This window comes from Chitiniphilus eburneus (assembly GCF_005048205.1).
Lineage (GTDB): Bacteria > Pseudomonadota > Gammaproteobacteria > Burkholderiales > Chitinibacteraceae > Chitiniphilus > Chitiniphilus eburneus.
This window is the reverse complement of the sequence record NZ_SUMF01000018.1, coordinates 1-56,780: the sequence shown is the minus strand read 5'-3', so window position 1 is coordinate 56,780 and position 56,780 is coordinate 1. Positions and strand designations below refer to the sequence as shown.

General features: G+C 65.0%; 52 protein-coding genes and 1 tRNA gene (1 of these 53 running past the window's edge). 27 read left to right on the top strand and 26 right to left on the bottom strand.

Annotated elements, in window-relative coordinates; translation table 11 throughout:
- The 5 genes from FAZ21_RS14205 to FAZ21_RS14185 form a co-directional block, all read left to right on the top strand.
- Positions 1–777 carry the 3' portion of an ABC transporter permease gene (locus FAZ21_RS14205; protein WP_136774104.1) on the top strand. It extends 627 nt beyond the left edge of the window, so only the last 777 of its 1,404 coding nucleotides appear in the window; its start codon lies off the left edge, out of view; its stop codon occupies positions 775–777.
- A gap of 25 nt (positions 778–802) precedes the next feature.
- Entirely contained in the window at positions 803–1,540 is a 738-nt protein-coding gene (locus FAZ21_RS14200; protein ID WP_246038660.1) for an outer membrane lipoprotein-sorting protein, read from the top strand.
- 141 nt (positions 1,541–1,681) lie between these two features.
- Positions 1,682–2,962 carry an aminotransferase class I/II-fold pyridoxal phosphate-dependent enzyme gene (locus tag FAZ21_RS14195; protein ID WP_136774102.1) on the top strand — a complete coding sequence of 427 codons (1,281 nt, stop codon included), beginning with the start codon at positions 1,682–1,684 and terminating at the stop codon, positions 2,960–2,962.
- Positions 2,963–2,969: 7 nt separating this feature from the next.
- The gene (locus FAZ21_RS14190; RefSeq protein ID WP_136774101.1) at positions 2,970–3,938 is read left to right on the top strand and encodes an acyl-CoA dehydrogenase family protein; all 969 of its coding nucleotides are present in this window, start codon (positions 2,970–2,972) and stop codon (positions 3,936–3,938) included.
- Positions 3,939–4,083: 145 nt separating this feature from the next.
- Positions 4,084–4,797 carry a 4'-phosphopantetheinyl transferase family protein gene (locus FAZ21_RS14185; protein ID WP_136774100.1) on the top strand — a complete coding sequence of 238 codons (714 nt, stop codon included), beginning with the start codon at positions 4,084–4,086 and terminating at the stop codon, positions 4,795–4,797.
- 11 nt (positions 4,798–4,808) lie between these two features.
- On the opposite strand, the gene FAZ21_RS14180 is transcribed toward FAZ21_RS14185, so the two are convergent.
- The gene (locus FAZ21_RS14180) at positions 4,809–5,480 is read right to left on the bottom strand and encodes an acyl-homoserine-lactone synthase (RefSeq protein WP_281279781.1); all 672 of its coding nucleotides are present in this window, start codon (positions 5,478–5,480) and stop codon (positions 4,809–4,811) included.
- A gap of 138 nt (positions 5,481–5,618) precedes the next feature.
- Positions 5,619–6,002, bottom strand: coding sequence for a DUF4902 domain-containing protein (locus FAZ21_RS14175; protein ID WP_169307406.1), 384 nt, complete (start codon positions 6,000–6,002; stop codon positions 5,619–5,621).
- Positions 6,003–6,347: 345 nt separating this feature from the next.
- Here FAZ21_RS14175 and FAZ21_RS14170 point away from each other — a divergent pair, with 345 nt between their 5' ends.
- From FAZ21_RS14170 to FAZ21_RS14120, 11 genes are all read left to right on the top strand, one after another.
- Entirely contained in the window at positions 6,348–7,514 is a 1,167-nt protein-coding gene (locus FAZ21_RS14170) for a GGDEF domain-containing protein (protein WP_136774098.1), read from the top strand.
- A gap of 99 nt (positions 7,515–7,613) precedes the next feature.
- A complete protein-coding gene (locus tag FAZ21_RS14165; RefSeq protein ID WP_136774097.1) occupies positions 7,614–9,230 on the top strand; it encodes a methyl-accepting chemotaxis protein in 1,617 nt (538 codons plus the stop codon).
- A gap of 217 nt (positions 9,231–9,447) precedes the next feature.
- Positions 9,448–9,834 carry a twitching motility response regulator PilG gene (pilG, locus tag FAZ21_RS14160; protein WP_136774096.1) on the top strand — a complete coding sequence of 129 codons (387 nt, stop codon included), beginning with the start codon at positions 9,448–9,450 and terminating at the stop codon, positions 9,832–9,834.
- 40 nt (positions 9,835–9,874) lie between these two features.
- Positions 9,875–10,237: a response regulator gene (locus FAZ21_RS14155; RefSeq protein WP_136774095.1), complete on the top strand. Its 363-nt coding sequence runs from the start codon at positions 9,875–9,877 to the stop codon at positions 10,235–10,237.
- Between the two features lie 34 nt (positions 10,238–10,271).
- The gene (locus FAZ21_RS14150; RefSeq protein ID WP_136774094.1) at positions 10,272–10,784 is read left to right on the top strand and encodes a chemotaxis protein CheW; all 513 of its coding nucleotides are present in this window, start codon (positions 10,272–10,274) and stop codon (positions 10,782–10,784) included.
- Between the two features lie 56 nt (positions 10,785–10,840).
- Complete coding sequence (locus FAZ21_RS14145; protein WP_136774093.1) at positions 10,841–12,997, top strand: methyl-accepting chemotaxis protein; 2,157 nt, start codon at positions 10,841–10,843, stop codon at positions 12,995–12,997.
- 76 nt (positions 12,998–13,073) lie between these two features.
- Positions 13,074–19,220 (top strand): hybrid sensor histidine kinase/response regulator, encoded by a 6,147-nt coding sequence (locus tag FAZ21_RS14140; protein WP_136774092.1) that lies wholly within the window; start codon positions 13,074–13,076, stop codon positions 19,218–19,220.
- A gap of 207 nt (positions 19,221–19,427) precedes the next feature.
- Positions 19,428–20,432 carry a sulfate ABC transporter substrate-binding protein gene (locus FAZ21_RS14135; protein WP_136774091.1) on the top strand — a complete coding sequence of 335 codons (1,005 nt, stop codon included), beginning with the start codon at positions 19,428–19,430 and terminating at the stop codon, positions 20,430–20,432.
- A gap of 223 nt (positions 20,433–20,655) precedes the next feature.
- Positions 20,656–21,489 (top strand): sulfate ABC transporter permease subunit CysT, encoded by an 834-nt coding sequence (gene cysT, locus FAZ21_RS14130; RefSeq protein ID WP_136774090.1) that lies wholly within the window; start codon positions 20,656–20,658, stop codon positions 21,487–21,489.
- A 1-nt stretch (position 21,490) separates the two neighbouring features.
- Positions 21,491–22,363: a sulfate ABC transporter permease subunit CysW gene (gene cysW, locus FAZ21_RS14125; protein WP_136774089.1), complete on the top strand. Its 873-nt coding sequence runs from the start codon at positions 21,491–21,493 to the stop codon at positions 22,361–22,363.
- A gap of 61 nt (positions 22,364–22,424) precedes the next feature.
- Positions 22,425–23,465 carry a sulfate/molybdate ABC transporter ATP-binding protein gene (locus FAZ21_RS14120; protein WP_136774088.1) on the top strand — a complete coding sequence of 347 codons (1,041 nt, stop codon included), beginning with the start codon at positions 22,425–22,427 and terminating at the stop codon, positions 23,463–23,465.
- 243 nt (positions 23,466–23,708) lie between these two features.
- Here FAZ21_RS14120 and cyoE read toward each other — a convergent pair whose 3' ends face one another.
- From cyoE to FAZ21_RS14100, 4 genes are read right to left on the bottom strand one after another with little or no spacing between them, the layout of a single operon-like run.
- Complete coding sequence (gene cyoE / locus FAZ21_RS14115) at positions 23,709–24,605, bottom strand: heme o synthase (RefSeq protein WP_136774087.1); 897 nt, start codon at positions 24,603–24,605, stop codon at positions 23,709–23,711.
- Positions 24,562–25,581 (bottom strand): COX15/CtaA family protein, encoded by a 1,020-nt coding sequence (locus FAZ21_RS14110; protein WP_136774086.1) that lies wholly within the window; start codon positions 25,579–25,581, stop codon positions 24,562–24,564. Before FAZ21_RS14110 ends, cyoE begins: the two co-directional genes overlap by 44 nt.
- Positions 25,578–26,081 carry a redox-active disulfide-containing membrane protein gene (locus FAZ21_RS14105; protein ID WP_136774085.1) on the bottom strand — a complete coding sequence of 168 codons (504 nt, stop codon included), beginning with the start codon at positions 26,079–26,081 and terminating at the stop codon, positions 25,578–25,580. Before FAZ21_RS14105 ends, FAZ21_RS14110 begins: the two co-directional genes overlap by 4 nt.
- Complete coding sequence (locus FAZ21_RS14100) at positions 26,068–26,778, bottom strand: SURF1 family protein (RefSeq protein ID WP_169307405.1); 711 nt, start codon at positions 26,776–26,778, stop codon at positions 26,068–26,070. The genes FAZ21_RS14105 and FAZ21_RS14100 overlap by 14 nt, the downstream gene beginning before the upstream one ends.
- Here FAZ21_RS14100 and FAZ21_RS14095 point away from each other — a divergent pair.
- Positions 26,777–26,974 carry a twin transmembrane helix small protein gene (locus FAZ21_RS14095; RefSeq protein ID WP_136774083.1) on the top strand — a complete coding sequence of 66 codons (198 nt, stop codon included), beginning with the start codon at positions 26,777–26,779 and terminating at the stop codon, positions 26,972–26,974. The genes FAZ21_RS14100 and FAZ21_RS14095 overlap by 2 nt on opposite strands.
- Positions 26,975–27,137: 163 nt before the next feature.
- On the opposite strand, the gene FAZ21_RS14090 is transcribed toward FAZ21_RS14095, so the two are convergent.
- The 6 genes from FAZ21_RS14090 to coxB all read right to left on the bottom strand — a co-directional run bounded on the left by FAZ21_RS14090 (position 27,138) and on the right by coxB (position 31,811).
- The gene (locus FAZ21_RS14090) at positions 27,138–28,016 is read right to left on the bottom strand and encodes a cytochrome c oxidase subunit 3 (protein ID WP_136774082.1); all 879 of its coding nucleotides are present in this window, start codon (positions 28,014–28,016) and stop codon (positions 27,138–27,140) included.
- Between the two features lie 152 nt (positions 28,017–28,168).
- A complete protein-coding gene (locus FAZ21_RS14085; RefSeq protein ID WP_136774081.1) occupies positions 28,169–28,351 on the bottom strand; it encodes a DUF2970 domain-containing protein in 183 nt (60 codons plus the stop codon).
- Positions 28,348–28,899: a cytochrome c oxidase assembly protein gene (locus FAZ21_RS14080; protein WP_136774080.1), complete on the bottom strand. Its 552-nt coding sequence runs from the start codon at positions 28,897–28,899 to the stop codon at positions 28,348–28,350. Before FAZ21_RS14080 ends, FAZ21_RS14085 begins: the two co-directional genes overlap by 4 nt.
- Positions 28,896–29,009 (bottom strand): cytochrome oxidase small assembly protein, encoded by a 114-nt coding sequence (locus tag FAZ21_RS20605; protein WP_211243468.1) that lies wholly within the window; start codon positions 29,007–29,009, stop codon positions 28,896–28,898. The genes FAZ21_RS14080 and FAZ21_RS20605 overlap by 4 nt, the downstream gene beginning before the upstream one ends.
- Positions 29,010–29,016: 7 nt before the next feature.
- A complete protein-coding gene (gene ctaD / locus FAZ21_RS14075) occupies positions 29,017–30,687 on the bottom strand; it encodes a cytochrome c oxidase subunit I (RefSeq protein ID WP_136774079.1) in 1,671 nt (556 codons plus the stop codon).
- Positions 30,688–30,698: 11 nt separating this feature from the next.
- Entirely contained in the window at positions 30,699–31,811 is a 1,113-nt protein-coding gene (gene coxB / locus FAZ21_RS14070) for a cytochrome c oxidase subunit II (protein WP_246038658.1), read from the bottom strand.
- A gap of 235 nt (positions 31,812–32,046) precedes the next feature.
- On the opposite strand from coxB, the gene FAZ21_RS14065 reads away from it, so the two are divergent.
- The 10 genes from FAZ21_RS14065 (at position 32,047) to cas2e (ending at position 42,025) form a co-directional block, all read left to right on the top strand.
- Positions 32,047–32,802: a DUF2189 domain-containing protein gene (locus FAZ21_RS14065; RefSeq protein WP_246038657.1), complete on the top strand. Its 756-nt coding sequence runs from the start codon at positions 32,047–32,049 to the stop codon at positions 32,800–32,802.
- 132 nt (positions 32,803–32,934) lie between these two features.
- Positions 32,935–33,010, top strand: a tRNA-Met gene (locus FAZ21_RS14060).
- 255 nt (positions 33,011–33,265) lie between these two features.
- Entirely contained in the window at positions 33,266–36,040 is a 2,775-nt protein-coding gene (cas3, locus tag FAZ21_RS14055) for a CRISPR-associated helicase Cas3' (protein ID WP_136774077.1), read from the top strand.
- Between the two features lie 116 nt (positions 36,041–36,156).
- On the top strand, positions 36,157–37,695 hold the full coding sequence (gene casA, locus FAZ21_RS14050) for a type I-E CRISPR-associated protein Cse1/CasA (protein WP_136774076.1): 1,539 nt from the start codon (positions 36,157–36,159) through the stop codon (positions 37,693–37,695).
- A 10-nt stretch (positions 37,696–37,705) separates the two neighbouring features.
- Positions 37,706–38,287, top strand: a complete 582-nt coding sequence (gene casB / locus FAZ21_RS14045) for a type I-E CRISPR-associated protein Cse2/CasB (RefSeq protein WP_136774075.1) — start codon at positions 37,706–37,708, stop codon at positions 38,285–38,287.
- Positions 38,288–38,320: 33 nt separating this feature from the next.
- Positions 38,321–39,361, top strand: coding sequence for a type I-E CRISPR-associated protein Cas7/Cse4/CasC (gene cas7e / locus FAZ21_RS14040; protein WP_136774074.1), 1,041 nt, complete (start codon positions 38,321–38,323; stop codon positions 39,359–39,361).
- A 3-nt stretch (positions 39,362–39,364) separates the two neighbouring features.
- A complete protein-coding gene (gene cas5e, locus FAZ21_RS14035; RefSeq protein ID WP_136774073.1) occupies positions 39,365–40,135 on the top strand; it encodes a type I-E CRISPR-associated protein Cas5/CasD in 771 nt (256 codons plus the stop codon).
- On the top strand, positions 40,132–40,800 hold the full coding sequence (gene cas6e / locus FAZ21_RS14030; RefSeq protein ID WP_136774072.1) for a type I-E CRISPR-associated protein Cas6/Cse3/CasE: 669 nt from the start codon (positions 40,132–40,134) through the stop codon (positions 40,798–40,800). The genes cas5e and cas6e overlap by 4 nt, the downstream gene beginning before the upstream one ends.
- 41 nt (positions 40,801–40,841) lie before the next feature.
- Positions 40,842–41,732, top strand: a complete 891-nt coding sequence (gene cas1e / locus FAZ21_RS14025; RefSeq protein ID WP_136774071.1) for a type I-E CRISPR-associated endonuclease Cas1e — start codon at positions 40,842–40,844, stop codon at positions 41,730–41,732.
- On the top strand, positions 41,729–42,025 hold the full coding sequence (gene cas2e / locus FAZ21_RS14020) for a type I-E CRISPR-associated endoribonuclease Cas2e (RefSeq protein ID WP_136774070.1): 297 nt from the start codon (positions 41,729–41,731) through the stop codon (positions 42,023–42,025). Before cas1e ends, cas2e begins: the two co-directional genes overlap by 4 nt.
- A 264-nt stretch (positions 42,026–42,289) precedes the next feature.
- On the opposite strand, the gene FAZ21_RS14015 is transcribed toward cas2e, so the two are convergent.
- The 14 genes from FAZ21_RS14015 to FAZ21_RS20325 form a co-directional block, all read right to left on the bottom strand.
- Positions 42,290–43,519, bottom strand: a complete 1,230-nt coding sequence (locus tag FAZ21_RS14015) for a beta-ketoacyl-ACP synthase (RefSeq protein ID WP_136774069.1) — start codon at positions 43,517–43,519, stop codon at positions 42,290–42,292.
- Complete coding sequence (fabG, locus tag FAZ21_RS14010) at positions 43,516–44,241, bottom strand: 3-oxoacyl-ACP reductase FabG (protein ID WP_136774068.1); 726 nt, start codon at positions 44,239–44,241, stop codon at positions 43,516–43,518. The genes FAZ21_RS14015 and fabG overlap by 4 nt, the downstream gene beginning before the upstream one ends.
- 287 nt (positions 44,242–44,528) lie before the next feature.
- The gene (locus FAZ21_RS14005; protein ID WP_136774067.1) at positions 44,529–44,996 is read right to left on the bottom strand and encodes a hotdog family protein; all 468 of its coding nucleotides are present in this window, start codon (positions 44,994–44,996) and stop codon (positions 44,529–44,531) included.
- A 721-nt stretch (positions 44,997–45,717) separates the two neighbouring features.
- A complete protein-coding gene (locus tag FAZ21_RS14000; RefSeq protein ID WP_136774066.1) occupies positions 45,718–46,134 on the bottom strand; it encodes a hypothetical protein in 417 nt (138 codons plus the stop codon).
- 281 nt (positions 46,135–46,415) lie between these two features.
- The gene (locus tag FAZ21_RS13995) at positions 46,416–47,579 is read right to left on the bottom strand and encodes a beta-ketoacyl-ACP synthase (protein WP_136774065.1); all 1,164 of its coding nucleotides are present in this window, start codon (positions 47,577–47,579) and stop codon (positions 46,416–46,418) included.
- Entirely contained in the window at positions 47,579–48,163 is a 585-nt protein-coding gene (locus tag FAZ21_RS13990; protein ID WP_169307404.1) for a DUF3261 domain-containing protein, read from the bottom strand. The genes FAZ21_RS13995 and FAZ21_RS13990 overlap by 1 nt, the downstream gene beginning before the upstream one ends.
- On the bottom strand, positions 48,163–49,416 hold the full coding sequence (locus FAZ21_RS13985; protein WP_246038655.1) for an NAD(P)/FAD-dependent oxidoreductase: 1,254 nt from the start codon (positions 49,414–49,416) through the stop codon (positions 48,163–48,165). The genes FAZ21_RS13990 and FAZ21_RS13985 overlap by 1 nt, the downstream gene beginning before the upstream one ends.
- Positions 49,417–49,564: 148 nt before the next feature.
- Positions 49,565–51,934: an MMPL family transporter gene (locus FAZ21_RS13980; protein WP_136774062.1), complete on the bottom strand. Its 2,370-nt coding sequence runs from the start codon at positions 51,932–51,934 to the stop codon at positions 49,565–49,567.
- Complete coding sequence (locus FAZ21_RS13975) at positions 51,927–52,526, bottom strand: outer membrane lipoprotein carrier protein LolA (RefSeq protein ID WP_136774061.1); 600 nt, start codon at positions 52,524–52,526, stop codon at positions 51,927–51,929. The genes FAZ21_RS13980 and FAZ21_RS13975 overlap by 8 nt, the downstream gene beginning before the upstream one ends.
- Positions 52,514–52,939 carry an acyl-CoA thioesterase gene (locus FAZ21_RS13970; RefSeq protein WP_136774060.1) on the bottom strand — a complete coding sequence of 142 codons (426 nt, stop codon included), beginning with the start codon at positions 52,937–52,939 and terminating at the stop codon, positions 52,514–52,516. The genes FAZ21_RS13975 and FAZ21_RS13970 overlap by 13 nt, the downstream gene beginning before the upstream one ends.
- A gap of 109 nt (positions 52,940–53,048) precedes the next feature.
- Positions 53,049–54,569 carry an HAL/PAL/TAL family ammonia-lyase gene (locus tag FAZ21_RS13965; protein WP_136774059.1) on the bottom strand — a complete coding sequence of 507 codons (1,521 nt, stop codon included), beginning with the start codon at positions 54,567–54,569 and terminating at the stop codon, positions 53,049–53,051.
- Positions 54,566–55,483: a lysophospholipid acyltransferase family protein gene (locus FAZ21_RS13960; RefSeq protein WP_136774058.1), complete on the bottom strand. Its 918-nt coding sequence runs from the start codon at positions 55,481–55,483 to the stop codon at positions 54,566–54,568. Before FAZ21_RS13960 ends, FAZ21_RS13965 begins: the two co-directional genes overlap by 4 nt.
- Positions 55,483–56,253, bottom strand: a complete 771-nt coding sequence (locus FAZ21_RS13955; RefSeq protein WP_136774057.1) for a glycosyltransferase family 2 protein — start codon at positions 56,251–56,253, stop codon at positions 55,483–55,485. The genes FAZ21_RS13960 and FAZ21_RS13955 overlap by 1 nt, the downstream gene beginning before the upstream one ends.
- On the bottom strand, positions 56,250–56,780 hold a 531-nt coding region (locus FAZ21_RS20325; protein ID WP_373279540.1), incomplete at its 5' end, for an ApeI family dehydratase. The genes FAZ21_RS20325 and FAZ21_RS13955, both read right to left, overlap by 4 nt.

Here is a 56,780-nt window from a genome sequence, read left to right as displayed (position 1 = left end):
GCCGCGTCGCCCAATCTGCCAGCCAGCGACGGCCAGCCCCGGCTGGATGTGCTGGCGGCCACCGCCAACGGTGCGCCCAATGTGATCAACGCGCGTGTCGCGGCGGCGGAAAGCCTGGGCGTAAAGGAAATCGACGACAGCTATATGGCAATGCCACTGGAGATGGCGCAGCAACTGGTCTACGGCCGCGATACGCCGCAGGTGACCTCCATCGTGCTGCAACTGCGCAGCACTGCCGATATCGACACTGTGCGGGCGCGGCTGACGCGGATCATCCAGGACCATGGCTGGGACCTGGAGGTACTGGACTACCGCACGCTGTTCCCGGCCTATGACCAGACGCGCGGGCTGTTCGCGTCCATCTTCGGCTTCATCCTGCTGTTGATCGGCACCATCGTGCTGTTCAGTGTGGCCAACACCATGAGTACGGTGGTGATGGAGCGCACGGTGGAGATCGGCACGTTGCGCTCGATGGGCATGCGCCGCGCCGGCATTGCCCGGCAGTTCCTCAGCGAGGGGCTGATCATCGGCACGCTGGGCACGGTGCTGGGCTGCGGCCTGGCGGTGCTGTGCGCGCTGGCGATCAACTCGGCCGGCTTCACCTGGACCCCGCCCAACTCAATCGAGAAGATCCCGCTGGTGGTGCACATGTTCAATACCCCGGACCTGATCGTCGGCTCGGTGGCGGCGCTGCTGCTGCTGGCCGCAATCTCCAGCCTGCTGCCGGCCTACCGCGCCGCGCGCATTCCTGTTGTGGAGGCTTTACGTCATGTGTAGGAACCGAATTGCTTTGGCTTTATTGATGGCCACCTGCGCACTGCCCGCCCTCGCCAACGTCAAGGTCGAGCAGATCCTGGCGGCGTCGGATGCGATCCGTAATCCGGCGGTGCCGTTCACCATCAACATCCAGCTCACCGAGTACCGCAACAAGAAAGTGGAGCAGGAGGGCTATCTGTCCACCTACGCCAAGATGAACCCGGAGCGCGGGCAGTACGACACGCTGGTGCGCATCGTCCAGCCGCCGCGCGATACCGGGAAGATGATGCTGAAGAACGGCAACGAGATCTGGTTCTACGATCCGGCCACCAAGGCAGGCATGCGCATTTCGCCGCAGCAGCGCTTGCTGGGGCAGGCGTCCAACGGCGACGTGGCGACGGTCAACCTGGCGCGCGATTACCGCGCCGAACTGGCCGGCGAGGAGACGGTGGCCGATGGCGAGCGCAAGCCGCGCAACAGCTACCGGCTGAAGCTCACCGCCAACAACGCCTCCGTGTCGTATCACGCCATCGACTACTGGGTGGAGCAGGGCACAAACCGGCCGATCAAGGCGGCATTCTTTTCCGAGTCGGGCCGCCTGCTGAAGACCGCCTATTACCGGCGCTACGAAAGCCAGCTCGGCCAGGAGCGTCCGACCGAGACGGTGATCATCGACGGTGTGGACCCGCAGCGCGTGACGGTGATGCGCTACCTGAATTACCAGGCCAAGGACATCCCGGATGCCTGGCTGGAGCGTAGCGGCCTGGCGCAAGTCAAGGACTAGGGCGTGTCGTCACCTGTTTCACGGCAGCGCTAGGCCGCCACCGGCCCGGTGGCTTTTACAGATTGCCTTTCCCATTGAATTGGCCCGCGAGCCCCCTTCCAGGCGGCCCGCGTGGCCCCACCCTTGCCCAAAGGAACCCCCATGGATGCCAATTCCTTCATCGAATTCCTCAACAAGCCGTTCCGTGAACGCCTCGCCACGCACTACGCCTTCTATCAGGCCGAGCTGGAAAAGGGCTTCATGACCGGCCGCATGGGCGATGCGCCCGTCGACCGCCGCATGGCCTACAAGGATCTGTTCAGCGACACCTTCCGCGAAGTGCTGGTGTTCGGCTCCAACAGCTATCTCAACCTGGGCAACCATCCCTACGTGCTGGACCGCGTGTGCGACGCGGTGCGCCAGTACGGCACCGGTACTGGCGGCTCGCCCGCGTTCTCTGGCTATACCCGCCAGCACCGCGACCTGGAGCAGCGCCTGGCGGCGCTGGCCGGACACGAGGACGCGCTGCTGCTGCCGTCCGGCTACATGGCCAACCTGTGCTGGGTGAACGGGCTGATGACGCGGCAGGACATCCTGCTCTACGACAAGCACAGCCACGCCAGCGTGATCAACGCGATCAAGATGACCGGGGTGCAGTTCTTCCCGTATGACCCGGACAACCTGCCGGCGCTGGAAAAGCTGATTGCCGAGCTGCGCGCACGGCCGGGTAGCCCGCAACTATTTGCCACCGTGGAAGGCGTGCGTTCCACCGACGGCAGCGTGATCCAGCTCCGCACGCTGCTCGACCTGTGCAAATGCAACGACATCTTCGTGATCCTGGACGACGCCCACGGTCTGGGGGTGCTGGGCGAGCGCGGCTGGGGCACGCTGGAACACCTGGACCTGCTGGGCCAGGTGGACATGCGCATGTCCACCTGCAGCAAGGCGCTGGGCGCACAGGGCGCCTGGGTATCGGGCAGCCGCGAGGCGATCTTCTACCTGCGCTCCTACGCCAAGCCATATGTCTTCACCACGGCGCTGGCGCAAACCACCGTCGCCACCATCTCCGCCGCGCTGGACGTGATGGAGCGCGAACCGGAACGCCGCCGCGCCGTGCATGCCAACCGTCGCTACCTGACGCAACAACTGCGCACCGCCGGCTTTACCGTGGGCGATTCCGACACAGGCATCGTGCCGGTCTATCTGCCCGATGGCGTGGCGGGTCGCTTCAACCGCGCGCTCTACGAACAGGGACTGTTCGTCAACGTGATGGAATACCCGATGGTGGCGCCGGGTGCCGAACGGTTGCGCTTCTCGCTGATGGCGCAGCACACGCGCGACGACATCGACCGTGCGGTGGCCATCGTGACGGAAACCGCCAGGGCGTTCGGGCTGGTGCTGGCGCAGCCAACGGCGGCGCGTGGCGAGCCGGTTGCGGCGTGAGGCCCCGATGAGCGCGATACAGGAAGCGCCCGAGCAGGTTTCGGCATTGCTGGACGATTTTCTCCAGCAGGTGCCGCCCGATCTCGACGGCAGGGTGGACAGCCTGGAGACGCTGCGGCGGCTGGGGCTGGCCGATGACGGCGCGGCACCATGCTGGGAGACGCTGCTGCCGGGCGAGTGGTTCGCGCTGTTGCGTGGCCTGGGCTGCCGCGCCCCGGCACTGGCTTCGGCATTGCTGGCGTTGCGCTGGGCGACGTCGTGCGCGGCCGAGGCGGTGAGCCCGGATGCGCCCGACGCGCCCGAGGCCGAGTGCCATCTGCTGCTGCCGGCTCCCCCAGCGCAGGCGCCGGCCTGGCGTTTCGTGGCGCATGGCTGGATCGGCCAGGCGTCGACCGGTGCGCTGACCGGCCTGGCGCAGATGGGCGGCTTGTACGGCGTACGCGTCGCGGCGCACCGCGTGACGTGGTTGCGTCCGCAAACCCAGGCAGAAGCGCGCGCACGATTTTGCGATCTGCTGGCCCTCAACGGCGGCATCCTGTGGCGGCTGCTGGATCGCACGGTGGAACACGTGACGGAGCGCCCGCTGTTCGGGCGTTGTCTGATCGACTTCCCCGCCATCCAGTTACGCCTGTCGGCGTTGCAGTTGCGGGTACTGGCGGCGGAGGAAGTGGCCGAACTGCTGGCGCGGCAACCATCGGGCGCGTTGCGCGCGCAGTGGTGGCGCGAACTGAACGCGATCCGTATCGAGGCCCAGCAGCTTTGTGGCGGTACCGGCTATATGCGCGAGTCGGCATTTGCCCAGACGTTGCGCTGGCATGAGTGGGGCGAACTGCTGTTACGCCAGTGTGCGCATGCAGAGCAGGGCGGGCCCGCCGGCGAGGTGATGCACGCGGCGTTGCGCGAGCGGGTGCGGCGCCGGCTGGCGCAGTCCTGCGGCCCGGACGCTGGGCTGGCCACGCGCTGGATGCCGGCGTGAGCGGGAAGGGGCTGGCACCCCAGGGAAGGGAGAAGAGGGAAGGGGCAATGGCAGGTCAAAAGCCACCCGGCTGGCGCTGCGGCCCGGCTTTTACCCTTCCCCCTTCCCCGCCAAACCCTTCCCACCAGAACAGGAGCAGTACCCCATGCATGTCACCCCGGATAACAACGTGGCGCCCGGTATCTGGCTGGGCCATGTGGCGACGCTGGATGCGCTGGTGCGACGCGCGGCGGAACGGGCGGTGCTGCCGACGCACGAGCTGGCGACGGCGGCGCGTTATCGCACTCCGCAGAGTGCACTACAGTTTCTGGCGGGGCGCTTGCTGGCGCGACAGGCGTTGAGCGCGGTCAGTGGTTGCCGTGCGGGCGCGTTGCACTTCGAGCCCGATGCCCATGGCAAGCCCACGGCCTGGCTGGATGGCGCACCGCTGCCCTGGCACTTCAATCTGTCGCACAGTCACGGGCTGGTAGCCTGCGGCGTTGCCGCGCAGCCGATCGGCATCGACCTGGAACCACATCGGCGCGCGCTGGCGCACCATGCTATCGCGGCTTCGTATTTTTCGGTGCCCGAGGCGGACTGGATCGCCGCTGCGCCGGCCCGTGGGCTACGGCGCTTCACGGCATTGTGGACCTTGAAGGAAGCCTTTCTCAAAGCGACGGGCACCGGGTTGTCGGCGCCGTTGAACGAGGTGGCGCTGAGCGACTTCCGCCCCGGGCATTGCGCGGCCAGCAGCCCGGCCACCACGCCGGAACGCTGGCACTGCCGCATCGCCAGCCTGCCGCAAGGCTTCTGGCTGGCTACCTGCCAGCCGCAGGCATTCGCGCGGCCGACGGTGCGGTGGGTGGGGAACCAAGGCTGAACGGTGACGACTCAGGCCAGCGCGGGTGCGCCGTGCGTCATCAGGCTGGCTGCCCGGTGCAGGGTCGGCCTGATGTCGAAACGACCGTACGGGTAGGTGGACGGGGTACGGACGCTGGTGATGCGGTGCTCGGGGACGGGAATGGAGCAGGCAAAGATCGGCGAGCCGTCCACGCGGATCGGCGGGCCGATGCGATGGGCGCGGAACCCTGCCTTGCGCAGCAGGCGCTCCACCCCGAGCGGCGACACGGAGACGATGCGCCGCGCGCCGCGTGCGCCGGCACACGCCAGCGCGGCATTCAGCAGTTCGATGGCGACCGGGGACGATACCTGGCTCAGCGGCGAACAGTCGGGCTGATCGAAATCCATCGCGGCGAAGCGGGATAGCTCCCATACCTCGGGTGAGGCGGGCGCCGGCATGGCGTTGAGCAGTTCCGGGAAGACTTCCGCCAGCAGATAAGGGCGGGTGGTGGGCAGCAGCCGCGCCGTGCCGACGACGTTACCTTCGTCGTTGCGCGCCAGGACGTACAGCGTGTCTTCGCGGTCGAACTGGTCGTATTCCAGCGCGTTCTCGCACGGCAGGTTCCAACCCAGTTTTTCGATGAAGACCCGATGGCGATAGCGCGCCATCTCGGTCATGAGACCCGACTTCAAGTCGGTGGCAGTGCCTACGATGAAGTTCACCTCGACCCCTTTGAAGATGAAAGAGAACGAGGTGGATTAAACGACTGTATGAGGTTTTCTTGCGACTACCATATCTGGTAGTTAAGGCTGGCTTACGAAAAAACGGCATTGCAACGCCGTTTTGTCAGCCACCGTGGGTCAGTTGTAGCAGTCGTTGATGACGGCGGGAACCAGCTCTTTCCACGGCAGGGAGTCGGCCACCATCGCCAGCGCTTCCAGGTTGCGCTCCCACGACGCCACGTTGCCGCCTTCGTTGATCAGGCAGACATTGCTGCGCACTTCGCCCACGCGCAGCAGGGCGGAACCACGGAATACCGGGCGGATGCACCAGTCCCAGCCCAGCGAAACCGCGGGTTGCGACGTGCTCACCCACTCGGTGTAGCCCGAGATATAGGTCATGCCACCACAGACGCCATGCTCGGTCGCGCCCTCGTGATCCAGGCCCGAAAGCAGGTGCTGCAACCGCAGCGACAGCAGTTCGTCGATGGACAGATGAATGAGGCCGTCCTCGGAAGTTTTCATTTGATCTTGGCGGAAAAGTTGACGGTGCATACCGTGATCAGGCGGAAATCATATCCATTTCCAAATGCCGGATGAAAGATGGCGATGCCCCTAAATGACAAATATTCATAAGGGCGCCATTCGCAACCGCTGAATGGCATGGGTCCCGCTTGTCGCGAAAAGTTTCGGCACGCTGGTCATGCGGCGGGCGAAGCCGGCCGGAGGGCGGGTTTTGCGCCGCTGGTCCGGTCAGGGTGGCCGACGCCGGGGCTTAATGGATTTCAAATGGAGAAATACCCTGTTCGCATGATTTCGCGGCGCAGCCGATTACGCTAGATTGTCGGCGCCTCTTCCCCGGCTGAACCCGTGAATCCATTCCGCCTGCCCGATACGGGCGCCCTGCTGATGTTGTCCATGCTGCTGCATGCCACGCTTGCGGGAATGATGTTGCTGATCTGGCGCACGCGACGCGTGTTCGCCGGCTTCGGCATCTGGGTGGTCGCCGATCTGGCGGCGGCGGTCGGGCTTTTCCTTGTGCTGCTGGCGCAGACCGGGTGGGCCGGTCGCTTACCGGTGCTGCTCGCCATGCCGCTGATCCTGGCGGCGCCGCTCTGCGTGGAGTGGGGCCTGCGTTCCGCGCTGGGTTATCAGCCACGACGTGCGCTGCCGGCGATGGCGATCCATTACGTGCTGGCCTACCTGGGCTGGCTGGTGGTGGTGCTGGGGGAGCTGGGTGCCGGCTGGCGGGTGTTCGCGTTCAGTATGGCGCTCGCGTCGCTGTGTCTGCGGGTGATCTCGCTACTGCTGACCGACCGCCAGGCGCGGCGCAACGTGGCGCTGGGGATGATTGCCTATGCGCACCTGTTGTTTTGCGTGCTCAACGTGGTGCACGGCGTGAACGCGGTGTTGACGCTGGCGCCGGACGCCAGCCCGATCCGCGACGACCCGTGGTTTCCCTTCGTCATTCTGGCCACGGTGCTGGCGATGCTGGCGCGCGACATGAGCTTCCTGGTGTTCACGCACGAGCAGGTGGAGGGCGAACTGCGGCGCTCGCAGGTGGAGCTGGAGCGGCTGGCCAATGAGGATGTGCTCACTGGTCTGCCCAACCGGCGCTATTTCGAGGCCACCTTTCCCCGCTTGCAGGCACTGGCACTGCGCGCGGCCCAGCCGCAGACGCTGCTGGTGTTCGACGTGGACGACTTCAAGGCGGTGAACGACAGCCAGGGTCATCTCGGCGGCGACCGGGTGCTGTGCGCCGTGGCCCAGGCGGTGCGCGATACCTTGCGCGAAGGCGACCTCGCCACCCGGCTGGGAGGCGATGAGTTTGCACTGTTGCTCCATGATTGCTCCGAGGCGGGCGCCGAGATCGTGGCGGAACGGCTGAAACAGCACATTGCCCTGCATACCGGCATGCTGGAAATGCCGGTCACTGTCAGTATCGGTCATACGGCCGTGGCGCCATCCGAAGTGTTAACCGCTGCTTATCAACGCGCCGACGAAGCCAGCTACGTCAGCAAACGGAGCCGGCCCTGAAATCGGGGCGGTTGGTTTGCAAGACTTCTTTACATTCAACCCACTGCGTCCATGCAATCATGTCCTCACGGGCCATTCGAAGCCCGATGGGGGAATCAAATGAAGTTGTCACGTCAACTGGTACTCACCATGGGTGGCGCCTTCGGGTTGTTCGCGGTGGCCACGCTGATTTCCATCGGTGCGCAACTGAAGACCGCCGCGCAACTCGACGAGCTGATCGACCACTACCAGGCTGAGCTGATCGCCGTGAACGAGCTGGGCGACGCGGCGATGAAAAGCAGCACCGCGATTCGCAGCTTTTTCGTCGATCCGGCCAATCCCGCCGCGCAAAAGGTACTGGCCGCGCTGCCGGCCGAGTTCGATGCCGCGCGCGCCCGACTGACGCCGCTGGTGGCCAACGATGCCGAGGCACGGGAGCGGCTGGCGCGCATCGTGGCGCTGCGTGCGCTGCAACAGCGGATGCAGGCTGAGATTGCCCAGTACATCGATAACGGCCAGCTCGACGTGGCGCGCGAAAAGATCAATACCGAGGAAGCGGTACGGGCCTGGGCGCCGATGAGCGCGGAGCTGGATGCCTGGGCCGCTTCGGCCCGTGCCCGCATGCAGGCCAAGCGCGACGAACAGCAGGCAGCCAATCGCGCCGCGATCGGCATTGCGGCCACGCTGGCCGGGGTGGCGGTGGTGGCCGGCCTGCTGCTGGGGCGGCGACTGGTGCGAGCGGTAATGGGCCAGATCGGTGGCGAGCCGGCCGCTGCGCGTGCCGCGATGCAGGCATTGGCCGCCGGCGACCTGGCGCGGCCGGTGCCGCTGGCGAGGGGCGATCGCCATAGCCTGCTCGCCAATGTGGAAACGACGCGCGGCAGCCTGGCCGCGATGATCCGCGAATTGCGCGAGCACGCGGAGGACCTGGAGCGCGAAGCTGGTGGCATGAGCGGCACGGCGGAGCGTCTGTCGCATGGCGTACGCACCCAGACCGACGCCGCCGCTTCGATGGCGAGCGCCATCGAACAGATGAGCACATCGGTGAACCAGGTGGCCGGTAGCGCGCATGCGGCCAGCGAATTGGCGCAGACGGCGGGCGGGCGCGCCGCGTCCGGCAGCGCGGTGATCCTGGGCGTGGGCGGTGAGATCGACGACGTGGCGGCCACTATCCGGCGCGCGGCGGAGCGCATCGACGCGCTGGGCAGCGAGGCGGATCGCATCTCCAGCATTGTCGCGGTGATCCGCGAGATTGCCGACCAGACCAACCTGCTGGCGTTGAACGCCGCCATCGAGGCGGCGCGGGCCGGCGAATCGGGACGCGGATTCGCGGTGGTGGCCGACGAGGTGCGCAAGTTGGCCGAACGCACCGGGCAGGCCACCGGCGAGATCGGCACCATGATCGGCGGCACCCAGGCCAGCGCGCGCGAAGCGGTCCAGACCATGCAGACGGCGGTACGGCAGGTGGAGGCCGGTGTAGCCAATGCGCGCGCCGCGGGACAGGCGATCGGCGAGATCCATTCGGTCAACCGCGAACTGGAGAGTGTGGCGGGTGAGATTTCGGTGGCGCTGAAGGAGCAATCCGCCGCCAGTCAGGACATCGCGCGCAATGTCGAGCGCATCGTGCAGATGGCGCAGGCATCGAGCGAGTCGGCCGGTGCCAGCGAAGGCGCGGCGCGGCGGCTGGAAAGCGTGGCGCGTGGACTTAAAACCAACGTCGCGCGTTTTTCCCTGTAAGCTTGACGCCGTCGGGCCGGGCCGGGCGAGGCCATACGGCCGGGGCGGATGGGCGCGAATGCGCGCTGGATGAGGGCCGCCCGCCTTGTTGGTTGAAAAAATACATCGGTATTATCCGCGATGTGGCGTTGAAGCCGCGCCGCACGCTATGCTGTCGAAGCTCGCAGAGCCCGACTGAGTTGGTACAAACAAAATGGCTCGACAAGGAGAGGGGAACATGTCGAATCTTGCCGGCGTCAAGGTGATGGTGATCGACGACAGCAATACGATCCGCCGCAGCGCCGAAATCTTTCTCGGCCAGGCCGGATGTGAAGTCATCCTCGCCGAGGATGGATTCGATGCGCTGGCCAAGATCAGCGATCACCAGCCCGATCTGATCTTTGTCGATGTGATGATGCCGCGTCTGGACGGATACCAGACCTGCTCCCTGATCAAGAAGAACCCGCGTTACAAGTCCACCCCCGTTGTCATGCTGTCCTCCAAGGATGGCCTGTTCGACCGTGCCAGGGGGCGCATGGTGGGCTCGGACGAATACCTGACCAAACCCTTTACCAAGGACAGTCTGCTTGCCGCCGTGGGCGCCCACGTGCAGTCGGCCGCATAATGTTGTCCCGCGAATAAGCCCAATCCAGGAACCACACACCATGACCGTCAAGAAAGTGCTGATCGTCGACGATTCGCCCACCGAACGCCATTTTCTGGGTGAGCTGCTGACCAAGAACGGATTCCAGGTCGTTACCGCCGAATCGGGCGAGGAAGCCGTGGAAAAGGTCAAGGAGATCATGCCTGACCTGATCCTGATGGATGTGGTGATGCCCGGCATGAACGGCTTCCAGGCCACGCGCACCATCACGCGCGAAGAAGCCACCAAGCATATCCCCGTCATCATGTGCACCTCGAAGAACCAGGAAACCGACAAGGTGTGGGGCAAGCGCCAGGGCGCATCCGAATACGTGGTCAAGCCGGTCGATCCGCAGGAACTGCTGGCGAAGATCGCCGCGCTCTGAGTGCGGGCGGCATAACAACAACGGGGGAGCAGCGATGGCCAAGCGCATCAGTCTGCGCGAATACCAGGAAGGCGTGGTTGCGCGCCTGAAGACAGCCGCCGCCACCGCGCAGGTCGACGCCCGGCTGGGTGTGCGCATCGACCAGCGCAACTGGCTGCTCGACCTGGGCGACGTGGCCGAGGTGATGCCCGTCCCCGCCATCTCCGGCGTGCCACTGGCACGCCCCTGGTTTCGCGGCACTTCCAATATCCGGGGCAACCTCGTCAGTGTCTCGGATCTTGCCGTGTTCTTCGGTGGCGCACCGCTGGCCACCCACTCCGCCAATCGCCTGATCCTGTTGCACCCGCGCCACCTGCCGCACGCGGCGGTGCTGGTGGAACGCATGCTGGGGCTGAAGCACCTGGCGGACCTGACGCACGCCGGTGACGGCGGCGATACCCCATGGAGCGGCGCCGTCTATGACGACGCGGCCGGCACGCGCTGGCAGGTGCTCGACATTCCCAGACTGGCCAGCGAACCGGGGTTCCTACAGGCCGGACTCGATTAACCAACATCAATCGACAATACAACGAGAGATTCAGGCAGCACCGGGAGAGAGGAACAATGGCATTCAATCTGAAATCGCTGTTCGGCAGATCGGGCGGCACCGCGGCCAAGAGCAAGTACGACCCCCTCAAGACCACCTGGATCCTCGAGCGCATCCGCCTGCCGGATGCAGACGAGAACAAGCTGCTCAGACCGGTGCCTTTGGTCGGCCACCTGCCGGCGCGCCAACAGATGGCGCTGTTGCTGCTGGTGATGATCGGCTCGGTGTTCCTGTTCGCCCTGGTCGCCTTCCTCTCGTTCCAGTCCAGCGGCATCAACGCCGAACGGCGTTCCACCGCCACCGAGATGCAGATGCTTTCGCAACGGCTGGCGCGGGCATCCACGCAGGCGGTGCAGGGCTCCAAAGAAGGCTTCGCCGTGCTGGAAGCCGCCTACAAGCAGTTCGACGACAACCTCGGCAAGCTGCGCCAGCGCAGCCTGTTCAGCTGGCTGGCACACAACCCCGGCGAATTGCTCGACTCCGTGGAAAAGACCTGGGACACCAGCTACCGGCCCAACCCCAGCCGGCCCACCGTCGAAACCATCCTCAAGCAGAAGACCGCGCTGATCACCGTGGGCGACAGCGTGGCCGGTATCAACAACAACGACGCGCGCCTGCTGGAACTGACGCAGCAGTTCGCCACCATGCTGGCTGAGGGCGGCGGCAACATCCACGAACTCGATTACGCCAACCAGTTGTCGATGCTGAGCCAGCGGATGGCCAAGAATGCCAACGCCATGCTGGCCGGTGAACTGATCAACCCCGAGGTGGTGTTCCTGCTGGGCAAGGACGTGTCCACCTTCAAGGAAATCGTCGATGGCTTCGTCGACGGCAACGACAATCTGCAACTGCGCCCCGTGCCCAGCTCGGCGATGGTCGGGCAGCTCGAGGAAGTCCGCACGCTGTTCAAGGACTTCGAAACCGTGGTGGCGTCGTTCTCCAAGAACATGCAGCCGCTGGTGAACACCCGCTTGGCCAACCAATCCATCGTGCGCGATTCCGACAAGCTGCTGAAGGAAACCGAAGCGCTGGCCGGCGTGTACGAAGGTGCCGCCAGCAACGTTATCGTCACCGTGATCGAACTGGTGCTGATTGTGCTGGCGCTGGTGTCCCTGTACTACCTGGTGCACGTGTTCAACCAGGAATCGCTGCGTCGCCGCCTGGCGCTGGAAGGTGAGAACAAAAAGAACCAGGAGGCGATTTTGCGCCTGCTGAACGAAATGTCTGACCTGGCCGATGGTGACCTGACGGTACGCGCGCTGGTGACCGAGGACTTGACCGGTGCCATCGCGGACTCGATCAACTACACCATTGAAGAATTGCGGAACCTGATTATCGGGATCAACCGCGCGACCGAACAGGTGACGAACGCGACCGGTGAGGCGCAGGCCGTATCGGTGGAACTGCTGGCCGCCGCCGACCGCCAGTCGCAGGAGATCGTCGAGACCAACCAGACCGTTGAACAGATGGTGCGTTCGATCCAGGGCGTATCGCACAACGCCGTCGAATCCGCCAACGTGGCTCAGGCGTCGCTGGCCGCCGCCATCAAGGGCTCGGACGCGGTGCAGAACCAGATCAAGGGCATGGACGAAATCCGCGAGCAGATCCAGGAGACCGCCAAGCGGATCAAGCGGCTGGGTGAAAGCTCGCAGGAGATCGGCGAAATCGTGGAGCTGATCTCGGACATTACCGAACAGACCAACGTGCTGGCCTTGAACGCCGCCATCCAGGCGGCTGCCGCCGGCGAGGCCGGTCGCGGCTTCTCGGTCGTGGCCGAGGAAGTGCAGCGGCTGGCCGAGCGCTCCGGCGAGGCCACCAAGCAGATCGGCGCGATCGTGAAGACCATTCAGACCGACACCCACGACGCCGTGGCGGCCATGGAAGTCTCGACCCAGGGCGTGGTGGAAGGCGCCAAGCTGTCCGATGCCGCCGGCACCGCGCTGACGGAAATCCGCCGAATCACCGACGAACTGGCCCGCCTGATCGAATCGATCGCCCGCGAGACCGAAGACCAGACCACGCTGGCCGGCCGGGTGAACGGCTCGATGCGCGACATTCTCGCCATTACCGACCAGACCACGCGCGGCACCAAGCAGTCCGCCACCGTGGTGGGCCAGTTGTCCACGCTTGCGCAGGACCTGAAGTCCTCGGTGTCCGGCTTCAAGCTGGACTGACCCTGACTGCGCGACGAACGGGACACCAGTCGGTGTCCCGCCTCGCCGCAATGTGAATTCCTATTGGGATAGGCCCATGAGCGTGCATACCGAATTCGATCAGGGCTCGCTGGTATGGTTGAAAGGGGAGCTTGAACAGACGCTGTCCCGCGCCACCGAGTCGCTGCGTAAACAACAAACCGAGCCGGATGCGCCGCATCTGAAGCATGCGCAGACCCACCTGCACCAGGCCGTCGGCGCGCTGGAAATGGTGGAACTGGCGGGGCTGGCCCGCTTCTGTGAAGAAATTGAACAACTCGTCGCTGGCATGACGCGCGGCGATGTCGCTGGCGAGGCCGTGTCGCTGGCCATCGAAGCCGTGGCCGACGCCTGCAACTTCCTCGACCGCATTGCCGCTGGTGCGCCCAATGTGCCGCTGGTCCTGAGCGCGCGCTTTGCCGAGCTGGCCATGGCGCGCGGCGCCAATCCCAGCGGCGCCGAACTGTTCTTCCCGCAATTGTCCGAACTGTCGTTGCCGGGCGGCCTGCCGTCGCGCCCGATCTCGCCCGGCGAGTGGAACGACTTCGTGCGCCAGCAACGCCGCCGCTTCGAGGCCGGGCTGCTGCACTGGCTGCGCAACGGTGAAGCCGGTGCCGCCGTCAGCATGGCGCGCTCGCTGACCGAGCTGGCCGCGTCGCAAAGCGGCGGTGTCGTCCGCACCTTCTGGTGGACCGCCGCTGGTGTGCTCGACGCCATGGCACGTGCGCCACTGGCCTGCGACATCGATACCAAGCAGTTGCTGATGCGGTTGAACCTGCAACTACGCCGGCTGGCCGACGGCTCCGGCAAGGTGGCCGAACGCCTGTTCCGCGACCTGTTGTACGTGCTGGCTCATGTCGATGATCAACAGCATCTGGGTGGCCATCTGTCGCTGGGCTTCGGGCTGGAAAGCCTGCGGCCCGAGCAGTACGGCGATTCGCTCAGCCCCGAGGCCGAAGGCCGCCGTCGCGAGGCGCGCGCGCTGCGCGAAGAGCTGTCCACCGCCAAGGAACTGTGGAGCCGTGTCGCCGCCGGGCAGAGCGAGCGGATGCCCACGCTGGTGAACGAACTGAACCGGCTGGCCGAGCGCTCGCGCGAACTGCGCATCGACGGTCTGGATGGTCTGTGGCAAAGCGTGGCGCAAGCCTGCCAGCGGCTGAAGAATGGCCGGGTCGGTGAGAACGAAGCCCTGGAAATGGCCACAGCGCTGCTATTGGCCGACAACGCCCTTGCCATCTATCCCACTGTTGCCCCCGATTTCGCCGAACAGGCCGACGCCATGCAGCGCCGGCTGGCCGAGCCCGGTGCCGACGTGGCATTGCCGCAACTCGATGCCGTCAGCCGCGAAGCGCAGGAAAAGCTGCTGCTGGCGCAACTGGCGCAGGAGATGCGCAGCAACCTCCAGGTGATCGAAGAAGCGCTGGACGGTTACTTCCGCGATCCGACGCGCCACGCCGAACTGGGCAAGCTCGACAACTGCCTGCGCCAGTTGCAAGGCGCGCTGATGATGCTGGACCGCGCCGAGGCCGTGTTACTGCTGCAACTGTGTCAGCAGCGCATCCAGCAATATGCGTCGGGCGACGAGGCGCCGCCCTCGGCGGCGGAGCTGGAAGAATTGGCCGAAGGCCTGTCCAGCCTGGGTTTCTATGTCGATGCGCTGGAGCAGAGTCGCGAAGAAGCCGAAAAGCTGATCACGCCCGCGCTGGCAAGGTTGGCCGGCACGGCCGAGGAAGCCCCCGCGCCGGACGAACTGGCGGTGTCGCTCGAAGCCGAGCCGCCGATCGGCCCGGTGCCCGTCGAACCCGAACCGCAGCCCGAACCGCAGGCGCCGGCACGTCCGTTGCCGCAGTCGGATGCCGCCATCGACGCCGAGTTGCTCGAGGTCTATCTCGAAGAGGCTGTCGAAGTGCTGGCCACCGTATTGGCCAATCTCGATCTCTGCCGCGACACCCCGCACGACCGTGAAGCGCTCACCGTCATCCGCCGTGGCTTCCATACCCTGAAGGGCAGCGGCCGCATGGTCGGGCTGAACCACTTGGGCGAAGTGGCATGGGCGGTGGAGCAGGTGCTGAACAAATGCCTGCAAATGGAACAACCGGCCAGCACCGCGCTGCTGGATGTGGTGCAGGATGCGCATGCCGGCTTCACCCGCTGGGTGGAGCAACTGTCCGTCGAGGGCACTGCCCAGGTGGACGCCGACGAACTGGTCGCCCGGGCCGAGACGCTGCGCCATCAGATGGATCAACCGGTGGCCGCCATTGCGCCGGAAGACATCGAGGTCCAGGCGGACGACAACGGCGCGGATGCCGACGGCAGCGACGAAGTGCGCATCGGCGACGTGGTGGTATCGAACACGCTGTTCACCATCTTCCGCGACGAAGCCTCGTTCCATCGCGCCCGACTGCGTGATGGCCGCCAACACCTGGCCGCCGGTGAAACGCTGTCCTCCGACATCCTGTTGTCGGCGCATACGCTGGGTGGCATTGCTTCCACGGCCGGCTTCCGTCCGCTGGGTGAGCTGGCCTATGCGGTGGAACACGCGCTCCAGGAACTGGGTGATTCGGTGGTGGAGCACGGCGCGCCGGTGATCGCCGCCATCGATCGTATCGACAGCATGCTGGATGCGATTCTCGCGCTCACGCTGCCCGAAAGCCCGCAGGCGGAACTGGATGCGCTGCACGCATTGCACGACCGCGTGTTGCCCCTGCCGGACGCTGCGCCGGATGCCACGGCGGAATCGTTCGATTTCGACGACATCGACCTCACGCTCGATGCCGCCCCGGTGGTGGAGCCGGCCGCTGAAGCCCCGGCAGATACGATGTCGCTCGCCGAAGCGCCGCTCGATTTCGGCCTGCACGAACTGGCCGCGCCGGAGGCGGCGCCACCGGCCGCCACTGACACGGATCTTGCGTTCGACCTCGCCGATTTCGCGGCGGAACCGCCTGTCGCCGTGCCCGCCACACAACAGGAAGAAATCCTGGACGAAGCGCCGCTGGATTTCGGCTTGCACGAACTGGTGGCGGAAGCGGAAATCGACGTTGCCGGGCCGGAAGCACTGGCCGCGCCCGACGATGCGCAGCCGGTACAGGAAGACCTGACCATTGCCTTCGACTTGCCGGCTCCGCCGGAAGCGCCACCGTCGGCGCTGGACGTGCTGAGCACCGCGCAGCCAACCCAGGCCGAGGACGAACTGGACATCAGTTTCGAGCTGGATGAAACGCAGCCGGAAAGCCCGCTGCCTGTTGCCGAACTGTCCGAACAGCCGCCGACGTCCGTCGATGACGCGCTGGACATCAGTTTCGAGCTGGAAGAGGCGCTCCCCGAAAGCCAGCCGCAGGCGTTCGAATCGCCCGAAACGTTGCCGGAAACGGCCGAGGTGATCGAGGCCGGCGATATCCCGGAAATCAGCTTCGAGCTGGACGAGGCATTGCCGGAAGCCGCTGCCTTCGCCGAGCCGCAACCCGTTGTGGACGGCGCCATCCCCGGGCCCGAGATCGACCTGGATGTTTCGACCGCCGCATTCGAAGCAGAACCGGCCACGGTGCCGGAAGTTGCGCTCGACCTGCCCGAAATGCCCGCTTCCGCCGCAACGGTGCCGGGGGAGTTCGACCTGTCAGCCTTGCTGGATGCCGCATTGGCCGCCGAGCCGGAAGCCGCACCCGCCATCGATCTGGATGAGGAAGGGGTTGCCGAAGCGCCCGCCGAGCTGGACGAGGATGCAGTCGCCTCCGACGACGACCTGGCCGAACTGGAGTTGATCGATCTCGCCGAGCCGCTGGCCGACGAACCGGAAGCGAGCGACGTGGTTGAAGCGGTGCCCGTGCCGGAAGCCGAGGTGGAAATCGCCGAACCGGCGCCCGTGCCGCCGCTGCGTAGCCTGATGTCGGACGACGACATGCCGTCGGCACTCGATGCGCTGCTGGGCGAGGACGACGAGCATCACGCCGACCGGCATGCCGACCTGGACCCCGGCCTGATCGACGAAATCGACGATCAACTGCTGCCCGTGTTCATCGAAGAAGCGGACGAACTGCTGCCCCGCATCGGCGAACAACTGCGCGAACTGCACCAGGGCGACGTGGCGCAGGCCGATTCGCTCAAGCGTACCCTGCATACCCTCAAGGGCAGCGCGCGGATGTCCGGTGCGATGCGGATCGGTGAAGCCACCCACTTGATGGAATCCCGGCTGTTGGCGTCTGGCGAGAAACTGTCGCAGGCGCTGCTCGACGAACTGGAAATCGACTACGACCTGATCTCGTCGCTGTTTGACGAGTTGACTGGCCGCGGCAAGTTTGCCGAACCGGAAGCCCCGGCCGCGACGGCTGAGGCCGCGGCAGCCGCGCCGATGGTGCCGCAGCCGTTGCTGGCCGGTGCCGCCGAATCCGATGGCAAGGCCACCATCCGCGTGAAGTCGGAGCTGGTGGACAGCCTGGTCAACCAGGCCGGTGAAGTGTCGATCGCCCGTGCGCGGATCGAGTCGGAAATGCTGGCGTTGAAGACCTCGCTGCTGGACCTGACCGAAAACGTCACCCGCCTGCGTACCCAGTTACGCGAGCTGGAAATCCAGTCCGAATCGCAATTGCAGGCGCGCTCCAAGGAAATCGAAGAACTGCATGGCGCGTTCGACCCGCTGGAGTTCGACCGCTTCACCCGCTTGCAGGAAGTGACCCGTTTCATCGCCGAAAGCGTGAACGACGTGTCCACCATCCAGCACAACCTGCTGAAAAACCTGGATGAATCGTCGTCGGCGCTGACCGCGCAGGCGCGGATGACCAAGGAACTACAGCAGAGCCTGATGCGTGTGCGCATGGTGCCGTTCTCCAGCGTGTCCGACCGGCTGTACCGCCTGACGCGGCAGACCGGCAAGGAAACCGGCAAGAAGGTCAACCTGGAACTGCGTGGTGGCCGCGTCGAGATCGACCGTGGCGTGCTGGAAAAGATGATCTCGCCGTTCGAGCACATGCTGCGCAATGCCATCGACCACGGGCTGGAAAGCACCGAGGAACGCCTGGCCGCAGGCAAGAGCGAGTTCGGCGAAGTGCTGCTGGAAGTGCGCCAGGAAGGTAACGAACTGGTGCTGACCATCAAGGATGACGGGCGCGGCCTGAACCTGGAGCGCATCCGCGCCAAGGGGATCGAACGCGGCCTGATCCAGCCGGACGACCTGCTCGCCGAACGCGACCTGATGCAACTGATCTTCGCCGCTGGCTTTACCACCGCCAGCAGCGTCACCCAGTTGTCCGGGCGCGGCATTGGCATGGATGTGGTGAAGAACGAAATCGGCAATCTCGGTGGCCGGGTCCAGGTGGACAGCGTGGCGGGCCAGGGCACCACCTTCACCATCAACCTGCCGCTGACGCTGGCAGTGACGCAGGTGCTGCTGGTCAAGGCCGGACAGCGTGTCTACGCCATCCCGTCGGTGATGATCGAACAGGTACAGGAACTGAAGCAGGAAGCGCTGGCGCGTCTGTACGACACCCGTGCGCAGGAATGGTTGGGTTCCAGCTATCCGTTTGCCTACTTCCCGCGTCTGCTGGGCGACGCCGACAGCGTGCCGGAACAGAAGCGCTTCTCCACCGTACTGCTGCTGCGTTCGGGCGCCACCCGCATGGCGCTGCACGTGGACGAACTGGTGAAGAACATGGAAGTCGTGGTCAAGGCCATCGGCCCGCAACTGGCGCGGATTCCCGGCGTGGCGGGCGCCACCGTGCTGGGTAACGGCGATATCGTGTTGATCATGAACCCGCTGGCGCTGCTGGCTCGCGGTGAAATCGTCACCCAGGTGTCTGGCACGGGCGGCGCTGCCACCGCGGCACCCGAGCAGTTGCAGGTGGCACCGGTGGTGATGGTGGTCGACGATTCGCTGACCGTGCGCAAGATCACCGGCCGCCTGCTGGCACGCGAAGGCTATCAGGTGGTGACGGCCAAGGACGGCGTCGATGGGTTGCAACAACTGTCCGAAGTGAAGCCGGCGGTGATGCTGGTGGATATCGAAATGCCGCGCATGGATGGTTTCGAATTCACTCGTAACGTGCGGGCCAACGACGACACGCGCGACATCCCGATCATCATGATCACCTCGCGCACCGCCGATAAGCATAAGAACTACGCGTTCGAACTGGGCGTGAATGTGTTCCTGGGCAAGCCGTACCAGGAAGACGAACTGCTGGGCCATATCCGCGAGTTCATCGCGGCGCGCCACTAGGCGCGGCGGCTGACAAAAAAGGCGGGGCAACCCCGCCTTTTTTGTTGCTTGTCTCCGAAGGCTCGAGCCCCAGCCCTCGTCAGCTCCAGCCACCCACCCGCCCCGGCTATATATCGTAATGAGCGATTTCTTTCTAACTCGATATTCTATCGGGGCATAAGGGCGCAGGGCATAATGGCCGCTGTCCAAACGATAAAGAGAACCGTCATGACCCGCCGCGCTTCATTGCTTGCCGTCGCTTTCGCCTTGCTCAGCGGTCACGCCCTGGCCGATACCACGCTGCTCAACGTGTCCTACGACGTGATGCGCGACTTCTACAAGGACTACAACCCGGTCTTCAGCAAGTACTACGAAGCCAAGTTCAAGGACAAGCTGACGGTGCAGCAATCGCACGGTGGTTCATCCAAGCAGGCGCGTTCGGTGATCGACGGGCTGGAGGCGGACGTGGTGACGATGAACCAGTCCACCGATATCGATGCCATTGTCGAGAAAGGCAAGCAGATCAACCCGGGCTGGGAAAAGCGTCTGCCGGACAACGCCTCGCCGTTCTCCTCTCTGCAGGTGCTGATCGTGCGCAAGGGCAACCCCAAGGGCATCAAGGACTGGAACGACCTGGTGAAGCCAGGCGTGCAGGTGGTGGTGCCCAATCCCAAGACCTCCGGCAACGGCCGCTACACCTACCTGGCGGCCTGGGGCTATGCGCTGAAGCAGCCGGGCGGCAATGACGCCAAGGCGCGGGGCTTCGTTTCGTCGCTGTTCGCCAATGTACCGGTGCTCGATTCGGGCGGCCGCGCGGCGACCACCACGTTCATGCAGCGCAATATCGGCGACGTGCTGGTCACCTTCGAAAACGAAGCCGAAATGATTGCCCGCGAATTCGGTCGCGGCGGTTTCGAAGTGGTGTACCCGTCGGTGTCGATCGATGCCGATCTGCCGGTGGCGGTGGTGGACAAGGTGGTCGACAAGAAGGGCACCCGCAAGGCCGCCGAGGAATACCTCAAGTACCTGTGGAGCCCCGAAGGCCAGCAAGTGGCCGCGCAAAACTACCTGCGTCCGCGCGACAAGACCGTCGCCGCCAAGTTTGCCAAGCAGTTCCCGGTGGTGAAGCTGTTTACCGTGGATGAGTTTGGTGGCTGGACCAAGGCGCAGAAGCAGCACTTCGACGACGGTGGCATCTACGATCAGATCGCCGCGGCCAACGCCAAGAAGTGATGTCGCTGGTAGTGGTGGGGTAGGAAACCAGAAAAGATCGAATCTGTAGACACGGAGCGCACAGAGAAAGCCACTTCGGCATGTCCGCACCTCGCGTATGGATTGTGGGTGGCTTGTCTCCGTCGGTTTTTCTCTGTGATCCCCGTGCGCTCCGCGTCTACCGACGTTGCGCTACAGACCTTGCCTTCCCACCATCCCTCGCTCCCCCGCAGGAAACAACAACATGGCATTCAAGCAACACAGTGTGCTGCCGGGCTTCGGGCTGTCGCTCGGCTTTACGCTGCTTTATCTCTCGCTGATCGTGCTGCTGCCGCTGTCGGCGCTGGTGGTCAAGGCCGGCCACATGGAGTGGTCGGCGTTCTGGCACGCCATTTCAGAGCCGCGCGTGCTGGCCAGCTATCGCGTCACCTTTGGCGCGTCGCTGATCGCGGCGGTCATCAACCTGCTGTTTGGCCTGCTGCTGGCGTGGGTCCTGGTGCGCTATTCCTTCCCCGGCAAGCGGATCGTCGATGCGCTGGTCGATCTGCCGTTTGCCCTGCCGACGGCGGTGGCCGGCATCGCGCTGGCCACGCTGTATGCACCCAACGGCAGTGTCGGCCAATACCTGGACCTGGTCGGCATCAAGGTGGCGTTCACCCCGCTAGGCATCGTGTTCGCGCTTACCTTCATCACGCTGCCCTTCGTGGTGCGCACGGTGCAGCCGGTGTTGCAGGATCTGGAGGTGGAGCTGGAAGAAGCGGCCGCCAGCCTGGGCGCCACGCGTTGGCAGATCTTTCTGCGCGTGATCCTGCCAACGCTGCTGCCGGCGCTGCTTACCGGTTTTGCGCTGGCCTTCGCCCGCGCCATCGGCGAATACGGTTCGGTGATCTTCATCGCCGGCAACATGCCGTTCGTATCCGAGATCACCCCGTTGATGATCATCTCCAAGCTGGAGCAATACGATTATCTGGGCGCCACCGCCATCGCACTGGTGATGCTGGTGGTGTCGTTCGCCATGCTGCTGGTCATCAACGGCCTGCAATGGTGGTCGGCCAAGCGCTTGGGACGGAGGAAATAACATGAGCGGAACCCAAAACGCCCCACGCTCCATTGTCACCACCGAATCGGCGCCGGTGCGCTGGCTGCTGACCGGCATCGCGCTGCTGTTCGTCGCGCTGTTCCTGGTGATCCCGCTGGTGTCGGTATTCGCCGAGGCCTTCAAGCAAGGCTGGCGCCTGTACCTGGCCGCGCTGGTGGAGCCGGATGCCTGGTCGGCGATCAAGCTCACCCTGCTCACCGCCGTGATCGCCGTACCGCTGAACCTGGTGTTCGGCGTGGCGGCGGCCTGGGCCATCGCCAAGTTCGATTTCAAGGGCAAGAGTTTTCTGATCACCCTGATCGACCTGCCGTTCTCGGTGTCGCCGGTGGTGGCCGGCCTGATCTACGTGCTGTTGTTCGGTGCTCAGGGCTGGTGGGGGCCGTGGCTGGCGGAGCACGACATCAAGATCATCTTCGCCGTGCCCGGCATCGTGCTCGCCACGGTGTTCGTCACCTTTCCTTTCGTCGCGCGCGAACTGATCCCGTTGATGGAAGCACAGGGCAGCGAGGAAGAGCAGGCCGCACTGGTGCTCGGCGCCTCCGGCTGGCAGACGTTCTGGCGCGTGACGCTGCCCAATATCAAGTGGGGCCTGCTGTATGGCGTGATCCTGGCCAATGCCCGTGCCATGGGCGAATTCGGCGCGGTGTCGGTGGTGTCCGGGCATATCCGGGGCATGACCAACACCATCCCGCTGCACGTGGAGATTCTCTACAACGAGTACAACTTCGTCGCCGCCTTTGCCTGCGCGTCGATTCTGGCGCTGCTGGCGCTGGTGACGCTGGCGGCCAAGAGCTACGTCGAATGGGCCGCCGCTCGCCAGGCTGCGGAAGATCGCCGGCACGCGGTCGAGTGAACGCGATCCACTGAATTCCTATTGAAGCGCCAGGGCGCGATGCGCCCTGCCGGAGAAAGCGATGAGTATCGAAGTCAAGAATATCAACAAGCGGTTCGGCGATTTCGTGGCGCTGGACAACATCAACCTGGACATCCAGACCGGCGAACTGCTGGCGCTGCTCGGCCCGTCCGGCTGCGGCAAGACCACGCTGCTGCGCATCGTCGCCGGGCTGGAGACCGCCGACCAGGGCAGCATCCTGTTCCATGGCGAGGACGCCACCGACACCCACGTGCGCGAACGCCAGGTGGGGTTCGTGTTCCAGCACTACGCGCTGTTCCGCCACATGACCGTGTTCGAGAATGTGGCGTTTGGCCTGCGCGTGCGCCCCAAGCACACCCGCCCCACCGAAGCCGCGATCAAGCAGAAGGTGCACGCGCTGCTGGAGCTGGTACAGCTGGACTGGCTGGCGGACCGCTATCCGGCGCAACTGTCGGGCGGCCAGCGCCAGCGCATCGCCCTGGCCCGCGCGCTGGCGGTGGAGCCACGCGTGCTGCTGCTGGATGAGCCGTTTGGCGCGCTCGACACCCAGGTGCGCAAGGAACTGCGCCGCTGGCTGCGCCGCCTGCATGACGAAATGCACATCACCAGCGTGTTTGTGACGCACGACCAGGAAGAAGCACTGGAAGTGGCCGATCGGGTGGTGGTGATGAACAAGGGCCGCATCGAGCAGACCGGCACGCCGGAGCAGGTGTACGACCAGCCTGCCACGCCGTTCGTGTACCAGTTCCTGGGCGACGTGAACCTGTTTCACAGCCGCGTTCACGAAGGTTGGGCTGAAGTGGGCGGCACCCGCTTTGCCGCACCCGAGGCCAGCGACAAGGCGGTGATCTACGTGCGCCCGCACGAGATCGACATCCAGCGCGTCGCCACCGATACGGCCCTGGCCGGTGTGATCACCCACGTGCGTCTGCTGGGCGCCACGGTGCGGCTGGAAGTGAACGTCGCCGCCGGTGACCCGGTGGAAGTGGAACTGACTCGCGAGCGCTATGTGGAAGGGCGATGGAGCGTCGGCGAGGCGGTGTGGCTGAGCCCGCGGGAGGCGAGGGTTTACGCGGGGTAATGTGAGAAAAAGGGGCCGGTTGAGGCCCCTTTTTTTGGTTGGGCCCATGCTGAGTGAGGGCGGGTTGTGAGTTATGGGGCGGGGCGGTCGTTGTGTGCGGGGTGGTGTTGAACCCCTCAGCGCCTGCGGTGCGGATGCTTGACGCTCTCTGCCGCCGGCCTGCCCGGCCGTTAAGGGCGTCAATCCATTTGCGCCACAGGCGCTAGGCGCTAGGCGGTAAGGCAGTTGCAGTTGCTACTGCACTTACCAGATGGCAAACACCACCCGATCCAGAATCAACGCCCCGAACACCCAGGCCAGATACTTGATCGAATAACGGAACAGATCGCGGGCGATGGCTTCGTCGCCGCTGCGGTACAGCTTCCAGCTCCGCCACACGAAGCCGGCGTTGAACCACGCGGCCACCGCCAGGTAGAGCCAGCCGCTCATGCCGATTACGAACGGCAACACGCACACGGCGGCCAGCATCACCGAATACAGCAGGATGGTGTGCCGCGTGAATGCTGCGCCGTGGGTCACCGGTAGCATTGGCAAGCCGGCCTTTTCGTAGTCCAGGTGGCGATACAGTGCCAGCGCCCAGAAATGCGGTGGGGTCCAGGTGTAGATCAACAGGAACATCACTGCCGCTTCGGGCGAGACGGTGCCGCTGACGGCGGCCCAGCCCAGCACCGGCGGCATGGCGCCGGCAGCGCCACCGATCACGATGTTCTGCGGGGTGGCGGGCTTGAGCCAGCGGGTGTAGACCACGGCATAGCCGAAGAATGTTGCCAGCGTCAGCGCACAGGCCAGCAGGTTGCCGAAGCTGGCCAGCAGCCACAGTCCGCTCAACGTCAGCAGCCCGGCGTAGAGCGCGGCGTCGGTGACGGTCACGCTACCACGAACCAGCGGCCGCCCCTGGGTGCGGCGCATCGCGGCGTCGCGGTTGCGTTCGACCAGGCAGTTCACCGCCGCCGCACCCATCGCGACCAGTGCTATGCCGAGCAGCGATGCCAGGACGTTGGGCAGGATATCCAGCGACGGGCCGGCCATGGCCGCGCCCACCGCCGCACAGAATACGATCAGCGACACGACCCTGGGTTTGCCCAGGGCCCACAGATCAGCGAGCCGTGGAGAGTACTGGGCGTACAGAGGCTTTAACATGAACGGTTTCTCCTTGTCGGCCACGGGCGAGCAGGCCGACCAGCAACAGTAAAAGCAGCGCGGCGCCGCCGTTGTGGGCCACGGCCAGGAGCAGCGGCAGGTGCAGCAATACGTTGGCGATCCCCAGGCCGATCTGGAGCGCCAGCGCGCCCAGCAGCCAGATGCCGGCGCGACGGCCCCGGCGCAGCAGCGCCAGTGCCAGCAGGCCAACCACGACGATCACGGCCACCGCCCACAGGCGATGGATCCAGTGGATGGCGGCGAGGTGATCGATGTCGAGCGCCACGCCGCCAATGGTCAGGCCCAGTTCGCGTAGGGGATGGAAACCCACCTGCCAGTCATCGGGCAGATGGTAGTTGCCGCGACAGGCCGGAAAGCCATCGCAGGCCAGCGCGGCGTAGTTGGTCGATACCCAGCCGCCCAGCGCGATTTGCAAGGCCACCACGCCCAGGGCGATCCAGGCGCCGACACGCAATGCGCCGCCCAGCGCCAGGCGGCCGGGGTGGGCGCGCACCGCCTGCGCGACGACCAGCGCCAGCATCGTCATGCCACCCAGCAGGTGCGAGGTGACCACGCCGGGCATCAGTTTCAGCGTCACCGTCCACATGCCCAGCAATGCCTGGAACACCACGACGCAAATCGGCGCGATCACCAGCAGTGCCGGCATGCGCAGCTCGGCGCGCCGACGCCATAACAGCGCCGTCTGCGCCAGCAGCAGCACCCCGAGCCCGCCCGCGACGTAGCGATGGATCATTTCCTTCCAGCCCTTGGCCGGATCGACATCGCCGCCATAGTGCTTCTCGGCATGCGCGATCTCGTGGTGGCTATCCGGCGCGGTCAGGCGGCCGTAGCAGCCGGGCCAGTCGGGACAGCCCAGGCCGGCGTCCTCCAGCCGCACATAGGCGCCCAGCATCACCAGCACCAGGGTCCAGCCCACCGTGAACCACAGCAGGCGGCGCAACATCCGTTGGCTCATCCCAGCCCCTTGTTGTTCTTCAGGAATTTGCCGATCTCGCTCATGACGCGGCGGCGGCCATCCACGTCGGCCAGTTGCTGCGGCGCGTAGCGCACCACCGCGTTGCCATGCGGGTCGATCAGGTACAACCCGGCGCCGGGCAATTGCAGGCGCGGCGTGTCCAGAGCCGCATCGGCTACACGCGGATTGGGGCAGGAGCGGCTGGCGCCGTAGCGCAGGCGGTCGGCTTCGCGGCCCTGTGCCACGGTGAACTGGCGCGCGGCAAAGGTGAGGTCGCCTTGCAGTGGGGTGCAGCCTGCGGGGTCGTGGGCCAGCAGGCGCCATTGCGGCGCGCTGGCCAGGGTGTCGGGTGTGAGCAGCATCTGACCGTAGCTGGCGCCACCGGCTGGCCGCCACCAGTGGTAGACCGCCTGGGCGGCCAGGATGGGGACGAGCGCGATGCCGAACATCAGCAGCAGGGTATTGCGCCCTTTGCGGCGCTGGGGCTCAGGCGAGGTCATCGCGTGCTCCGGTTGGGCGGTTGGAACGGTAAAAGCGCAGGCACAGCAGGATGCCGATCAGGCTCATGCCCCACCAGGTGGCGGCATAGGCGAGATGGCGCTCTGGTGGCAACCCGGGCGGGCCGGATTCGCGCACGAACGGCGGTTGTTCACCCAGCGCGCGAGCATAGGCGACCGGTTCGGCGCCGCCGCGCCACGCGGCATAACGCGTCGGGTCGATGTTCTGGAACAGATTGCCGACCGGAGGTGTTCTGGCCAGTTCGAAAAAGCGCGGCCAGCGTGCCAGTTCGACATCGTTGCCGGCGGGGGGCGGCACGGTGGCATCGGCGGGCAACCAGCCACGGTTCACCAGCACCAGTTCGCCGTCGTCCAGGCGGAACGGTGTGACGATTTCAACGCCGACCCGGCCGTTGGCGATGCGCTGGTCCAGCCGCAGTTCGTTGGCGGGTTGCCACTGGCCGTGGAGGCGCACGCGGCGGAAGTCGCCGGGAACGATGCCGCCGCGCCACGGCAGGGCCGGTTGCGCCAGGGCGCGGGCATAGGCGTCGGCCAGCGCGCGTTTGCCCATGGCGCGGGAGAACTGCCACGCGCCCAGGGCCACGGTCAGCAGCACCAGCGTTGCCAGCCCCAGCAGGGCCAGACGTTGCCGGCGATAACCGTGGGTTATGCTACGGTTTGTTGAACTAGGAGCCGACATGAAAGTTGTTGCCATCATCCTGCTGATCGTGATCATCGCCGTGCTGGGCCGCGCCATGCTGCAACTGGTGAAAGGGCCTTCCGGCTCGCCACGGTTGGTGCGTTCGCTGACCTTGCGGGTGGCGCTGTCGATCCTGCTGTTCCTATTGTTGCTGCTGTCGGTAAAGATGGGCTGGCTGACACCTCACGGCGTGTGATGCCACCCGCCCAGCCCTTTTGGCTGCATTGTCCTGGCTGGTCGTGCTCGTGTGTACTGTCTGCGCCCGGAAGCCTTGCCAAAAGGGCTGGGCGGGCGGCTTGAGACATCGTGGACCACCCAGTCCGATCCGGCGCGGGGGTTGCCCCCCACCCCTCACGTTTTCAAACGCAGTACACGAACACGAACAGGATCAGCCACACCACGTCCACGAAATGCCAGTACCACGCCGCGGCCTCGAAGCCGAAGTGATGGTGCTGGTCGAAGTGGCCGCGCAGCACGCGCACCAGCATGGTGGTCAGCATGATCGCGCCCACCAGCACGTGCATGCCGTGAAAGCCGGTCAGCATGTAGAAGGTGGCCCCATAGGCGCCCGAAGACAGCTTCAGGCCCATCTCGCCCCAGGCGTGGTGGTACTCGTAGGCCTGAAAGAACAGGAAGATCACGCCCAGCAACACGGTCAGCGCCAGGCCCAGCTTCAACTGGCCGCGCTTGTTCTCGATCAGTCCCCAGTGTGCCCAGGTCAGTGTCGCACCGGAGGTCAGCAGCAGCGCGGTGTTGATCGCCGGAATGCCCCAGGCGCCCATTGCCTTGTAGGCCTCGACCTTGGGGCCGGAGGCCAGCGGCCACGCTTCGTTGAACATCGGCCACAGCAGGCTGTGCGTCTCGGCCAGGTGGCCGATGCCGAAGCCCAGCTCGGGCACCGAGATCACCCGCATGTAGAACAGCGCGCCGAAGAAGGCACTGAAGAACATCACCTCGGAGAAGATGAACCAGCTCATGCCCCAGCGGAACGAGTAATCCACCTGCTTGCCATAATCGCCGTGCACCGATTCGCGGATCACGTCGCCGAACCAGCCGAACAGCATCCACAGCAGGATGGCGAAGCCCAGCGCCAGGATGTAGGGGCCGGCGGCCACGCTGTTCATCCAGAACGCGGCCCCCAGCGCCAGACAGAACAGCGAGATCGAGCCCACCAGCGGCCATTTGCTGGGCGCGGGGACAAAGTAATGCGCGTCGTGGACGCCGTTTTCGACATTCATGCTCGTGCTCCAGTGTCAAATCTTGAGACACAGCGAAGAGGGAAGGCACAGAGAACATAGAGAACCCCAAACATTCCACGAGTTCTGCTTCGGTTTTCTCTGTGTTCTCCGTGTTCGCTGTGTTCCAGGGTTTGTTTTGTTATGTATTCAGCTCAGCCCTGGCTGCTTACCAGCAGCCGCACCAGTGTGAAGATCCCCAGTGCGATCAACAGCGCCAGCACCAGACCGGTCACGATCACCTGCCCGGGTTTCAGGTTGGCCCGTTCGGTTTCCTTGCTGCTGCGGATGCCGACAAAGCCCGACAACACCGCCTTGACCGTCGAGAACATGCTCATGTGGCCGGATGCTCCTGGTGGGCGTTTTCTTCCAGCGGGTACAGGGTGTACGACAACGTCACCGCGCCCAGCTCCTGCGGCATGTCCGATTCCACCAGCAGCACCACCGTGACCTCGCGCGTTTCACGCGGCGCCAGCGTCAGTGCGTTGAAGCAGAAACACTCCAGCTTTTGCAGGAAACGCCCGGCGCGTTCCGGCGCATAGCTGGGCACCGCTCGAATGCCCAGCGGCGCGTCGCTCAGGTTCTCCAGGCGGAACTTCGCCTTGATCAACCCGCCTGCGCGCCCGGCCACCACCGGCTCCAGCGCGGTCAGCCGCGCTGGGAGCCCGGCCGACACATTGCTGTCGAACTCCACCCGCATCGCTGCGGCATGGGTATCGGCCAGCTCCGGTCGCGCCCGATCGACGCCCAGCGCCTCGCAGAACACGTTGTAGAACGGCACCATGCCGTAGGCGAAACCCACCATCAGGGCAGCCACCACTGCCAGCTTGATCGCAAGCCGGCGATTGGCGCGCTGTTGGGTGAGGGCGAGCGTCGCGGCGGTCATTGGCTGAGCAGGTATTGCTTGACGATGATGCCGAGGAAGAACGCCAGCGCGATGCTGCCGATCACCAGCGCGGTCCGCAGGTTGCTGCGACGAGGTTGCTGTTCGGTCATTGCCGTATTACTCCAGCGCCTGCGCAACCAGGCCCTTCTTCACCAGCGCCTCGTCCGGCGGGGTCTCCCAGGTATGGTGCGGTGCCGGCGACGGCACTTCCCATTCCAGTGTCGGCGAATCCCACGGGTTGGCGGGCGCCTTGCCCACACCGCCACGGATGGTGTGGATCACGTTGTAGAGGAAGAACAACTGGCCCAGACCGAAGCAGAACGCGCCCACGGTGGCGATGGCGTTGAAGTCGGTGAACTGCAAGGGGTAATCCGGAATGCGACGCGGCATGCCGGCCAGGCCCAGGAAGTGCATCGGGAAGAAGGTGACGTTGAACCACACCATCGACCACCAGAAGTGGAACTTGCCGGCACGCTCGCTGTACATGTTGCCGGTCCACTTGGGCAGCCAGTAGTACACGGCGCCGAACAGGCTGAACAGTGCGCCCGCCACCAGCACGTAATGGAAGTGCGCCACTACGTAGTAGGTGTCGTGCATCTGGGTATCCACCGGCGCAATCGACAGCACCAGCCCGGAGAAGCCGCCGACGGTGAACAGGCAGACAAAGCCCACCGCGAACAACATCGGCGTTTCGAAGCTCATCGAGCCCTGCCACATGGTGGCGATCCAGTTGAACACCTTCACGCCGGTCGGCACCGCGATCAGCATGGTCATGAACATGAAGAACAGCTGTGCGGTGGCGGGCATGCCCACCGAGAACATATGGTGTGCCCACACCATGAACGACAGGATGGCGATCGAGGCGGTGGCGTATACCATCGAGTGGTAGCCGAACAGCGGCTTGCGCGCAAAGGTGGGGATGATCTGGCTGACCACGCCGAACGCCGGCAGCGCCATGATGTACACCTCGGGGTGACCGAAGAACCAGAAGATGTGCTGGAACAACACCGGGTCGCCACCGCCCACTGCCTTGAAGAAGTGGGTGCCGAAGTGGCGGTCGGTCAGCAGCATCGTCACTGCGCCCGCCAGCACCGGTGCCACTGCCACCAGCAGGTAGTTGGTGATCAGCGCGGTCCAGGCGAACATCGGCATCTTCATCAGCGTCATGCCCGGCGCACGCATGTTGAGGATGGTGGTGATGATGTTGATCGAGCCCATGATCGACGAGATGCCGAGCAGGTGGATCGCAAAGATCGCCAGGTCCATCCCCATGCCGAACTGCAGCGACAGCGGCGGATACAGCGTCCAGCCGCCGGCCGCCGCGCCGCCAGGCACGAACAGCGAGATGATCAGCAGCGCCGCCGCCGGCGGTAGCAGCCAGAAGCTCCAGTTGTTCATCCGTGCGAACGCCATGTCGGGCGCACCCAGCATCAGCGGCAGCATCCAGTTCGCCAGCCCGGTGAAGGCCGGCATGATCGCGCCGAACACCATGATCACGCCATGCAGCGTGGTGAGCTGGTTGAAGAACTCCGGCTGCCAGAACTGCAGGCCGGGGGTGAACAGCTCGGCGCGGATACCCAGCGCCATCAGGCCGCCGGTGATGAACATGCTGAACGAAAACCACAGGTACAGCGTGCCGATGTCCTTGTGGTTGGTGGCATAGACCCAGCGGCGCCAGCCGGTCAGCGTGTGATGGCCGTGGTCGTGGTCATGCGCGTGGTCGTGGTGGTCGGCGCCGCCGTGCGCGCCGGGGCCGAGGTCGATGGTCGGATTGGCAGTCGTGCTCATGATCGTGGTCCTTACTTCCGTGCGGCCTTCACATCCTTCGGTTGCAACATGTCGGTCATCTTGTTGCCGAAGGAGTGACGTTCATAGGTGATCACCGCAGCGATCTCGGTATCGGACAGACCCTGCCAGGCGGGCATCGCGCCCTTGCCGTGCAGCACGATGCCGAGGTGGCCGGCGATGGGGCCATTGGCGATCTTGGAACCGGCCAGCGCCGGGAACGGGCCACCGCCCGCGCCATCCGCCTTGTGGCAGGCCGCGCAGTTGGCGTCGTACACGGTCTTGCCGCGCGCGATCAGTTCGTCCAGCTTCCACACCTTGTTGGGATCGTCGGCAGCGGCCTTGGCCTCTTTCTGCTTCTTGTCCACCCAGGTCTTGAAGTCGTTCTTCGCCACCACATTGATCACGATGGGCATGAAGCCGTGATCACGGCCGCACAGCTCCACGCATTGACCACGGAAAGTGCCGACGCGATCGGCCTTGAACCAGGTATCGCGGATAAAGCCGGGAATCGCATCCTGCTTCACACCGAATGCCGGCATGCCCCAGGAGTGGATCACGTCGTTGGAGGTAGTGAGGATGCGGACCTTGGTGCCCACCGGCACTACCAGCGGCTCGGTCACTTCCAATAGATAGTGCTCGCCCTTGGCCTGCCCCTGATCCTTGTAGTTCTCGATCTGTTCACGCGGCGTGGCCAGCTTGCTCTTGTAGCCGAAGCCATAATCCAGATAGTCGTAACCCCAGAACCACTGGTAGCCGGTGGCCTTGATGGTCACCTCGGCGTCGCGCGTATCTTTCTGCGCCAGTACCACCTTGGCGGCCGGCCAGGCCATCACCACCAGGATCAGCGCGGGGATCAGCGTCCACAGGACTTCCACAGTGGTGTTTTCGTGAAAATGGCGCGCCGAATGGCCGGACGATTTTCGGTGTTTGAAGATCGAATAGAACATCACCCCGAACACCGCGACGAAGATCACCGCGATGACGCCCATGATCCAGGCGTGCAGGTTGTTGATGTCGTGCGCGATCAGGGTTTGGGGAGTCTGGAAGTTATACCTTCCATTGATGTTTGCGAAACTACAGGCAGGCAATAACGCTGCGAGTGCGCACACGCGCGAAAACCGCATTCTGAACCTCCACTGGTCTAGGTATGCCGTGTGCCATTGCAGCGCACGGCTGTTCTTATGTTTTTTTTATGCACACCATCTTTAGGAAAAATTGGGCTTCAAGCAAGAACAATGGGATAAATGTACGTCCGTCTGTCGGTTTTTTGCACATTTTTGGAGCATGTTTGACTAAACCGAACACTACAAGTGGGCTGTTATGCCTACGCATAAGGGGAGAACAAGCATGGATTTGCACATGGATAAACTGGATCACCATTTCACCTTGCCGCAGACGCGCAAAGTTGCATTCACGCGACCGTTCGCATGGTTGCGCATGGGGTGGCACGACCTGAAGGCCCATCCCGGACCAAGTCTGGCGTGGGGACTGGTGGTGGCAATCGCGGGCTGGATCTCGTTGATCCTGGCCTACAACTACCCGCTGTTCTTTACCACCTGTATCACCGGCTTCCTGCTGCTGTCGCCCATCGTGGCGGCGGGCATCTATGAACTGACCAGCCAGCGCGAACAAGGCAAACCCGCATCGTTCACGCAGTCGGTGCGCGACTACGTCAAGAACCTCAGCCAGATCGCCTTCTTCGGCGTGATCCTCGGCATGGTGGCCATCGGCTGGGAACGCGTATCGGCCATCATGTTTGCGCTGTTCTACGGCGGCGAGGTCGGCACATTGCACGACTTCCTGCGCTCGTTGACCGGCGAATACATCGGCTTCTCGATCACCTGGGTGCTGACCGGCGCGGTAGTGGCGCTGGTGGTCTTCGCGGTGACCGCCGTCTCGATCCCAATGCTGGCCGACCGCGAAGTGGATGCCGTTACCGCCATGATGACCAGCCTGCGTGCCGTGGCGGAAAACATCGCGCCGATGCTGCTGTGGGCCGCACTGATCGTTGCCCTCACCGCTGTTGGTTTCGCCACCGGCTTGCTGGGCTTGATCGTGATCTTCCCCGTGTTGGGCCATGCCACCTGGATCGCCTACAAGGAACTGGTGGCCTGAACCCAGGCGGATACACGTAAGCAACCCGGCCGCGCGATGCTTCGCCCGGCCGGGTTGGCGCCATCGCTGTCAGGTAAATCGAGATAAGTCTTGACCGCACCAGGAAAGGGCGTTAATATCCTTCTTCTCTGTCGCGGGATGGAGCAGTTGGCAGCTCGTCGGGCTCATAACCCGAAGGTCACAGGTTCGAGTCCTGTTCCCGCAACCAAATACCAAGCCCCCGATCCGGCGAAAGCCGATCGGGGGTTTTGCTTTGGGCCGCCGTTGGCGGCCTTTTTGCATTTCTTCTTCTGATTGCTTCGGCTTATCCCTCTGATTGCTTTCTTTTTATTGACTTCAAACTATTTGATTTGTGTCATAAAAAATACAAGACAGGTTATCAAGTCGCCGTGCATCTGCTTTGATAGAGACGTTGCCGCGGTGCTGCGTCTGGCAGCACACCACCCTCTACTTCTGAGCTTCCATGCCTGCTCATCAACAACCTTACTTTGCCTATTGGGGCAAGGCACGGCCTGAATCCGAGGCTGATGAGCGCTTCCATCTGCTGGTCTATCACGCGCTGGATGTCGCTGCATGTGGCAAACGACTGCTGCAATGCCCTCGTTTTGCGTTGACTGGTCTGGCCCGGGAACTGGGGTGGTCGTTGGAGATGGTCCATCGTCTGGCTGTCTTCTTCCTCATGCTGCACGACCTGGGCAAATTTGCCCGGGCCTTTCAGGGGCTGGCGCCGGATCTGGCACCCGGCATTCTGGTTGAACGGGTGCTATCCAAGCGTTATTGCAAGCGCCATGACACGCTGGGCTGGCTGGTATGGCGTGATGTGCTGGCCCAGCGCTTGACGGATGTGTTCGCGCCGGGTGATCGAGGGCGTTTCTGGCTGGATTGGGTTCGCGCCTGTGTGGGGCACCACGGTATGCCGCCAGAGGAGGTCGGGGCTGGTGGGGCGCTGAGCTTGAGCGCACACGACTACTTCACCGCCGAAGATATTGCTGCTGCGGAGTTGTTCGCCCGTGAAGCGGCTTCTCTGGTGTTCGATGGCGGTGCTTTACCATTGCCGACCAAGGGGCAGTCAGCACTACTGGCACGGCATAGTTGGCGTTTGGCCGGGTTGGCGGTGCTGGCCGACTGGTTGGGCTCCAACCAGAGCCATTTTCCTTACCGCTCAGAGCGGCAATCACTGGTCGATTATTGGCACGAAGTGGCACAGCCATTCGCTGAACGAGCAGTCGCCGTTGCTGGTTTGGCTGAGCAGCCAGTTGCTCCCTGGCGTGATCCGACCACGTTATTCGACTATCTGTTGCAGCCAACGCCCCTCCAACAGTATGCCGCCACGGTTCCCTTGGTCGAAGGTCCGCAACTGTTTTTGCTGGAAGACGTGACGGGTGCCGGCAAGACCGAAGCCGCCTTGATTCTGGCGCAACGCCTGATGGCCGCAGGCCGTGCCGATGGCCTCTATTTCGCCTTACCCAGCATGGCCACCGCCAACCAGATGTATCGCCGCGTGGGTGCTGCCTATCGCAGGCTTTACCAGCCGGATGCGCATCCTTCGCTGGTACTGGCCCACGGTGCTCGCGAACTGGTGACAGAATTTCGCCAAAGCATCTTGCGGTCGGATGAGTCACCGCAGGCCTCGGACTATGCCGCGAACGACCAGAGCGCCACCAGCGAGTGCAATGCCTGGCTGGCCGACCACCGCAAGAAGGCGTTGCTGGCTGATGTCGGCGTGGGAACAATCGACCAGGCCCTGCTTGGGATTCTGCCAGTGCGTCATCAATCGCTGCGTCTGCTGGGAATGAGCGGCAAGTGTTTGATTTTTGATGAAATTCATGGATTTGACCCGTACGTATCCACGTTGCTGGCCCGGCTGCTGACCGCTCACGCGCGCCAGGGCGGCAGCGCCGTGCTGTTATCGGCCACCTTGCCCGCAACGCTGCGGGAGAGCCTGGTGCAAGCCTATCGCCAAGGGCTGGGGCTGCCGAGCGAGCCGGTACCGCCCGATGGCCGTTACCCGCTGATTACCCATGTCGATGTGGGCACCAGCTCTACGCCTTGCGCCACGCGCCCACAGGTAAAGCGCCGGGTGGAAGTCGTGCCACTTCATGATGAGGCATCGGTATTGGCGCTGATCGTGGAACAGGCGAAGGCGGGTCGTTGTGTGTGCTGGATCCGTAATACCGTCGACGACGTGCGTCGTGCCTACCAGTTGTTGAGTGAACATGTCCCTGCCAACCAACTGAGGCAGTTCCATAGTCGCTATGCAATGGGCGACCGGCTGGAAATCGAAAGCACTGTGATCGACACCTTTGGCAAGGATTCCATGGCGGAATCGCGGCAAGGCCAGGTATTGCTCGCATCCCAAGTGATTCAAGAATCGCTGGATGTCGACTTCGATGTGCTGATAACCGACCTGTGCCCCATTGATTTAATCATTCAGCGCGCAGGAAGGATGCAGAGACATGCGCGCGATCAGTGGGGAAATATCGCGCAGGACGGTATTGAGCGCCGGGCATCGCCGGTACTGTACCTGCTGTGCTCGGCCTCTTGCGACAACCCGGCGGCAGATTGGTATGCCGCGATGTTTCCCAAAGGCCAATACGTCTATCCCAATGTCGGCCAGCTCTGGCTGACACAACAGGCGTTGCTCGACGTTGGCTGCATCGTCAGTCCGGGGGCGCCCGACGAGCCGGGTGCGGTGCGCACCTTGGTCGAGGCCGTGTATGGCGCGGATACCAGGCCCATCCCGACCGCACTGCAAAAAGCGACTCAGCAGCAATTGGGCGAGGACCGCGCGGAATCCGGGTTGGCCAGGTTCAACAGTCTGGATCTGGATCGTGGTTATCGGCAGGACGGCAACTCGCTATGGCGCGATGAAGTGCATGTTGCGACCCGCCTGGGCGACGAAACCCAGGTGGTGTATCTGGCCAAGGCCACTGGCTCCGAACTGCAACCCTGGTCCAGCCACGACGACTTTCCCTGGCCGCATTCGACTGTCCGGGTCCGGGCATCCGATCTGACCGGCCTGACAGCCGAATGGCAGATGCGCTTCGCCGAAGAACTCGAGGCTTTGCGCCAGCGCTATCTCTTGTTGAAGGAGCCGGCCCTGATCGTGCCGCTGGTATGGGAAGGGGAAAGATGGATCGTCCGCTGCCTCGCCAAAAAGGGAGAGAGAGTCGTGTGCTATTCGGCTGAGGAAGGGTTGTGTTGGGAGGCTGCAGGTGGTCCGGCCATAGCCAGTTGAGGCGGGTACATCGAATACGGCTTCACCAATCGATTTCTGAAGGTGATGTGTCGAGGAGGGCGAAATTGCTTGATTCAACCAGAACGGATTTCCAGACGCAGCCGGGGGGGCAGAACATGAATCTGCTCACTGCATCATGGCTGAGGGCGATGAATACCGGTGGCGGGGAACGTTGTATCGCTCCGACTGACATTGGTGACTCGCTTACCATTGAGCTGTTGGCTTCCCGTCCCGACTTCCACGGCGCCCTGTACCAGTTCCTGATCGGCCTGCTGCAAACCACCTTTGCCCCCGACACCCTCGACGACTGGTTGGCGCTGTGGGACAACCCACCCGATGCCGCGATATTGCGCGCCGCTTTCCAGCCCTACGAGCATGCCTTCCACCTGGAAAACGACGGCCCCGCCTTCATGCAGGATCTGCAACTGCCGGCCGAGGCCAACCAGTTGCCAGTGCTCGATCTGCTGATCGACGCCGGGTCCGACAGCAATCGCTATTTCAACAAGCCCGCCGCCGAATACGGCCTGTGTGCCGGCTGTTGCGCCCAGGCGCTGTTCACGCTCCAGATCAATGCGCCACCCGGGGGTCGTGGCATCCGCACCTCGTTGCGGGGCGGCGGGCCGCTGACCACGCTGTTGCGCCCGGTGGAGCCTGCCACGCTGTGGCAGAAGCTGTGGCTCAACGTACTGCCGCGCGAGGCGCTTGGGCTCCAGCCCGTCACCGCATTGGGCGACGTGCTGCCCTGGCTCGCCCCCACCCGCGCCAGCGACGGGACCGGCCTGGATACCACCGTGACCGATGTCCATCCCTTACAGGCGTACTGGAGCATGCCTCGTCGTATCCGGCTGGATACGTCCACCGCGAGCGAAGGCGATTGCGCGGTATGTGGCGCGCGCGGCGTGCGGCTGATCCGCCATTACCGCACCCGCCACGGCGGCACCAACTACACCGGCCCGTGGCCGCATCCGCTCACACCGTTCAATCACGATCCCAAGCTGCAAAAGCCGCCGCTGTCGGTCAAGGGCCGGAAGGGCGGCATTGCCTACCGGGATTGGCTGGGCCTGGCATTGGGCAATGATCAAAACCAGCCGGCCGCCGCCCAGGTGGTGGCCCACTTCAATGCCCAGGTTCGCCTGACGTCCACGGTGCAACTGTGGTGTTTCGGTTACGACATGGACAACATGCGCGCCCGCTGCTGGTACGACGCGGTGCTGCCCAGGCCGGCCATCGCCGAGGGGCAGCAGGCCGCCTATGCCGCGGCAGTCAAGCGGGTGCTGGATGTGGCGCAGGCCGCTGCCGATTCATTGCGCGCACAGGTCAAGGCTGCGTGGTTCAAGCGCCCTGGCGACAAAGGGGATGAACCGGTGGTATCGCTGAGTTTCTGGCAGGGCTCGGAAACGGCCTTCTACGCATTACTCCAGCAACTGAGCCAAGTGGACGCCTGCGACGAGCAGGCGCTCGTATCCATCTACCGAAACTGGCTGTATCAGGTTCGCGATACCGCACTGGCACTGTTCGACCACTGGGTGCTGAACGGCGACATCGAGGAAATGGACATGGAACGTGTCGCGCGAGCGCGCGCCAAGCTGGAAAAAGAGCTGGCGATCAGCAAGGCCGCGAAGGTGTTGTGGGACATTATCAAAAGCTACCTATAAGGGAGGCCATGTGAAGCTGTACTACCTGAACGAGGACCAGCAGGACTGGATACGCCTGTGGTGGCAGGCATTGCAGCCGGCTGCGACCGATGCGCCGCCCCGGCCCGCAATGCTGGCATCGCTCAACCGGGGCGACCGGGCGGCGCTACGCCACGGTGCCACGGTGGACGAACTGCTGCTCACTTCCGCCACGCATCTGCTCGCCCGCCGCCTGTTGACGCTGGAGTCCGAGAAAACCTCGCCCCGTTTCGATCAGGATGCCTATCCCGCCCTGGCGATGATCGCAGGCGCCTTGTCGCAAGTGATCACCCACGTTCCCAGCGAACAAAGCCTGCCGTTGCAACTGGGTTTCCGCGCCAACCCCGACCGCCCGCCATTCAGCGAGCTGCGGTTCCGGCGGATGCAGAAGGCCCGTCACGACGACGACTTCTACCGGCAATTGGTCCGCATGGTGCGCCAGGCTGGTCGCCAAGCTGACATCCGGGTGGTGGCCGAGGATTTGCTCGGCTGGTACCTGGAGCGCAGCCGCACCGTGTCGCCGGCGCGGAGCCAGAAATTCCGCTGGGCGCGCGACTACTACAACGCCGTTTGACGCTTCGTTTCCAAGAATGAAAGGACTCCCCCGATGACCCGCTTCATCCAATTGCATACCTTGGTTTCCTATCCGCCGGCCAATCTCAACCGCGACGACATGGGCCAGCCCAAGACCGCCATCCTCGGCGGTGTCGAGCGCCTGCGCGTTTCATCGCAAAGCCTCAAGCGCGCCTGGCGCACCTCCGAGCTGTTCCAGCAGACCCTGTCGGGCACTATCGGCACCCGGACCAAACGGCTGGGGATCGAAGCATTCAAGGCCCTGGCCGCGGCCGGCATCGGCGACAAGAAAGCCCGGGAATGGTCGGAGAAGATCGCCGGCGTGTATGGCGCCGTCAAAAAGGAAAAGGACAAGGAACTGGAGATCGAGCAACTGGTGCATATCGCGCCGGAGGAACGGGATGCGCTCGACCGCCTGCTGGCCCTGCTGGCCGCCGAACAGCGCGAGCCCACCGACCAAGAGCTGGACGAACTGCTGGGCCGGCAGCACGCGGTGGACATTGCCATGTTCGGCCGCATGCTGGCGGCCAAGACCCAGCACAACGTCGAAGCGGCGGTGCAGGTGGCGCACGCTATCGGCGTACACGGGTCGGTGGTCGAGGACGACTACTTCACCGCCGTGGATGACCTGAACAAGGACGACAGCGGTGCAGGCCATGTAGGCGACGCTGGCTTTGCCGCGGCCGTGTTCTACCAGTACGTCTGCATCGATCGCGATCTGCTGAAGCGTAACCTGGGCGACGACGAACACCTGACGCAAGAAGCCTTGCGGTCCTTGATCGAAGCCGTGCTCAAGGTTGGCCCCAGTGGCAAGCAGAACAGCTTCGCCAGCCGCGCCTATGCGCATTTTGCGCTGGTGGAAAAAGGAGTGCAGCAACCGCGTTCGTTGTCGCTGGCCTTTGTGAAGCCCGTCGCCAGCGGTGATTACCTGGGCGAGGCCATCGCCGCCTTGCAGCGGGTCCAGCGCAACATGGATCAGGTCTATGGCCCGTGCGCCGACGCGCGCCAACAGATCGACGTGCTTGCCGGGGAAGGCTCGGTCGATGACCTGCTCGCATTCGCTGTCGAGTCCTGAGCCATGACCGACTACCTGGTGTTCCGCCTCTATGGCCCATTGGCCAGTTGGGGTGAAATCGCCGTGGGCGAATCGCGGCATTCAGCGGTGCAGCCGTCCAAGTCGGCCTTGCTGGGGTTGATCGGCGCGGCGCTGGGCATCCGGCGCGATGACGAGGCCGGGCAGGCGGCGCTGGCCAGTGGTTACCGATTTGGCGTCAAGCTGATCGGCGTCGGAACACCGTTGCGCGACTTTCACACCGTCCAGATCCCCGCCGCGCAACGCAAAGTGGTGTATCGCACCCGCAGGCAGGAAGTATCGAACCGCGATCGCCTCGGCACGCTGCTGTCCGCGCGCGAGTATCGCTGCGATAGCCTGGCCGTGATCGCCGCCGAAGCGCTGCCCGCTGCGCCAGCCACGCTGGAGCAAGTGGCGCAGGCGTTGCGCCAGCCGCATTTCACGCTTTACCTCGGCCGCAAGTCCTGCCCATTGGCCGAGCCGCTGCGGCCGCAACAGGTGCAGGCCGAAACGCTGCGCCAGGCGCTCGATCACACCGAACAGCCTTCCTTGCTGGCGCTACTGACCAAGTTCCCGCAACAGGCCTGGCCCACCGCGGCGGATCAGCGGCACCTGGGAGCGGATGGCCCCGCCCGGTATTACTGGGAGCAAGGCATGCTGGCCGGCATGGAGCCCGGCATGCGGCTGGCGCGACGCGATCAGCCGCTGTCGCGCACGCGCTGGCAATTTGCGCCGCGCAGCGAGGCGGTGTGGCTGGATGGAGGGAGCGCCGCATGAGCCATTTCTTTTCCAGGGTGGCCTTGCTGGCCCGCCCCAGCGAACATGCCTGGCTGCGTGATCTGGGCCGCTTTGGCGAGATGTACCGCGACCACGCGTTGCTGTGGCGGCTGTTTGCTGCGGAGGATCAACCGCGTGACTTCATTTTCCGCAGTGAGCGCAGCGCAGCGGCTCATCCGGTCTATTACGTGGTCTCGCAACGCCAGCCCAAGGAACAACCTGGCATCTTTGCCGTGCACAGCAAACCTTATGCGCCGGCATTGTCGGCCGGCGACTGGCTGGAATTCGACCTGCGCGCCAACCCCACCGTCAGCCGCCACGGTGCAGACGGTAAATCGCGCCGACACGATGTCCTGATGCATGCCAAGCAAAGCGCAGCGGAGGGGGCGGATGTCAGAAACGAGATGGACCGGGCTGCGGCGGATTGGCTCGTGCAGCGTGCGCTCGGCTTGGGCCTGGAGATCGCGGCCGAGCAACTGCTGACCATGGCCTACGCCCAGCATCGCCTGCATCGCAAGGGAACATCGATCGCGTTTTCCTCGCTGGATTACCGCGGGCTGGCCAAGGTGACCGACCCTGCCGCACTGTCCCGTGCGTTGACCCAGGGGGTAGGCCATGCCAAAGGGTTCGGCTGCGGTCTGCTGCTGGTGCGGCGTGCCTTGTAGGGCGCTATGCGGCAATGCTCCCACCCCTCAAACCCCTTCTCATGAAGGACCGCGTGTCGATGGTGTTCATCCAGTACGGGCAGATCGACGTGCTGGATGGGGCCTTCGTGGTGATCGACCAGAGTGGTGTGCGTACGCATATTCCGGTTGGGTCGGTGGCCTGCATCATGCTGGAGCCCGGTACGCGGGTGTCGCATGCCGCGGTGCATCTGGCGTCCACTGTTGGCACCTTGCTGGTGTGGGTGGGCGAGGCCGGGGTGCGGCTGTACGCCAGCGGCCAGCCGGGTGGGGCGCGCGCCGACCGATTGCTGTACCAGGCGCAACTGGCGCTGGATGACGCCTTGCGGCTGAAGGTGGTACGCAGGATGTACGCGCTGCGTTTCCAGGAGGAACCGCCGGAACGGCGTAGCGTGGAGCAGTTGCGCGGCATCGAAGGCTCGCGGGTACGTGAAACCTACAAACTCCTGGCCCAGCAGTACGGCGTGTCCTGGCGCGCGCGCAACTACGATCGCCAGCAATGGGACGTCGCCGACATCCCCAACCGCTGCCTGTCCGCAGCTACCGCCTGCCTCTACGGCATCACCGAGGCGGCGGTGCTGGCCGCCGGCTACGCCCCGGCGGTGGGCTTTATCCACACCGGCAAGCCGCTATCGTTTGTCTACGATATCGCCGACCTGTTCAAGTTCGAGACCGTGGTGCCGCTGGCATTCCGCATCGCCGCGCGCAGCCCTGGCCAGCCAGAACGTGAAGTCCGCCTGGGCTGCCGCGACCTGTTCCGCAGCAGCAAACTGCTCAGCCGCATCATCCCCACCATCGAAGACGTGCTCGCAGCCGGTGGTATCGCACCGCCCGAAGCGCCGCCGGAGGCCGTGCCGCCCGCCATTCCCAACGCCGAGGGTATCGGCGACGCTGGCCATCGGAGCCAGGGTTGAGCTTCGTCGTCGTGATCACCGAGAACGTCCCGCCCCGCTTGCGTGGGCGCATGGCGATCTGGCTGCTGGAGGTGCGTGCCGGGGTGTACATCGGCGACGTCTCCCGCCGTACCCGCGAGATGATTTGGGAGCAGCTGTCTGCCGGCCACGAGGATGGCAACGTGGTGATGGCCTGGGCCAGCCGCCACGAATCCGGTTACGAATTCCAGACGTTGGGCGCCAGCCGCAGGCTGGCGGTGGAGTTCGACGGGCTGAACCTGGTGGCGTTCCAGCCGCTCGCAAATGAAGGATAAAGTTCGGTGGCTGAACTCGAAGGGGTATTTTCGAGCGGATTCAGCAGGTTGGAATTGGTCTGTTCCCCACGGGCGTGGGGATGAACCGAAATGGACGAGCACTTACGCAAAACAATTGAACTGTTCCCCACGGGCGTGGGGATGAACCGCCGAAACGACTATGCAAGAACCCGCATGCGGTTGTTCCCCACCGCCGTGTGGATGCGCCGAACGGGACGACGGACCAGGCGGGCGCGAAAAACATTCCCCGCCTACGTCGGCTCCCTACACCCGCCCAAACACCAGCGAAGTATTGATCCCCCCGAACGCGAAGTTGTTGCTCATCACGAATTCGCAATCGATATCGCGCCCGGCGCCGGTCAGGTAGTCCAGCGGGGCGCAGCGGGGGTCGATGTGGTCCAGGTTCAGCGTGGGGGCGAAATGGCGGGCGCGTTGCATTTCGATGGTGATCCACGCCTCCAGCGCACCGCAGGCGCCCAGGGTGTGGCCCATATAACTTTTCAGCGAGCTGATCGGCATGCCGCTGCCAAACACGGCGTGGGTGGCCTGGGTTTCGGCGATGTCGCCTTGTTCGGTGGCGGTGCCGTGGCCGTTCACGTAGCCGATGGCGCTGGCGGGCAGGTTGGCATCCTGTAGCGCCAGCCGCATCGCCTGCGCCATGGTGGCGGCCTGCGGCTGGGTGACGTGGGCGCCGTCACTGTTGGTGCCGTAGCCCAGCACCTCGGCATGGATCTGCGCGCCGCGTGCGCGGGCGTGGTCGTAGTCTTCCAGGATCAGCGTGCCGGCGCCTTCGCCCACCACCAGGCCGTCGCGGTTGATGTCATAGGGGCGCGGGGTGGTGTGCGGCGCGTCGTTGCGGGTGCTGGTGGCAAACAGTGTGTCGAACACCACCGCGTCCACCGCGCACAGTTCCTCGGCGCCGCCGGCGATCATCGCTACCGCCTGGCCATGCTTGATTGCTTCGTAGGCGTAGCCGATGCCCTGGCTGCCGGAGGTACAGGCGCTGGATGTGGTGTATACGCGCCCGGTCAGGCCGAAGAACACGCCGATGTTCACCGCCGCGGTGTGCGCCATCATCTTCAGGTAGCTGGTGGCATTGACCGAGGCGGTGGTCTTCTGGAGCAGCATGTGGCCGAAATCGCCGATGGCCGACGGCGTGCCGGACGACGAGCCATAAGCCACGCCCACCTGGCCACCGGTCAGCAGCGGATCGCCCAGCAGGCCGGCATCCAGCAGCGCCAGTTCGCTGGCGCGGCATGCCATCAGCGCTACCCGGCCCATGCTGCGCGTGCGTTTGCGGTTGTAGTGCGCCGGCAGCTCGAATGGCGCGGCGGGGGCGCCTAACTGGGTATTCAGGCCTGCATACTCGGCCCAGTCGGTCATGCGTACCACGCCGCTTTGCCCGGCGTGCAGCCGCGCTTCGATACTCGGCCAGTCGCAGCCCAGCGGGCTGATGCCGGCCATGCCGGTGACGACGACGCGGCGCGGCTTCATGCCAGCCCTCCGTTCACCGAGATCACCTGCCGGGTGATATAACCGGCGTCCTCGCGCATCAGGAAGGCCACGGCGGCGGCCACTTCGTCGGGCGTGCCCACGCGCCGCGCCGGGATCAGTTTCAGCGCTTCGTCGCGCACGTGCGCATCGACCATCTCGGTATCGATCAGCCCGGGCGCCACGCAATTCACCGTGACGTCGCGCTTGGCCAGCTCCAGGGCCAGCGCCTTGGTCGCGCCGATGATGCCCGCCTTGGCGGCGCTGTAGTTCACCTGCCCCCGATTGCCGATCAGGCCGGACACGGATGCCAGCGTAACGATGCGGCCGGGCTTGCGTCGTTGCACCATCGGCATCACCAGTGGGTGCAACACGTTGTAGAAACCATCCAGGTTGGTGCGCAGCACGCCGTCCCATTCGGCGTCGGTCATCGCCGGGAACGCGGCGTCGGCGGTGATGCCCGCATTGCAGACCACGCCATAGTATGCGCCATGCGCGGCGATATCCGCTTCCAGCGCGGCGCGGGTGGTGGCGCGATCGGCAACGTCGAATTGCAGCACGCGCGCCTGGCGGCCCAGCAGGGCGATCTGCGCGGCAAGCTGCTCGGCATCGTCGCGACGCTGGCGACAATGCACTACAAGGTCGAAGCCATCGCGGGCCAGCCGCAACGCAATGGCGCGGCCAATGCCACGGCTGGCGCCGGTGACAAGGATCGTTTCAGTCATGGTGATCTGCGCGGACATTGACCGGGATTGTCACTGCCCACTCAATGAAGCTTACTGTTTGTGTTGGTTTTGACGGGGTGATAACCCACGTCAGGCGCGGTGCGCAGTGTATCGCTAGCACGCGGAATCGGGGGTTTTACTCGCACCGTACGTCGTTTGAATCAAGCTTTTCTGCCCACTGGCCCGTGCATTGGGCTGCAAGTGCATTGCTTCACCGCGTCAAGGGGCGCGCCGTAAGTGAACGTCGCGTAGTCCTGTTCCGGCGCGCAGCAACATTGTCGGCCCGGTCAGCCGGCGTTGCGCAAAAACCGCGTCACGTCGTCTGGCTGGAACACCGATAGCAGGCTTTCGGCCAACAGGGTGCCATCGGGCCGCTGAATGCGGCAGCGCATTGCCGCCATGCCGTTGTCGGCCTGGAACTCGCGCTCGGCGAACACCCGCAGCGTATCGCCGATCAGAAACCAAGACGCTTGCATCCGATAATCGCGCGTACCCACCAGGAACCCTACCCGCACCGGCTGCCCGTTGCGGCGGGCTTCGCCACCCACCAACGCCGCCGCGCTTTGCGCCATGTATTCGATTCCCACCCACGCGCCCACGCGGCCCTGTTCGCAAAACGGCGAGGTCTCGCCAATGACTACCTCGGTCTCGATGGTGTCGGATGTCAGCGCGACCACGCGGTCGAGCAGAATCATCGGCGCCGCATGTGGCAGCAGCTCGGCGATGGGGGGCGGGGAGTCGGACGTGAAGGGCATGGGCAACGGCTGGCCGGCGCAAGGGATAGGCGCAGGATTTTCCCACGAAACGCGTTGTATCGCAGACGTGGCGCGAGGGTGATGCGGGTTGCTGTAAATGGCCTTTGAACGAGCGCGCATTACAGAGATCGGGCATCCATGGATGTCAAATCGATATCACCCCAGGCGGTTGGCGGGCGCAGAATCACCGTGCCGTCAAACGGCCCTGGCTTTGCCATTTCTTTGGCGGGTCGGCAATAAGCCAGATTGGTATGGTCGTTATAAAATGCAGATAATCCTGTGTCGCTCGAACGCAACGAATTTCCGTGCAACTTAATGTGCATTGGTTTCTACCAGAAATCATGGCACGTTTGACTTGAATTGATCGAAAAATTCACTGGCATGAATTGATGGGGTTTCTCGATTTTTTGATCGATATGGATTGAAAAATACCCATGTCCTTCCATGACCAGCCAGAGCGGCATGCCGATATGATTCGTGTGGACTCCCGTGCATTAAAGCGATTTGCTACGAATTCATGCTTAATGGGGGCGATCGCTATTTCGAGATTGAAAAACAAGGTGTGCCTTGTCGCGTTGCAAGTTCAATTGCCGCGTCCGCTATCTTGATCCGGCTTGGGCGCCCAAGCCGGATCAAGCCGCAGTGATGGAAGCATCCCTCGTGGTTGCTCGAGCGTTGGCATCCGCAAGGCCTGTCCCCCGAGCTACAGCCTGTTCAGTAGCTACACCTTGGTACCGACAATGATGCTGTTTTCGATGGCCGGCAGGTATCCGGAGTAATCGGACGGCGTGACCAGACGCAAGACCAGATCGCCATCCACCGCCAGTGATTTCAGTTGATCCGGTGTGTTGACGGTAAAACCCACCGTCAATCGTGTGGTGTAACTGGGCTGGTCGACTATGGGCTCCGCCACGGCAAAAGCGGCATCCGGGGCCGCATCGTCCAGCGATCGGACGAATACGCTGTTCCTGGCCGGATGGCCATACGTACCGAAATTGATATCGACGACCAGGGTATCGACCGCTACGGCATCGGGACCCTGGTTCTTGATAATGATTTCATAGGGGAAGCCGACGTCGTTGGTCAGGGCGATGCCGTAAGGGGAAACCTGATTGAAATTGGCGCTGAAAGTACTCATGGGAGATCCTCTTTGGAACTGGGTTGGATGGCGCCGCCTTGTAGGCGGCGCCACGAAGGACAATTGGCAGGTTTTGCCTTGATTGCCACCTCACCGTCCTGAATGGGAACGATGGGGTTTCCAAAGAATAATTGCAATTCTGTTGCGTACAAGTGCAATTTAGGAGAAATCTTCGATGGGTCTTGCCAATTCAGCAAAAAGGTTCTGGCATGTCCCGCATGCATGGGCAGTTGCACGTTGGGCATTCCACGCCGCTCATTGCCAGTGCCATGCAACGCCGCTCAACGACGCAGCGCCAGCACGATATTGTTGCCGCCGAATGCGAATGACTGGCTCAACGCCGCGCGCGGCGCGTTGACGCACTGCGTACCGGGCGCGACCAGCGCCAGCGGCGGTAGCGCCGGATCGGGCGTGGGGGTGCCCACTTGCGGCGGCAGGCGGCCCGTGTCGGTCAGCGTCAGCCATGCGATACCGGCTTCGATGGCGCCGGCGGCGCCCAGCGTATGGCCGGTCAGTGGCTTGGTGGAACTGCACGGTACGCCGGGCAGTAACTCTGCGGTGGCGGCGGCCTCCATCGCATCGTTCAGTGGTGTGGCAGTGCCGTGCAGATTGAGATAGCCCACATCGGCGCCTACCAGCCCGGCGCGGGTCAGCGCGGCGGACAACGCCCGGCGCGCGCCGGCGCCGCGAGGGTCGGGCGCCGAGATATGGTGCGCATCCGAGCTTTCACCCCAGCCGGCCAACCGTACCGCGCCGGGTTCGCGGCGCATCAGGAACAGCGCCGCACCCTCGCCGATATTGATGCCGTTGCGTCCGGCCGCGAACGGCATGCACGGCGCTGCGGAGATCGCTTCCAGCGCGCCAAAGCCAGCCAGTGTGAAGCGGCACAGGCTGTCCACCCCACCGGCCAGCACCAGATCGACCATCCCGGCGTCCAGCAGGCGCGCGCCCGCGGCCAGCGCCTTGGCACCCGAAGTACAGGCGGTGGAGATGGCGTATGCTGGTCCGGCAATACCCAGCTCGGCGGCGAGGAACTCGGCGGGCGAGCCCAGCTCCTGTTGTGCGTAGTGAAAGCCCGGTGGAAACGCGCCGGTGGCCGCTTGCTGTGCCACGGCGGCTTCACCCTCTGCGATGCCGGTGGTGCTGGTACCCAGGATCACCGCGATGCGTGTGGGATCGATCCCGGCACGCGCGCGCTCGAAATCGGCGCGGATCTGCTCGAACGCCGCCAACAGCAGTGCGTTATTGCGGCTGCGCAGGCGCAGCGGCCGGGTCGACAGATCGGGTAGCGGTGTCGTCACCTGCCCCAGGTGCAATGGCCGGCCGGGGCTGTAGCGGTCGGTGGCGTACATGCCGGGGCTGATCCCGGCGAACAGGTTGGCGCGGACGGTATCCAGGTCGCCGCCCAGCGCGCAGACCATTCCCAGGCTGTGCAGCGTACTCATTATTCCTCCGTCGATTCGATCACGATGCGATAGCCGCGCGCGGCGACCAGTTCGCTACGCCCCTGCCAGGGATCGTCGCCCTGGTAGGTGATGGTCAGCGCCGCCGCTCCGCGCGCATCGCGCACCGTCCGCACGCCGCTGGTGTCGTCCGCCCACCAGCCTTCCGGCAGCGCCGCCCGCAGCGCTGGCAACGGCGCATGCACCGCGAGCAGATCGTTGACGATCAGGGCCGGCGGCAGCCCGGCCGGCAGCCCGACGCCGGGGCCTTCGCTCACCTGCGTGCCGTCGTAGTCCAGTGTGAACAGCCGCACCGCCAGTGCATTGCCGATGATACGCAACCGGCCGCTCTCACTTTGCACCACCGCGTCCAGCGCGTGGGTTTCGCCGTTGCGGGTGATGATCAGCCGCTGCTGGGCAAGATGCTCGCCGAGCGCGGAGGGGGGAAGTTGCCAGAGGGGGGGCGAGAAGACGGCGCATGCGGCAATCAGTACCGCGCCGCAGGCTGCCGCGATCGCCCTGGCGGCGGCCAGTGGCCGCCGGGGTTCAACGCCCTGCGCCAGCGCTTGCCCGATTTGCCACGGCATCAACCGCCCACCTCGCATGCGGCCTCCAGGCTGGCCAGCCGCCGCTCTGGCTGTGCCACGAACGGATTGGTTTCATCCCAGGCGTAGCCCGCCAGGATTGCCGAGATCATCCGCTTGATCGTCTCGTTCTTGTGCGGGTGGAAGATAATCTGCTGGAAGCGCCCGTCGTACCACGCGCGCACGAAGGCGCGGAAGGTATCCACACCGCGTTTCAGCGGCCTGGCATAGTCGGCCTCCCAATCCACCGTTTCCCCGGCGGCCTGCCGTTGCAGTGCGGCGGCGGCGAGCGTCGCCGATTTGAGTGCGATGGTCACACCGCTGGAAAACACTGGGTCGAGGAACTCGCCGGCGTTGCCCAGCAGCGCAAAGTTGTGGCCCCACAGCGATTTCACGTTGGCGGCGTAGCCCTTGATCTGCCGTGCAGGCGTGTCCCATCGCGCGTTGGCCAGCAAGCGGCTCAGGCCTGGGTCTTCGCCGACCAGCGCTTGCAGGCGCTCGGTATCGCTGCCGGCGTAGCCTTCCAGGAACGATTGCTCGGCCACCACGCCCAGCGAGGCACGACCGTTGGAGAACGGGATCAGCCAGTACCAGACATCGCAGTGCCGCGGGTGCACGGTGATCAGGATCTTTTCCCGATCGAAGTTCGCCGCTGCCGGCCCGCCCTGCGCGATGCCGTCCTCGACGTGGGTGAACAGCGCACCGCGCGGTGGGAAGTCGGATGGCGTATCCAGTTGCAACAGGCGCGGCAGCGTGCGACCGAAGCCGCTGGCGTCCAGCAGGAACTCCCCGTCAATGGCGTATTCCCCACCATCCGGCGCGCGCACGGTCAGGCGCGGACGCTCGCCCGCCACATCGGCGGCCAGTACCTGGTGACCGTAGCGGATTTCAGCGCCCTGGCGCGTGGCGTGGTCGGCCAGCACCTGGTCGAAACGGGCGCGCTGCACCTGGTAGGTGGTGCCCCAGCCGGCGCTCGATTTCTCGCGAAAGTCGAACGCCGTGCGCTCCTCGCCACGCGCGAACGCGGCGCCATTCTTGTACTGGAAACCGGCCTCGACCACGTCCTGCAACATCCCGGCCGCTTCCAGCAGGCCCATGCTTTGCGGCAGCAGGCTTTCGCCGATGGAAAAACGCGGAAAGACCTCCCGCTCGATCACGGTCACGCGTCGGCCCTGGCGGCGCAACAGCGTCGCCGCCAATGCCCCGGCGGGGCCGGCGCCGATGATGAGAATGTCGGTGGAATCGCGACGGTTCACGGGTGATCCTTTTATGGGTGAATTGAAACTGGCCAGATCAAACCCCAAACCTTGAACCACAGAGAGCACAGAGGTAAGACAGAGAAGAACAAAACCCAAGGTTTGCGCTGTGGAACTCCGTGTTCTCTGTGGTTCAAGGTTTGGGATTTTAGGTTTTCCCATCCTGCACCAGCCTCACTGGCCGGAACAGCGGTGCGATCAGCCAGGCCAGCAGCACGCCGGAGAGCGTGGTCAGGCCGAAGGCATGCAGGGCTGGCGTGTTGCTGAACGCCAGCAGGCCGAAGGAGAGGATGGTACTGATGGCGGACAGCGTGGTCGCCACCTGCATGCGGCCGTCGCCCGGGTGTTCGGCGTGGAAGATGCCGTAGTCGACGCCCACGCCCAGCACCAGCAGCAGTGCCAGCAGGCCAAGCAGTTGCAGCGGCGTACCGGTCAGGCCCAGCAGGCCCAGTGTCAGTACGGTGGCCAGCGCGGGCGGCAGCAGCATGCGCCAGGTGGCGCGGCCGTAGCGCCAGACCAGCGCCAGCGCGCAGGCGGCGTAGGAGGCCAGTAGTACCCAGGTGAGCAGCACGCGGTAGCGCGCCATCAGTTCGGATACCTGCGCCGGCTTGTCGATCCAGTCCACGCCTGGCCCGGCCAGCACAGCCACGCGCGCCAGATGTGCGTTGCCGGCCAGACCCTTGAGCAGCACCACGCCAGCGTAGCGGCCGTCGGCGCCGCGCCCCAGCCACAGGTGCGCAAGTGCCTTGCCGGCCGGTTGCGACAGCCAGCGCGTCACGTCCAGCGGCGGGTTGGCGGGTGGGCGCGGGTCGATGCCGAATTCCTCGATCATCGCCGGCGCGGCGGCGGCCAGGCGCGTCGCCAGCAGGCGCTGATCGGCCTGTTGCCGGGCCGGGTCGGGCAGCCACTGTGTCAGCGCGTCGTAGCCGCTCAGGTCGCCGGCACGCACGCGCTCGTCCAGCCGGCCGGCCAGCGCGGCGGTGCGTTCCAGCACCTGCGCCGGCGTATCGCCGCTGACCACGAACATCTGCGCCGGGCTGGGCAGGCCGAGGATGCGCCCTGCCTGCTGGTGCTCGCGGCCCAGTTGCGGGTCGATGGTCACCAGCGCGCGTACGTCGTCGTTCACGGTGAGCTGGGTCAGTGCGGCGCCGGTCAGCAGCGCCAGGAGGGCGGCAATGCCCCAGGTGCGGCGATCGTTGCGCCAGCGCGGCCAGCGCCAGCCGGCGATCCAGCGCGCGCCGCATGTAGCGCGCAGCGTGCGCGGCGCCAGGAACGGAAACCAGAAGATCACCGTCAGCCACGCGGCGACGATGCCGCCACCGGCGAACACCGCCATCTGCGCCAGCCCGGGGAATGGCGTGAGCATCAGGCCGAAATACGCCGCCACGGTGGTGATCATGGCGAGGAACATGCCCATCGCCAGATCCCGGTAGCGCTCGGCCACCGGCGTATCGTCGTCGATACTGGCGGCCAGCGCGTGCAGGCCATAGTCCACTGCCACCCCGACCAGGCTGGCGCCGAATACCAGCGTCAGCGCGTGTACGCGTGGGTAGACCGCCCAGGTGAGCACGGCGGCGTACAGCGTGGCGACGCCCAGCGTCAGCAGCATCAGCGCCAGTGGCCGCAAGCCGCCGAACACCAGTACCACCATCGCCAGCGCGCCCAGCAGCGAGCCCAGGCCGATGGTGGACATCTCGTTTTCCGCCTGCTGCGCGGCGGCGGCCGCGTGCAGCACCACCCCGGCGCGGAGCACGCGCACTTCCGGGTCGCTGGCCTGCAACGATGCAATGGCGGCGGCCAGCCCGTCGGCGACGCTGCGCTGCACCGAGAGCGAGAACGCCGAGTCGTCCAGCGTATAGGCCAGCAATGTGTAGTGAAGGTCGCCGTCGTCCACACCCAGGTGAGCGCCGTGCGGGCGCACCGGGCTGGTGGCGGCCAGCGTGGACAGCCAGCGACCGAAAAAGCCGAACGGATCGTCGCGCCACGCCAGCCCGGAATGCGACAGCGGCGCATAGGCCTCGGCGCGGGCGCGCTCCAGCAGCGCGCCGGTGTCGGCATGCGTCAGCCACGCTTGGTCCGCCGCTGTCAGCAGGCCGGCGCGATAGGGCAGATACCCATCGCGCAGTTGCGCCAATCCGGCGCCGGCATGCTCGGCCATCAGCGGCAGTGGCTCCAGCATGCGGGTCAGCGTTTGCGCGGCGCGGTCGGCACGGTCTGCGTCGCGATGGCCGACCAGCACCACCAGCCGGCGCTCGCCATGTTGTGCCAGCGCGGCCAGCGCGGCTTCGGCGCGTGCATCGCGTTCGCTGTGCGGCAGTAGCGCGAATAGGTCCACATCGATGCGCGAATGCCAGTCCTGCCGTGCCGCCACTGCCCAGCCCAGCAGCGCCAGGGTGAGCAGCAGCCATAGCAGGGCGAGTACCGTCGTGAGCGGCGAGGCGGGAAGCGGAGCGGGCAGCAGCGTGCGCCAGCCGGTACCTGCCGTGGCGTTGTCCCGGCCCGGCGAAGCCTTACTCATGCAGCCACTCCGCCTCGTCCACCGTATCGCCGACGGTCACGCCGCTGAACTCGATGCGGGTGATGTCGCCGCCTGCGCCGGTCAGGACGATGTGCTGCACCGTACCGGCGCCATCCAGCGTCAGACCGGTCACCAGCTTGCCCAGCGCGACTTCACGCGGTTTCAGCTTTACCTGCCAGCGCGGGCCGGCCACGCTGGCGTCCACCTCGAAGTGGGCCGCCAGCGCATTGAAATCGCCCGCGAACAACGCGAACAGTACGCCGCCGATGGTGCCGACCACCGGCTCGCGCTGGGCATCCAGCCGCAGCGTTTCCTGCCCGCCACTGCGCTGCACGATGCGCTCGCGCGTGATGCGCATGCTCTGGCTGAACGGCTTGTCGGTGCGCCAGACCACGCCGCGCTCACGATCGACCAAAAAGCGGCCGCTGGCGCGTAGCGGCTTTTTCACGCCGACCAGTTCACGCGTCTGGACGAATTCGCCGCGCACCGCGCGCGCGCGATCCAGGCGTTGTTCCACCTGCGATAGCGGTACCTCGGCCAGTGCGCTGGCGGCGCTTAGCAGCAACAGCAGGGGGACGATCAGTCGTCGCATGGCAGACCCAGTTTTTCGAAGAGGATGGGGGGCGAGACGAAGCACATCTCACCGCTGGCGCGATCCACTGCCACCTGGACGGTATGGCCGCGCGTCAGCCGCGTGCCGCTGACGGCATCGCGGATTTCGTACTGCACCTTGAGCCGGTTGCGCCATTCCACCAGCGTGGCGTGTACCTGGATGCGTTGCTGGTAGTTCAGCGGCCGGCTGTAGCGCACGTTGAGTTCGATCACCGGCCAGGCGTAGCCGGATTCGCGCATCTGGGGGATGTCGTAGTCGATGGACTGGAATAGCGCGGTGCGTGCCAGTTCGAAATAGCGCGCGTAGTTGCCGTGCCAGACGATGTTCATCGGGTCGAGATCGTGGAAGGGGATGGTGAGGTCGATGGCGACGCTCGGGCGCGGGGCGGTCATGGGGTTGTTCCTTTGGGCGCTGGCCGCGCCCCAGGGCGCTCAGCGGCCCAAGCTTTTGCAGTGGCAGTCCAAGCGGCCGTTGCCACCTCCACTGCAACCTTCATTTCCCTCACAACTCCCCCTCCCTGATCAGCCCCAACAGCACTCGCAACAAAGGCTCCAGCGCCATATCCTCTTCGATCGGCGGGATCACCGCGTCCAGCCTGGCGCGGAAAGCGGCGCCAGCGGCGGTGAGCGGCAGCGGCGACAGGCGCTCGCGCAGCGCGCAGCCCTGGCGCACGGCGATCAGCAGCGCGGCGGCGACCTGTTCGGTCAACTCCAGCACCCGCAACGCATCGCGCGCAGCGATGGTGCCCATGCTCACTTTGTCCTGGTTGTGGCATTCGGTGGAGCGCGAGAACACCGACGCCGGCATCGTCAGCTTGAGCGCTTCGGCGGCCCAGGCGGAGGCGCCGATCTGCAATGCCTTCAGACCGTGGTTGATCGCGGCGCGCTCGCCGGTGGCGCCCGACAGATTGGCCGGCAGGCCGTGGTTGTAGCGGGTGTCCACCAACAGCGCCAGTTGCCGGTCCAGCAGATCGGCGACGTTGGCGACCAACGTTTTCAGGCTGTCCATGGCGAAAGCAACGTGGCCGCCGTAGAAGTGACCGCCGTGCAGCACGCGGCCGCTGGCCACGTCCACCAGCGGGTTGTCGTTGGCGCTGTTCAGCTCACGCTCGAGGGTGTCGCGCAGGAACGGCAGCGCGTCGTCCAGCACGCCGAGCACGTGTGGTGCGCAGCGCAGCGAGTAGCGATCTTGCAGGCGATGGTCGTTGCGTGCCGATTCGGTGTCGCGCAGCAGATCGCGCAGTTGCGCGGCGACACGCTGCTGGCCGGGGTGCGGTTTGGCATCGAACAGCGTGGCGTCGAAGTGGTGTGGGTTGCCGCCGCAGGCGGCCACGGCCAGCGCGGTGATGTGCGTGGCAAGGCGCGACAGTTCGGCGGCGCGACCCCAGGCCAGGCAGGCCAGCGCGGTCATGACGGCGGTGCCGTTCATGATGGCGAGCGCTTCCTTGGGGCGTAGCGTATGCGGCACCAGGCCGTGCTCGGCCAGCGCGTCGGCGGCGGGGCGGGTGCTGTCACCGGCCAGGATGTCGCGCTCGCCGCACAGCACCGCCACAACATAGGACAGCGGCGTCAGATCGCCACTGGCGCCGACCGAGCCTTCGGCCGGGATGCGCGGCAGCAGGTCATGCGCCAGCAGTTGTTGCAGTTGCCGCAGCAGGGCGAAGCTGACACCCGATTGGCCGCGCGCCAGTGACGCCAGCCGCGTGGCCAGGATGGCGCGGGTTTCGGTGACGTCGAACACGCGGCCCAGGCCGCAGCCGTGGTAGGTGTACAGATGGCGCGGCAGTTCCCACGCCAGGTCGGCGGAGACGGCGGTGGTGCACGAATCGCCGTAGCCGGTGGTCACGCCGTAGACCACGCCGTCGGCGGCCAGCAGGCGGTCGATCAGCGCGGCGCCAGCGTCGATGTGCGCGGCGAACGCAGGGTCCGGGTCGAGCGTGGCGTGGGCGGCCCGGCGCGATAGCGCGATCACGTCGTCGAGGGTCAGGTCGCGGGCGCCGAAGACGATGTCGGGCAGGGTCATGCGGTGGGGTCTTCCCAGAACGGATAGAAGTTGAACCATTGCAGCGGCGCGGCGCGGCATTCGGCCTCCAGCAGCGCGGCGAAGGCGGCGACGATGGGACGCACCGCTGCCAGCCGGTCGTGGCGCGGCAGGCGTACTTCGTTGGCCAGCGAGCGGATGGTCAGTTGCCAGCCGTCGGCGCGCTCGGTAAGCAGCAATGCCAGTAGCGGGCAGTGCAGCAGCCCGGCCAGCAATGCGGGGCCGGCGGGAAAGTCGGCGGGCGCGCCGAGGAAATCGACGCGGACGCGGTGTCCCGCCGACAGCGGCACGCGATCGCCGGCGATGACGATGAACTCGCCGCGCTCCACCCGTTCGGACAGCATCACGGCGGTGGCGGCGGATAGCTCGGATACCTGGATCAGGTCCAGCTCGCAATCGGGATTGGCTTCGCGCAGCAAGCGGTTGAACTGCGGGGCATGGCGGGTGTGTACCAGTACGTTCAGCCGCGCGCCGCGTCGTTGCCGCGCCAGCGCGCGCGACAGTTCGACATTGCCCAGGTGCGCGGTGACGATCACCGCGCCGCGACCGGTAGCCTGCTGCGCGATGAAATGCTCGCCGCCGTCCATGGTGTGCGGCGTGTCGATGGCCTTGCCGCTCCACACCGCCACCTTGTCGAGCAGCGTTTCGCCGAAGCTGGCGAAGTGGCGGAACACGTTGCCCAGCGTGGGGCGCGGCGTGGCACCTCCGCTGTGCGCATGCAGCCGTGCCAGATAGTCACGCGATGCGCGTCGCGCCAGCGGCCGGGCCAGCACGTACCACGCCAGCACGGGGTACAACGCCAGCCGTAGCGGCCAGCGGCCCAGGTGGCGGTCGATCCACAGCAGCGTACGCATGCCGGTGAGAAAGCCGGCTTCGCCGATCCGTGCCCAATGCATCAGCGTGCTCCGCTGCGCAACAGGCGCCACAGCAGCATCGGCGCGCGCGGCAGCATGCCGAGGAACAGCCGTGCGTGCATGGCGGTCAGCAGCAGGTTGTCGTGCCACATCCGGTAATGCGAGATGCCATCCAGCGGATAGCGCACCCGCACCGGCAGGTTGATTACCGGTACGCCGGCCCAGTCCAGCCGCACCAGGATTTCGGTGTCGAAATCCATGCGCCGGCCCACGTGCGCGCGATCGAGCAGCGCCAGCGTCGGGCGTAGCGGGTAGATACGGAAGCCGCACATCGAATCACGGATGCGCAGGCTGAGCGTGTTGATCCATACCCAGATGTGCGTCAGGTAGCGGCAGTACAGCCGCACCGCCGGCACGCTGTCGTCGTAGACCGGGTAGCCGGCGATCACGGCGCCGGGGCGGTGTTGCGCGGCGACGATCATCGCCGGCAGCGCAGCCGCATCGTGCTGGCCGTCGGCATCCATCTGCAAGGCGTGGGTGTAGCCCAGCAACGCGGCGCGACGAAAGCCGCTGATCACGGCGGCGCCCTTGCCCTGGTTGTACGGGTGTGCGAGCACATCCACGTCGTCGCCGGCCAGTTTGTCCAGCACCGCCGCGCAAGCGGCGTCGCTGCCATCGTCCACCAGGATGCACGGCAGGCCGGCGGCGCGCAGCGCGGCGACCACGGCGCCGATGGCGTGCGGATGATTGTAGACCGGCACCACGGCGCACAGCCGGATCGGCGCGGCGGCCTGCGGTAGCGCGTGGTTCATGTCGCCGCTCCGAAAACCAGTTGCCCGCTGGCGTGACGCGTGCCGTCGGCGCCGCTGTAGTCATAGTGCAGCCGCTGCGTATCGGGCAGCCAGGCCAGGCGCAGCCGCACCACGCGGCCGGGCTGGATGGCGTGCTGGAACTTGATCTGCCGCATGCCCAGGCAATCGGGCGGCAGCGGGTAGTGGCGGCGGCCGTAGTGCACGGCCCAGTCCAGCAGGGCCACGCCGGGCAGGATCGGCGTGCCGGGGAAGTGACCGTCGAAGTGGCGCAGTGCGGCATCCACGTAGAAGGTAAGCGTCGCGCCATCGTCGCTGCGCGCGGTGTCGAGCAGATCGGGCCACGCCGGGCGCGTGGCAAACAGCGCGCGCAGCGCATCCTCGGTGGTCTTGCCCATGGTGTTGTCCGGCAGCGCTTCCACCACGCGCCAGCGGCGTGGCACGGCCAGTGTTTCCAGTTGCGGCGCCAGCCGCGCGCGCCATTGCCGTGCCAGCGCGGCCTTGCCGTGCGCGACCAGCGCCTCGCGGCC

Excerpts from the sequence above, each read along its gene's own strand:
- FAZ21_RS14200 (WP_246038660.1), top strand. The coding sequence starts at position 803 with ATGGCCACCTGCGCACTGCCCGCCCTCGCCAACGTCAAGGTCGAGCAG.
- FAZ21_RS14195 (WP_136774102.1), top strand. The coding sequence starts at position 1,682 with ATGGATGCCAATTCCTTCATCGAATTCCTCAACAAGCCGTTCCGTGAA.
- FAZ21_RS14190 (WP_136774101.1), top strand. The coding sequence starts at position 2,970 with ATGAGCGCGATACAGGAAGCGCCCGAGCAGGTTTCGGCATTGCTGGAC.
- FAZ21_RS14185 (WP_136774100.1), top strand. The coding sequence starts at position 4,084 with ATGCATGTCACCCCGGATAACAACGTGGCGCCCGGTATCTGGCTGGGC.
- FAZ21_RS14175 (WP_169307406.1), bottom strand. The coding sequence starts at position 6,002 with ATGAAAACTTCCGAGGACGGCCTCATTCATCTGTCCATCGACGAACTG.
- FAZ21_RS14165 (WP_136774097.1), top strand. The coding sequence starts at position 7,614 with ATGAAGTTGTCACGTCAACTGGTACTCACCATGGGTGGCGCCTTCGGG.
- pilG (WP_136774096.1), top strand. The coding sequence starts at position 9,448 with ATGTCGAATCTTGCCGGCGTCAAGGTGATGGTGATCGACGACAGCAAT.
- FAZ21_RS14155 (WP_136774095.1), top strand. The coding sequence starts at position 9,875 with ATGACCGTCAAGAAAGTGCTGATCGTCGACGATTCGCCCACCGAACGC.
- FAZ21_RS14150 (WP_136774094.1), top strand. The coding sequence starts at position 10,272 with ATGGCCAAGCGCATCAGTCTGCGCGAATACCAGGAAGGCGTGGTTGCG.
- FAZ21_RS14145 (WP_136774093.1), top strand. The coding sequence starts at position 10,841 with ATGGCATTCAATCTGAAATCGCTGTTCGGCAGATCGGGCGGCACCGCG.
- FAZ21_RS14140 (WP_136774092.1), top strand. The coding sequence starts at position 13,074 with ATGAGCGTGCATACCGAATTCGATCAGGGCTCGCTGGTATGGTTGAAA.
- FAZ21_RS14135 (WP_136774091.1), top strand. The coding sequence starts at position 19,428 with ATGACCCGCCGCGCTTCATTGCTTGCCGTCGCTTTCGCCTTGCTCAGC.
- cysT (WP_136774090.1), top strand. The coding sequence starts at position 20,656 with ATGGCATTCAAGCAACACAGTGTGCTGCCGGGCTTCGGGCTGTCGCTC.
- cysW (WP_136774089.1), top strand. The coding sequence starts at position 21,491 with ATGAGCGGAACCCAAAACGCCCCACGCTCCATTGTCACCACCGAATCG.
- FAZ21_RS14120 (WP_136774088.1), top strand. The coding sequence starts at position 22,425 with ATGAGTATCGAAGTCAAGAATATCAACAAGCGGTTCGGCGATTTCGTG.
- cyoE (WP_136774087.1), bottom strand. The coding sequence starts at position 24,605 with ATGTTAAAGCCTCTGTACGCCCAGTACTCTCCACGGCTCGCTGATCTG.
- FAZ21_RS14110 (WP_136774086.1), bottom strand. The coding sequence starts at position 25,581 with ATGAGCCAACGGATGTTGCGCCGCCTGCTGTGGTTCACGGTGGGCTGG.
- FAZ21_RS14105 (WP_136774085.1), bottom strand. The coding sequence starts at position 26,081 with ATGACCTCGCCTGAGCCCCAGCGCCGCAAAGGGCGCAATACCCTGCTG.
- FAZ21_RS14095 (WP_136774083.1), top strand. The coding sequence starts at position 26,777 with ATGAAAGTTGTTGCCATCATCCTGCTGATCGTGATCATCGCCGTGCTG.
- FAZ21_RS14100 (WP_169307405.1), bottom strand. The coding sequence starts at position 26,778 with ATGTCGGCTCCTAGTTCAACAAACCGTAGCATAACCCACGGTTATCGC.
- FAZ21_RS14090 (WP_136774082.1), bottom strand. The coding sequence starts at position 28,016 with ATGAATGTCGAAAACGGCGTCCACGACGCGCATTACTTTGTCCCCGCG.
- FAZ21_RS14085 (WP_136774081.1), bottom strand. The coding sequence starts at position 28,351 with ATGAGCATGTTCTCGACGGTCAAGGCGGTGTTGTCGGGCTTTGTCGGC.
- FAZ21_RS14080 (WP_136774080.1), bottom strand. The coding sequence starts at position 28,899 with ATGACCGCCGCGACGCTCGCCCTCACCCAACAGCGCGCCAATCGCCGG.
- FAZ21_RS20605 (WP_211243468.1), bottom strand. The coding sequence starts at position 29,009 with ATGACCGAACAGCAACCTCGTCGCAGCAACCTGCGGACCGCGCTGGTG.
- ctaD (WP_136774079.1), bottom strand. The coding sequence starts at position 30,687 with ATGAGCACGACTGCCAATCCGACCATCGACCTCGGCCCCGGCGCGCAC.
- coxB (WP_246038658.1), bottom strand. The coding sequence starts at position 31,811 with ATGCGGTTTTCGCGCGTGTGCGCACTCGCAGCGTTATTGCCTGCCTGT.
- FAZ21_RS14065 (WP_246038657.1), top strand. The coding sequence starts at position 32,047 with ATGGATAAACTGGATCACCATTTCACCTTGCCGCAGACGCGCAAAGTT.
- cas3 (WP_136774077.1), top strand. The coding sequence starts at position 33,266 with ATGCCTGCTCATCAACAACCTTACTTTGCCTATTGGGGCAAGGCACGG.
- casA (WP_136774076.1), top strand. The coding sequence starts at position 36,157 with ATGAATCTGCTCACTGCATCATGGCTGAGGGCGATGAATACCGGTGGC.
- cas7e (WP_136774074.1), top strand. The coding sequence starts at position 38,321 with ATGACCCGCTTCATCCAATTGCATACCTTGGTTTCCTATCCGCCGGCC.
- cas5e (WP_136774073.1), top strand. The coding sequence starts at position 39,365 with ATGACCGACTACCTGGTGTTCCGCCTCTATGGCCCATTGGCCAGTTGG.
- cas6e (WP_136774072.1), top strand. The coding sequence starts at position 40,132 with ATGAGCCATTTCTTTTCCAGGGTGGCCTTGCTGGCCCGCCCCAGCGAA.
- cas1e (WP_136774071.1), top strand. The coding sequence starts at position 40,842 with ATGAAGGACCGCGTGTCGATGGTGTTCATCCAGTACGGGCAGATCGAC.
- FAZ21_RS14015 (WP_136774069.1), bottom strand. The coding sequence starts at position 43,519 with ATGAAGCCGCGCCGCGTCGTCGTCACCGGCATGGCCGGCATCAGCCCG.
- fabG (WP_136774068.1), bottom strand. The coding sequence starts at position 44,241 with ATGACTGAAACGATCCTTGTCACCGGCGCCAGCCGTGGCATTGGCCGC.
- FAZ21_RS14005 (WP_136774067.1), bottom strand. The coding sequence starts at position 44,996 with ATGCCCTTCACGTCCGACTCCCCGCCCCCCATCGCCGAGCTGCTGCCA.
- FAZ21_RS14000 (WP_136774066.1), bottom strand. The coding sequence starts at position 46,134 with ATGAGTACTTTCAGCGCCAATTTCAATCAGGTTTCCCCTTACGGCATC.
- FAZ21_RS13995 (WP_136774065.1), bottom strand. The coding sequence starts at position 47,579 with ATGAGTACGCTGCACAGCCTGGGAATGGTCTGCGCGCTGGGCGGCGAC.
- FAZ21_RS13990 (WP_169307404.1), bottom strand. The coding sequence starts at position 48,163 with ATGCCGTGGCAAATCGGGCAAGCGCTGGCGCAGGGCGTTGAACCCCGG.
- FAZ21_RS13980 (WP_136774062.1), bottom strand. The coding sequence starts at position 51,934 with ATGAGTAAGGCTTCGCCGGGCCGGGACAACGCCACGGCAGGTACCGGC.
- FAZ21_RS13975 (WP_136774061.1), bottom strand. The coding sequence starts at position 52,526 with ATGCGACGACTGATCGTCCCCCTGCTGTTGCTGCTAAGCGCCGCCAGC.
- FAZ21_RS13970 (WP_136774060.1), bottom strand. The coding sequence starts at position 52,939 with ATGACCGCCCCGCGCCCGAGCGTCGCCATCGACCTCACCATCCCCTTC.
- FAZ21_RS13965 (WP_136774059.1), bottom strand. The coding sequence starts at position 54,569 with ATGACCCTGCCCGACATCGTCTTCGGCGCCCGCGACCTGACCCTCGAC.
- FAZ21_RS13960 (WP_136774058.1), bottom strand. The coding sequence starts at position 55,483 with ATGCATTGGGCACGGATCGGCGAAGCCGGCTTTCTCACCGGCATGCGT.
- FAZ21_RS13955 (WP_136774057.1), bottom strand. The coding sequence starts at position 56,253 with ATGAACCACGCGCTACCGCAGGCCGCCGCGCCGATCCGGCTGTGCGCC.